This window comes from Duganella sp. Dugasp78 (assembly GCF_059491455.1).
Genome location: NZ_CP168506.1, coordinates 2271408 through 2329078, shown reverse-complemented (window position 1 = coordinate 2329078; position 57671 = coordinate 2271408). Strand labels below are relative to the sequence as shown.

Below are 57671 nucleotides of genomic sequence, written 5' to 3'. Positions count from 1 at the left end.
TTTCCTCGCCCGGCGTGCGGATGCCGCGGCTTTCCATGCACAGGTGGCGGCACTTGACGACCACACCGACCGCCTTCGGTTCCAGCACTTCCATCAGCGCGTTGGCGATCTGCATGGTCATGCGTTCCTGCACCTGCAGGCGCTTGGCGAAGCAGTCCACCAAGCGGGTCAGCTTGGACAGGCCGACGATCTTGCCGTTCGGGACGTAGCCGACCGTGGCCTTGCCGAAGAACGGCGCCAGGTGGTGCTCGCAGTGGCTGTAGACCGGGATGCCGCGCACCACGATCAGTTCGTTGTACTGCTCGGCGCCGTCCTCAAACGCCTTGAGCAGCTCGACCGGGTCCTGGCCGTAGCCGGAGGTCCAGTGTTTCCATGCCTTGCTGACGCGCGCCGGCGTCTCCACCAGGCCCGGACGGTCGGGATCTTCACCGAAGCTGGCGAGCAGACGACGCCAGTCGCCTTCCGAGAATTCTTTTTGAGACATGATGCAACACCTTTTTTTTACGATTGCCGACAGTATATAGAAATCCGCGGCAACCCACCCGCTATGGCTTAGCCCGCGGCCGGTGGGCCTTCAGCAGCTCGGCGGCGATCGACACGGTGGCCGTCATGTCCGGCCACTCGCTGTCGTCCGGCCCGAACCAGCGGGCGTGGGCGATCTCGCTGGGGTCGACGCGGATTTCGCCGTCCAGGTACTCGGCCGTGTAGGCGATCATCAGCGAGTGCGGGAACGGCCACGACTGGCTGCCGAAGTATTGCAGCTTGTGCACCCGCAGCCCGACCTCCTCGTACACCTCGCGGTGCACCGCCTCCTCGACCGATTCGCCGGCCTCCAGGAAGCCGGCCAGCGCCGTGTAGCGCTTGTACGGCGCGTTGGCGTGCATGGCCAGCAGCACCTGTTCGCCCTTGCGCACCAACACCATCATGGCCGGCGAGATGCGCGGATAGGCGCTCATGCCGCAGGCCGGGCACTGGTAGCAGCGCTCGCCCTCCAGCTGCCGCATCGGCGTGGCGCAGGCGCCGCAGTAGCGATGGGTGCGCGCCCAGTCGGCCAGCTGGAAGGCGCGGCCGGCCAGCGCCACGAAGCCGTCGTCGACCAGGCCGAACAGCGAGCGCAAACCGTGATAGCCATATTCCGGCCCCGGTAGATCCGGCTGATCGACCCACGCCAGCTGATAGTAACGGCCCTCCCACTGGCCCAGCGCATGGAAGCGCTCCGGCGGCAGATCCAGCGCCGCCAGCGCCTGCCGGTCCGGCAACTCCATGATTTCGTTGCGCAAAAGCAACTCTCCACGGTGGAACACAAATGTGAGCGGATGGTCATGCGCGGCGGGACGTATCAGCGGCGTAAATGTGGCGGGCGTGAGCAACATGGCGGGGAGACTCGGCGTTCATGGCAAAACATGATCTTACAGTGTTTCCTAAATGATTATTTTTGACGGTGAGAATTGATGACAATTCAATGACGGCAAATGCGCTAAGTCATTGTTTCCAGACCAAGATTTAAACTACTTTTGGGTCTTTCCTCTCCGCATCACTTCGATTGGCGGTACTATATATTTCCGTAAGGAGATTACTTAACATGCCATCACTCGTACCTGGTTTAACGACCGACCAAATCGCCAGCCTTCGCACCGATCAGATCGCTACTCTGACGACCGCGGACGTTATTTTGCTCAGCACCTTGCAGATGACTGCATTGAGCACCGAGCAGCTCGGCGCCTTGGGGACCAGCCAGTTACGGGCCTTGTCCACGCAAAACCTGCAAACGCTGACCACGGCGCAGCTGGGTTACGGACTCACCACCAAACAGATCGCGGCGCTGACCACCGGCCAGTTCGTCAGCCTGAGCACCAACCAGCTGGTCAACGGCCTCACCACCGACCAGTTCGCCGCATTGGCGACCGCGCAGCTGGCCGCGCTGGGGACGCAGCAGCTGTCCATCGTCGGTACCGGCGACATCGCCGCGCTGCGCAGCGCGCAGCTGGTGGCGCTGAGCACGGCGCAGGTGCGCGCCTTGAACACCGACCAGATCGTCGCGCTGAGCAGCAGCCAGGCCGGCGCGCTGCAGACCCGCCAGATCGCCGCGCTGAGCAGCAACCAGCTGGCCAGCATCGATACCGACGACATCGCCGTGCTGGGCACGCAGCAATTGCTGGCGCTGGGCACCGGCCTGCTGGGCGCGCTGACCACGGCGCAGATGGCCGCGCTGCGCACCGCGCAAAGCAGCAGCCTGTCGACCCAGCAAATCAGCGCCCTGGGCAGCGACCAGCTGGCCGCGCTCGGCACCGGCGGCTTCGCCGCGCTGAAGACCGCGCAGATCGCCGCCCTGACCACCAAACAGTTCACCGCCCTCAGCACCGACCAGATCGTCGCATTGACCACCGCGCAGACCGCCGCGCTGACCACCTTGCAGCTGGGCCAGATGTCCAGCGCCCAGCTGGCCGCGATGGAAACCCAGGACTTCGCCGCGCTCAAGAGCCAGCAGCTGAACGCGCTGAGCACGGCCACCACCGCCGTCCTCAGCACCGACCAGATCGCCGCGTTGACCACGGCCCAGGTCGCGGCAATGCGCAGCGGCCAGCTGCGCGGCCTGTCCACCGACCAGATCGTCGCGCTGACCACGGCCCAGGTGGCCGCGCTGGGCACGGCGCAACTCATCGTATTGACTTCCGACCAGGTGGCCGCGCTTGAAACGCGCGACCTGGCCGCGCTGAAGACGGCCCAGGTGGCCGCCTTCACCACCGCCCAGATCAACGCGCTGGGCACGGCCCAGGTGGCCGGCCTGAGCACCGCGCAAGCGGCCGGCCTGGCCACGCAACAGCTGGCGGCGCTGGCCACCGCCCTGCTGGCCGCGATGGAGACGCAGGACCTGGCGGCGCTGCGCACCGTGCAGATCGCCGCCCTGTCGAGCAACGGCGTGGCCGCGCTCGGCACCGACCAGATCGCCGCCCTGGGCTCGCTGCAGGTCGGCGCGCTGAAAACCGCGCAACTGGCCGCGCTGGGCACCGACCAGATCGCCGTATTGAACACCGCCCAGGTCGCCGGCCTGAGCTCGCAGCAGGTGGCCGCGCTGTCGACCACGCAGCTGACCGCGCTGAGCACCGCCAACCTGGCCGCGCTGAAAACCCAGCAGCTGGCCGCCATGGGCACCAGCCTGATCGCCGCGCTCAGCACCGACCAGATCGTCGCGCTGAAGACCGCGCAGGCCAACGCCCTCAGTTCGCTGCAACTGTCGGCGCTGTCCAGCGACCAGTTGACCGCGATGAGCACGCAAGACCTGGCCGCGCTGCGCACCGCGCAGCTGGCCGGCCTGAGCACCGGCAACGTCCACAGCCTGACCACCGACCAGGTCGCCGCGCTGAGCACCGCGCAGGTGGCCGCGCTGAGCACGCAGCAACTGAACGCCCTCGACACCGACCAGATCGTCAGCCTGACCACGGCCCAGGCCACCTCGCTGACCACGCGCCAGCTTGCCGCGCTGGGCAGCACCCAGCTGGCCGCGCTGGAAACGCGCGACCTGGCCGCGCTGAGGACGGTGCAGCTGGCCGCGCTGGGCAGCGCCCAGTTCGGCGCGCTGACCACGGCCCAGATCGTCGGCCTGACGTCGCAGCAGGTGGCCTCGCTGGCCACCCAGCTGATCGCCGTGCTGAGCAGCGACCAGATCGCCGCGATGGAAACCCAGGACCTGGTGGCGCTGAAATCGCAGCAGGCCGCCGCGCTGAGCAGCAACGCCGTCGCCGCCCTGACCACCGCGCAGTTCGCCGCGCTGGCCAGCGTCCAGCTGAGCAACTTCACCACCGCCCAGGTCGCCGCGCTGACCACCGACCAGATCATCGCGCTGACCACCCAGCAGGCCGCCGCGCTGAGCACGCGTGAAATCGCCGCCCTGTCGACCGCGCAGCTGAACGCCATGGAAACGGCCGACTTCGCCGCGCTGAAGACCGCGCAGATCGTCGCCCTGACCTCGACCCAGGTGGCCGCGCTGAGCACCGACCTGATCGTCGCCCTCGGCACCGCGCAGGCGGGCGCGCTGACGCCGTCCCAGCTCAACGCGCTGAGCTCCGACCAGCTCAACGCGATGGAAACCCAGGACTTCGCCGCGCTGCAGACCAGCCAGCTGCTGGGTCTGGGCACCCAGGCGATCGCCGCGCTGACCCTCGGCCAGGTGGCCGCGCTGAAGACCACGCAGATCGTGCAGCTGACGTCCGACCAGATCCACGTGCTCAACTCCGCCCAGCTGGGCGCGCTGAACACCGCGCAGGTGAACGCCTTCACCACCGCCCAGATCGGCTACCTGCTGACCGCGCAGGTGGCGGCGCTGACCACCGCCGACTGGGCCTCGCTGAAATCGTCGCAGCTCAACGCGCTGAGCTCGAACCAGCTGGCCGCCGTCACCACCGACCAGATCGTCGCGCTGAGCACGCTGCAAGCGGGCGCGCTGGCGACCCAGCAGATCGCGCTGCTGTCGACCGACCAGATGGTCGCGCTGGAAACGGCCGACCTGGCCGCCCTGAAAACCCAGCAGATCGTGGCCCTGGTCACGTCCGACGTGGCCGCCATCACCACCGCCCAGCTGCAGGCGATGAAGACCCAGCAGCTGGCCGCGCTGACCAGCAGACAGCTGGCCGCGCTGAGCACCGACCAGATCGCCGCACTGAGCACCGCCCAGGCCAGCAATCTGGGCAGCCAACAGATCGCCACGCTGTCGAGCGACCAGTTGCTGGCCATCGTCACCGACGACCTGGCCGCGCTGAAGACCGCGCAGCTGGCGGCGCTGGGCACGGCCCAGGTCGACCTGCTGGGCACCGACCAGATCGTCGCGCTGACCACCGCGCAGTTCGCCAGCCTGAGCACGCGCCAGCTGCTGTCGCTGACCAGCACGCAGATGGTCGCGATCGAGACGCGCGACCTGGCCGCGCTGCGCACCGCGCAGATCGCCGGCCTGAGCAGCGACAACCTGAACGCGCTGACCGGCGCCCAGCTGCAGGCGCTGAGCACGGCCCAGCTGACCGCGCTGGGCAGCGGCCAGTTGCTGGCGCTCGCCACCGCGCAGATCGCCGGCCTGAGCACCGCGCAGGTGATCGGCCTGGCCACCGCCCAGGTCGGCCTGCTGAGCAGCGAGCAACTGGTGGCGCTGGGCACGCAGGCGCTGTCGCTGATGCGGACCGCGCAAATCGCCGCCCTCAAGACCGCGCAGATCGCCGCCCTCAACAGCGACCAGCTGGTCGCCCTGAGCACCGCCCAGGTCAGCAACCTGACCACGCAGCAAATCGCCGTCCTCGGCAGCGACCAGCTGAACGCGCTGGAAAGCCAGGACTTCGCCGCGCTCAGGACCGCGCAGTTCGCCGCCCTGAACACCGACGTCATCGCCAGCCTGAGCACCGCGCAGGCGGCCGCGCTGACCACCCTCCAGGTCGCCAGCCTGAGCACGCGCCAGCTGGCCGCGCTGGGCACGGCGCAGCTGCAGGTGTTCTCCACCGGCGACATCGTGGCGCTGCGCAGCGCGCAAATGCCGGGCCTGACCACCGACCAGCTCGACGCGCTGAGCAGCGACCAGTTCCGCGCGCTGAGCATCGCGCAGATGGCCGCCCTGAGCAGCGCCCAGTTCCAGTCGCTGAACACCGCGCAGATCGTCGCGCTGAGCACCCTGCAGGCCGCCAACCTCGGCACCGCCCAGGTGCGCGCGCTCAGCGCCAGCCAGCTGGCGGCGCTGGAAACGCAGGACCTGGCCGCCTTCAAGACCCAGCAGGTGGCGGCCTTGAGCACCGACCAGTTCGTCCTGCTCAGCAGCGACCAGATCGCCGGCCTGAGCGCCGCGCAAGTGGCCGGCCTGACCTCGCAGCAACTGATGGCGCTGACCACCGACCAGGTGGACGCGCTGGAAACCCAGGACCTGGCCGCGCTGCGCACCGCGCAGCTGCAATCGCTGAGCACCGACCAGCTCGACGCCCTCGGCACCGACCAGCTGCGGGCGCTCACGCCGGCCCAGCTGGCCTCGCTGAGCAGCGCCCAGTTCCAGGGCCTGCGCACCGCGCAGGTCGGCGCGCTGACCACCCTGCAGGTGGCGGCGCTGGCCACCGGCCAGGTCGCCAGCCTGACGGCCGGCCAGCTGGCCGCGCTCAACACCGACGAGATCGTCGCGCTCAAGACCGTGCAGATCGGCGCCCTGCGCACCGCCCAGGTCGCGCTGCTGAGCACCGACCAGATCATGGCGATGACCAGCAACCAGGTCGGCGCGATGTCGACCGCCCAGCTGTCCTCGCTGTCCTCGGACCAGGTGATGGCGCTCAGCACGGCCGACTTCGCCGCATTGAGCGCCGCCCAGCTGGGCGCGCTGGGCATGCTGAACAACCTGACCACCGACCAGATCCAGGCGCTCACCCCGGCCCAGATCGCCGGCCTGAGCACCGACCAGGTCGCGGCGCTGGGCACCAACCAGATCGTCGCCCTGACCACCCGCCAGATCGGCAGCCTGAGCACCGCCGGCGTCGGCGTGCTGAGCAGCGACCAGCTGCGCGCGCTGGAACTGGAAGACCTGGCCGCGATGAAGACGGCGCAGCTGGCGGCCCTCAACACCCTGCAGCTCAGCCAGCTGACCACCGACCAGGTGCAGGCGCTGACCACGGCGCAGGCGGCCAGCCTGTCCACCGCCCAGGTGGCGGCGCTGACCACCGGCCAGGTGGCCGCGCTGAGCACCGACGAGATCGTGGCGCTGAAGACCGCGCAGATCGCCGCCCTGGGCAGCGACCAGATCGCCGCCCTCGGTGTCGACCAGGTGCAAAGCCTGGGCGCCACCCAGCTCAACGCGCTGGGCAGCGCGCAGATCCAGTCGCTGGGCTCGGACCAGATCATCGAGCTGACCACGCAGCAATACCTGGCGCTGGGCACGGCGCAAGTGGCCGCGCTGTCCACCCAGCAGCTGAGCGTGATCGAGGTCGAGGACCTGGCCGCGCTGAAGACCGCGCAGATCGCCGTGCTGGGCACCAGCCAGATCCAGGCGCTGGCGGTCGACCGCATCGCCGCGCTGACCACCGCGCAGGCCCAGGCGCTGAGCAGCAACCAGCTGCTGGCGCTGACCTCGGCGCAGGTGCAGGCGCTGGGCAGCGACGACCTGAACGCGCTGAAGGCCGCGCAGATCGCCGCCCTCGGCAGCGACCAGCTCAACGTGCTGATCGCCGACCAGCTGCAAAACCTGGCCTCGGCGCAGCTGAACGCGCTGACCACGGCGCAGTTCCGCGCGCTCGGCAGCGACCAGATCATCACGCTGAGCACGCAGCAATACACGCAGCTGGGCACCGCGCAGCTGGCCGCGCTCGGCTCCGACCAGCTGGTCGCGATTGAACTGGAAGACCTGTCCGCCCTGCTGAGCAACCAGATCCTGGCGCTGGGCACGCTGCAGATCGCGCAGCTGGACCTGGCCCATGTCGGCGTGCTGACCACCGTCCAGGCCGCCGCGCTGAGCAGCAACCAGCTGCTGGCGCTGTCGACCGACCAGTTGCAGGCGCTCGGCACCGACGAGCTGCAGGCGCTCCGGACCGCGCAGGTGCAGGCGCTGAGCACCAACCAGCTGATCTCGCTGACGATGGACCAGCTGCAAAACCTGACCACGGCGCAGATGGACGCGCTCACCTCGGCCCAGGCCGCCGCGCTGACCACCGACCAGATCGCCGCGCTGACCACGCTGCAGGTGGACAACCTGGCGACCCGCCAGTTGAACGCGCTGAGCAGCAACCAGATCGCCGCCATCAGCACCGACAACTTCGCCACGCTGTCGAGCACGCAGATCGGCGCGCTCAACGCCGCCCAGTTCGGCGCCATCACGACCGACCAGATGGCCGGCCTGAGCAGCATGCAGGTGGCCGCGCTGACCACCGCCCAGGTGGCCGCCCTCAGCAGCGACCAGCTGGACGCGCTGGAAACGGCCGACTTCGTCGCGCTCAAATCCGCGCAGATCGCCGCCATCGGCAGCGCCAACATCGGCGCGCTGACCACCGACCTGGTCAGCGTGATGGGCACGGCCCAGATCGCCGGCCTGGGCAGCGACCAGATCGCCGCCCTGGGCACCGACCACATCACCGTGCTGGGCACCGCCCAGGTCGCCACGCTGAGCACGCTGCAGGTCAGCGCGCTCGGCACCGCCCAGATCGCCGCGCTCAGCACCCTGGACTTCGTGGCGCTGCGCAGCAACCAGCTGGCCGCCTTCAGCCCGGCGCAGTTCGCCGCGCTCACCAGCGACCAGCTCAACGCGCTGTCGACCAGCGCCTTCCTCGGCCTGACCACGCAGGAGCTCAGCGCGCTGACGGCGGCGCAGTTCGGCCAGCTGAGCACGGCGCAGGTCGCCGCGCTGACCTCGGTGCAGGCGCCGGCGCTGAGCACCGACCAGCTGGTCGCGCTCGACACCGACCAGTTCGCCGCGCTGGGCACCAGCGCCCTCAGCCACCTGCTGGCCGCCCAGTTCGGCGCGCTGACGACCGACCAGATCGTCGCGCTGCGCACCGCGCAAGTGCGCGCGCTGGGCAGCGTGCAGCTGACCGCGCTCACCAGCGACCAGGTCGCCGCGCTGGAAACGGCCGACCTGGCCGCCCTGAGCACCGCCCAGGTGGGCACGCTGGGCAGCGACCAGCTGCAGGCGCTGCTGACCGACCAGTTCGCCACCTTGAGCACCGCGCAGGTGGCGGCGCTCACCACCGACCAGGTCGCCAGCGGCCTGAGCACCGGCCAGATCGCCGCCCTGAGCACCGCGCAGGCCACCTCGCTGGCCACGCGCCAGGTGGCCGCGCTCACCACCGACCAGATCGTCGCGCTGGAAACGGCCGACCTGTCGTCGTTCACCACGCGCCAGATGGTGGCGCTGGGCAGCGACCAGATCGCCGCGCTGGGCAGCGACCAGCTCAACGCGCTGACCACGGCCGAGCTGACCGCGCTCACCACCAGCCAGATCAACCACGGCCTGGGCACCGCCCAGCTGGCCGCGCTCGACAGCGCCCACATCACGGCGCTGGGCACGGCGCAGCTGGCGTACGGCCTGGCCAGCGACAGCATCGCCGCCCTGACCACCGACCAGATCGTCGCGCTGCGCACCGCGCAGACCGTCGCGCTCGGCACCGGCCAGGTGCAGGCGCTGACCACCGACCAGATCGTCGCGCTGAGCACCGCGCAGACGTCCACCCTGAGCACGCAGCAGGTGGCGGCGCTCACCACCGACCAGATCGTCGCGCTGGAGACGGCCGACCTGTCGTCGTTCGCCACGCGCCAGCTGGTGGCGCTGGGCAGCGACCAGATCGCCGCGCTGGGCAGCGACCAGCTCAACGCGCTGACCACCGCCGGGCTGACGGCGCTGACCACCAGCCAGATCAGCCACGGCCTGGGCACCGCCCAGCTGGTCGCGCTGGACAGCGCCCACATCGCGGCGCTGGGCACGGCGCAGCTGGCCTACGGCCTGGCCAGCGACAGCATCGCCGCCCTCGGCACCGACCAGATCGTCGCGCTGCGCACCGCGCAGACGGTCGCCCTCGGCACCGGCCAGGTGCAGGCGCTGACCACCGACCAGATCGTCGCGCTGAGCACCGCGCAGGCGTCCACCCTGAGCACGCAGCAGGTGGCGTCGCTCACCACCGACCAGATTGTCGCGCTGGAAACGGCCGACCTGGCCGCGCTGGCCACGCGCCAGATCGCCGCGCTCAACTCGGACCAGATCGGCCAGCTGGGCTCGGCCCAGCTCAACGCGCTGACCTTGCCGCAACTGGCCGCCTTCGGCACCAGCCAGCTGGCCAACGGCCTGCAGAGCAGCCAGGTGGCGGTGCTGGACACCGACCACATCGCCGCGCTGAGCACCGCGCAGGTCGCCTACGGCCTGACCATCAACAACCTGCTGGCCCTGACCAGCGACCAGGTGCGCGCGCTCAAGACCGCGCAGATCGCCGCGCTGACCACGGCCCAGGCCAGCAGCCTCTCCACCGACCAGATCGTCGCGCTGGCGACGGCGCAAATCACCGGCTTCTCGGTGGCGCAGATGCCGACGCTGAGCGCCGACCAGCTGGCCGCGCTGAGCACCGGCCAGGTGGCCGCGCTCGACACCCAGGACCTGGCCGCGCTGAGCGCCAGCCAGTTCAGCGGCCTGTCCACCGACCAGACCGTCGCGCTGACCACGGCGCAGGTGCGCGGCTTGAAAACCGCGCAGATCGCCGCCATCGACGTGCCGCAGATTAACGTCCTCGACACCGCCCAGATCGCCGCGCTGAGCAGCGCGCAGGCGGCCGCGCTGAGCCTCAACGCCATCGTCGCGCTGTCGACCGACCAGATCGGCGCCTTGCAGACGGCCGACGTGGCCGCGCTGAGCACCTTGCAGATCACCAGCCTGGACGTCAGCCAGCTGCCCGGCCTGAACACCGCGCAGATCCAAGCGCTGACCAGCCTGCAGCTGGGCGCGATGACGGCCGACCAGATGTTCGCGCTGAGCACCAGCCAGATCGCCGCGCTGCGCACCGCGCAGATCGGCTACCTGAGCGCCACCGAGCTGGCCGCGCTGGCGGACACGCAGATCCAGGCGCTGACCACGGCGCAAATCGCCAGCATCAAGCTGAGCCAGATCACCGCGCTGACGGTGGACCAGATGGCCGCGTTCGGCACCGACCAGCTGCAGGCGGTGACCACCTCGCAGATCCAGACGCTGACCACGACCCAGCTCAACGCGCTGACCGGTCCGCAAGCCGCCGCGCTGGCCACCGTCCAGATGGCGGCGCTGAAGAACGCCCAGATCGCCGCGCTGACGGTGGACCAGCTCAACGCCTTCACCACCACCCAGCTGGACGCCTGGAGCACCAGCCAGCTCGGTTCGCTGACGGCGACGCAGATCGGCTACCTGTCGACCGCGCAGATCGCCGGCCTGACCACGACGCAGGTGGCCGGCCTGAAAACCAGCCAGCTGATCGTCTTCACCACCGACCAGATCGCCGCTCTCACCGCGGTCCAGGTGCCGGCGCTGACCACGGCCGGGCTGGCCGCGCTGAGCGTGACCCAGGCCAACGCCTTCACCATCGGCCAGACCGGCGCCATGTCGGTCACCCAGACCATGGCGCTGAACGCCGGCTCGAGCAACTACGCCACGCCGCTGGTGCTGGACCTGGACGGCAACGGCGTGAGCACGCTGTCGGCCACGGCCGGTGTCCGCTTCGACATCCGCGCCGAGGGCAAGGCGGTGCGCACCGGCTGGGTCGACGCCCACGACGGCCTGCTGGCCCTGGACCGCAACGGCGACGGCGTCATCAACGACGGCGGCGAGCTGTTCGGCAGCGCCACCAGGCTGGCAGACGGCAGCAAGGCGGCCGACGGCTACGCCGCGCTGAAGTCGCTCGACAGCAACGGCGACGGCCAGATCACCAGCGCCGACAGCGCGTTCGGCGCGCTGCGGGTGTGGGTGGACGGCAACTCCGACGGCGTCAGCCAGGCGGACGAGCTGAAGACCCTGGAGCAGCTGCACATCGCCGCCATCGACACCGGCGCCAGCCACGCGCTGACGCTGCAGAACGGCAACATGGTCGGCCTGACATCGCGCTACACCGGCACCGATGGCAGCAGCCACGCCAGCGCCGACGTCTGGTTCCTGGCGCAGAAGAGCGCGACCACGGATGCGGCAACGCTGCAACAGCAGGTAAGCGGCCTGAGCAACGCAATCGCCGCCTACGCCAGCGACGCTCCGGCGGCGCCGGCGCAGCCGGCGGCGTTGTGCAAGTCCGACACGGCCACCGTCGATAGCAACGCGCAAGCGATGGCCGACGCCCTGCAGCACTACCGCAGCCGCCAGGCCTTGCAAGGCGCGGCCGCCGCGCTGAGCAAGCCCGACGACCAGCAGCACAACAGCGGCAACTGGTTCAGCGTCCCCAACCGCTAACCCAAAACCCGTCGTTCCCGCGCAGGCGGGAACCCATGCTGAGCTGGCCGGGTGGCTCAGCATGGATTCCCGCTTCCGCGGGAATGACGGGGGCGGCGCCCATCTGTTGAGCAGGCGGCGTTTTACAGTCTTGCTCCCGAGCCAAAAGTTGCCCCTCATCCAGCGACAAAAAGGTATGATAGTGCGTACCTTTTATGGCTCATCCCATCCTACGCCGCTATGACCGCACAAGTACCTGCCGCATCCGTTCCCACCGATACTAGCCCGCTGGGCACCGTCATGGCCCTGGCCGTCAAGGGTGCGCTGTCCATCGGCGACCTGTTCGGCGCCGCCGCCGTGTTGCAGGAAAGCGGGCAGCTGCCCGCCGCCATCGCGCTGTACCGCGCCTGGATCGACCACACGGCGTCGCCGCTGATCTACGCCGCCTGCTTCAACCTGGCCGTGGTGCTGTCCAACGCCGGCGACGACAGCGGCGCGGAACAGGTGCTGCGCCGGGCCATCGCCGAGCACCCCGGCTTCGTCGAGGCGCGCCTGAACCTGGGCACGCTGCTGGAACGCACCGGCCGTCCCGACGACGCGCTGGCGATGTGGAAAACCATCCTCAGCGACGAGGTGCAGCCGGACATCAAGACCAATCCGACGCTGTACGTGCAGACCCTCAACAACCTCGGCCGCCTGCTGGAAATCCGCAAGCGCTATCCCGAGGCCGAGGCCATGCTGGCGCTGAGCCTGCGGGTTGATCCGCAGCAGGCCAACGTCATGACCCACTGGGTCCACCTGCGCCAGAAGCAGTGCGAATGGCCGGTCTACAGCGGCCTCGAACACATCTCGGTGGCCACCATGATGGACGGCACCTCGGCGCTGGCCATGCTCAGCGCCTCGGCCGATCCGGCCCAGCAGCTGGCCGCCGCGCGCCGCTTCGTCAACGAGAAGGTCAACGCCGCCGTGGCGCCGCTGACCGGCCAGCACGGCTACGGCCACAGCCGCCTGCGCATCGGCTACCTGTCGTCGGACTTCTGCTCGCACGCGGTGTCCATCCTCACCGCCGAGCTGTACGAGCTGCACGACCGCAGCAAGTTCGAGGTCTACGCCTTCAGCTGGAGCCGCGAGGACGGCTCGCCGATCCGCGCCCGCGTGGTCAAGGCCATGGACCAATACATCCGCATCGACCAGCTGAGCGACGAGCAGGCCGCGCGCACCATCCGCGCCCACGAGATCGACATCCTGGTCGACCTGCACGGCCTGACGCTGGGCGCGCGTCCGAACATCCTGGCGTTCCGCCCGGCGCCGGTGCAGCTGACCTACCTGGGCTTCCCCGGCAGCACCGGCCTGCCCGGCGTCGACTACGTGATCGCCGACGAATTCCTGATCACGCCGGACATGACCAAGGACTTCAGCGAGAAGCCGCTGTACCTGCCGGACACCTTCCAGATCAACGACCGCCAGCGCCTGATCGCGGCCAAGCCGACCCGCGCCAGCGTCAACCTGCCGGACGACGCCTTCGTCTTCGTCTCGTTCAACAACAACTTCAAGTTCACGCCCGAGCTGTTCGCGGTGTGGATGAACATCCTGCGCCGCGTGCCCGGCAGCGTGCTGTGGCTGGTGGCCGACTATCCGGAGGTGCGCGAGAACCTGTACCGCTACGCCGAGCAGGCCGGCATCGACCGCGAGCGCCTGATCTTCAACAGCCGCGCGGTGCCGGCCGAATACCTGGCGCGCTACCAGCTGGCCGACCTGTTCCTCGACACCTTCCCGTTCAACGCCGGCACCACCGCCAGCGACGCGCTGTGGGCCGGCCTGCCGCTGCTGACCTGCGCCGGCCGGACCTTCTCGTCGCGCATGGCCGGCAGCCTGCTGCGCGCGGTCGACCTGCCGCAGCTGATCACCTACAACTTCGCCGACTACGAGGAAAAGGCGGTGGCGCTGGCCAACGACCCGGCCGCCATCGCCGCCATGAAGCGCCAGCTGGTGACCAACCGCATGAGCTGCGCGCTGTTCGACAGCCCGCGCTTCGTGCGCAACCTGGAAACTGCGCTGATCAGCGTGGCCAAGCCGGCCGCGCCGCGGCTTGCCGCGCCGGCCCACGTGGTGCATCCGCAGGCGGCCGCGCAGGCAGCCGAACCGGTGCGCATCGACCAGATTCCCATCATCACCGTCTCCTACAATTCGCCGGACCTGATCGAGTCGCTGCTGCGCACGCTGCGCCAGTTCTACACCAACCGGGTCTACGTCATCGACGGCTCGAATCCCGACGTGGCGGAAAAAATCCGCGCCATCACCGAGGGCTACGACAATGTCGAATTCATCCCGTTCGGCTACAACATCCACCACGGCCCCGGCATGGCCTGGGCCATCCGTCATCTCGGCCTGTCGGGCGAGGTGCTGTTCCTCGACTCCGACGTCGAGGTGATCCAGGGCGGCTTCCTTGAATCGCTGCACAGCCATCTGCGTCCCGGCATGTACGGCGTCGGCGCCCTGCACCAGGTCAACGAGCTCGGTTACGACCGCGACGACGGCGCGGTCCGCTATCTGCATCCAGCCTGCATGCTGACCAATATCGAGGTGGTGCGCCAGTGGCCGATGCCGATCAAGCACGGCGCGCCGTGCATCGCCACCATGCTGGCGATCCACAACGCCGGCGCGCACGAGCTGATCGCCGGCATCGACTGGGTGCAGCAGGATTTCGCGCCGCGGCCGACGCAGCGCCACTACTTCAAGCACGACTGGCAGGGCACGGTCATCCGCACCGGCGGCTATCACTACGACATGCCCAGCGCGAGCAACGCGGTCAACACCTATATGCTGCAGTTCGTGCCGCTGGAATCGCGCAAGATCGTCGAGCTGCATTGCCGCGACGGCGCCTTTGCCAAGGCCTACAAGGCCCGCAACGCCGTGGTCGACTACACCGGCATCGAACTCGAGCCGGCGTTCGCGCAGGCGGCCCGCCCCCATTGCGACTTCGTGTTCAACCTCGACATCGAGCACGCCGGCTCCGAGCTGTGGGACCACGTGCGCGGCGCCGACATCTGGGTGCTCGACGAGGCGCTGGAAATGCTGGACGATCCGTGGGGCGTGCTGCAGAAAATCCGCGCCAGCATCGCGCCGGGCGGCAAGGTGGTGGCCACCATCCGCAACTTCCAGCACTGGAGCGTCCAGGCGCGCCTGAACGCCGGCGACCTGCGCTACGGCACCGCCGGGCTGGACAAATCGAGCAAGCGCATCTTCACCCGTGGCGCCATGCTGGAACTGTTCCAGCAGGCGGGCTTCCGGATCAGCGGCGGCGGCGCCCGCATCCTCGACGAGCCGGCCCGTGAAAAATACCTGCCGGCGATCCGCGCCATGGCCGGCGCCAGCGGCATCGATCCGGTGGTCGCCGTGGAGGACGCGCTGGCGACGCAGTACATCCTCGTGGCCGTCGCGCCCTGACCCGCCATGGTTCGCCACTCCAGCCAGCCCAAGACCATGAATGCCATTCACGTTGACAGTATCCCGATCATTTCCGTCTCCTACAATTCAGCGGAACTGATCGAGGAGCTGTTGAGTTCGCTGCGCGCGCATTACCCCAACCCGGTCACCATCATCGACGGCTCCGGCGCCGAGCATTACCGCGCCATCGAAGCCGTGTGCGCCCGGTACGCGGACGTCCGCTTCATCCACTTCGACTACAACATCCATCACGGCCCCGGCATGGCCTGGGCGTTCCAGCACCTCGACCTGCAGGGACCGGTGCTGGTGCTGGACTCGGACGTGGTCGTGCTCAACCGCGGATTCGTCGAATCGATGCTGGAGCAGCTGCGGCCGGACATGTACGGCGTGGGCTACACCAACCACGTGAACGAAGGCGGATTCGACGTCGACTACGAGGCCGGCGCGATCCGCTACCTGCACCCGGCCTGCATGCTGATCAATATCGAGGTGGTGCGGCAGTGGCCCATGCCCACCCGCCACGGCGCGCCGATGACGGCGCCGATGCTGGCACTGCATCGCGCCGGCCAGGACCATCTGATCGCCGGCATCGACTGGCTCAAGGAAGACTTCAAGGTCGACGGCGTCAACCACTACCTGCGCCACGACTGGCAGGGCACGGTCAAGCGGGTCGGCAGCTATCACCTGGACGCCTGGGAACAGGCGGCGCGCGAAGCGGCCACCATGCGGCTGCACATCCAGACCCTGCTGCCGGCGCGGCTGGCCAGGGTGGTGGAAATCGGCGCCAGCGATGGCGCGCTGGCGCGCGCCGTCAAGGAAGGCCATCCGCAGTGCGACTACACGGCGGTCGGCATCGATCCGGCCCACAAGAACCTGCGCAAGGGCGCTTGCGACCACGTGCTCAACGAGGATGTCGACGCGCTGGGCGACGACTTTTTCCGCGACTATGCCGGGGTCGACTGCTGGGTACTGGACCAGGCGCTCGAGCGCATCCGCCACCCGGAACTGCTGTTGAAGCGCATCCGCAAGGTGATCGCGCCGGGCAGCTGCATCGTCGCCGTGGTGCCGAACGCGCAGCACTGGAGCCTGCTGACCCGCCTGTGCGGCGGCGATCTGCGCTATGCCGAAACGGGCCTCCTGGCCGAAGGCCAGCGCCGCCTGTTCAGCCGCACCACGCTGTTCGAACTATTCCAGCAAGCCGGATTCGCGGTGACGCAGGGGCTGCAGATCCTCGATACCCCGCTGCAGAGTCCGGCCATCCAGGCCGCCCTGCAGCAACTGGCGGCCAGCGCCGGCGCCAATCCGGACCTCGCCGTCACGGACGCTCAGGCCACCGCATACATCATTCATGCCATACCCAATTAACACGCCCCCATCCTCAGCGGACAACCCTGCCATGACAACATTACCTTTTTTTTCCGTGATTGTGCCCACCCACAAGCGCGCGGTGTTGCTGCGACGCGCCCTGGAGTCGATCAAGTCGCAAGTCTGTCCCGTGGAGTGCGAGGTCATCGTCATCTCCGACGCCGCCGATAGCGCCACCGATGCCGTGTGCGCCGAGTTGCTCGCCAAAACCGATATGTATATCCGCCGCAACGGCGACGCCGGCCCTTCGGCAAGCCGGAATCTGGGCCTGTCGCTGGTGAAGGGCCGCTACGTCATGTTCCTCGACGATGACGACGCGTGGCATCCCGGTTGCCTGGCGCAGCTGCACGCCCAGCCGCATGTCCAGCTGAGCATGCCGGTGTATTTCAACTGCTCGGTCGCCAACGAGCGCCGCCTGCCGCAGGGGCCGGAGCTGTTGTCCGAGGTGGAACTGAACTTGCAGCACAGCCTGACGCCTGAGGTCTATATCAAGAACCAGGTCCACATGTCCTGCTTTGCTTTCCCGCGGCAGTTATTGCAGGGTCTGGAGTTCGATCCGTTCATGCGCGCCTACGAGGACTGGGACTATCTGCTGTCGGTGTTTGACCGCGCGATGCCGGCCCATGTGCCGTTTCTCGGGTCGCGCGTCTTCGAGGTGGCGGACGCCACAACGGATCGCCGCGGCAGCAGCGAGCAGGCCAACGATTTCAACGCCGTGCTCGACTACCTGTATGTCTACCGGCGCCACCCCGCCCCCAGCGCCGAACTGAAGCAAAAGCGCGCCGACCTGCTGAAGATGACAGGGCTGCCGATAGACCAGGGCTTGCTGTGAGCGCAATCCGGCGCGGCCGCAACGGCTAGCGAGAGCGACCATTGACAGTAGCCCTGAAACTGCGGTGTACTGTCAAAACCAGCCCGAAAGAACAGGCCGGTGTTTATGCCTAAATTCGCGGCATGGCGAGGGACCGGAATGAATTATCGTGTGCATGGAAGCGCAGGGGAATTTCAGCGCCGCGGAAAACAACAATCAAGTGATATTCAATGACGGGACGTGCAATATGAAAGCAGTGATTTTCGCCGGTGGATTTGGAACCAGGTTAAGCGAAGAGACGAATTTAATCCCCAAGCCCATGGTGCGCATCGGCGGCCTGCCTATCCTGTGGCACATCATGAAGATCTATTCCGCCCACGGGATCAATGATTTCGTGATCTGCTGCGGCTACAAGGCTTACGTCATCAAGGAATACTTTTCGAATTATTTTTTGCATACCTCGGACGTTACCTTCGACATGCAGAAAAACGCCATGGAGGTGCATTCGCGCTACTCCGAGCCATGGAAGGTAACCTTAATCGATACCGGCGAGAACACCATGACCGGCGGCCGCCTGAAACGCGTCGCGCCCTATCTCGAAAACGAGGAAGCGTTTTGCCTGACCTACGGCGACGGTGTGAGCGACGTGGATATCTCGGCGCTGGTCAAGTTCCACAAGGAGCACGGCAAACTTGCAAGCTTGACGGCGGTGCAGCCGCCGGGGCGATTCGGCGTCCTGGAAATCGACGGGACCCAGGTCAACAGCTTCCAGGAGAAGCCCCCCGGTGAAGGTGGCTGGATCAACGGCGGCTTCTTTGTCTTGTCGCCCAAGGTCATCGATCTGATCGAAGACGACACCACCATTTGGGAACGCGATCCGCTGCAGACCCTGGCCAGGGACAGCCAGTTGCATGCTTATTTCCACGGCAATTTCTGGCAGCCTATGGATACCCAGCGCGACCAGACCTATCTGGAAGGCCTGTGGCAATCCGGCCAGGCGCCCTGGAAGGTCTGGAAATGAATCCGGGATTTTGGCGGGGCAAGCGCGTCTTCCTGACCGGCCATACCGGCTTCAAGGGCAGCTGGCTGTCGCTCTGGTTGCAAGAGCTGGGCGCCGAGGTGACCGGCTACGCCTTGCAGCCGCCAACGCAACCCAGCCTGTTCGAGATCGCCCATGTTGCGCAGGGCATGACATCCGTGATCGGCGATATCCGGGACCTGTCTGCTTTGCAAGCCGCCTTGTCCGCCAGCCGGGCCGAGATCGTTCTGCACCTCGCGGCTCAGCCCTTGGTGCGCTATTCCTATGAGCATCCGATCGAGACGTATTCGACCAACGTCATGGGCACCGTGCATCTGCTCGAAGCCGTGCGGCAGACCGGCGGCGTCAAGGCGGTGCTCAACGTCACCACGGATAAGTGCTACGAAAACAGGGAGTGGGACTGGGGTTATCGCGAAGACGAACCCATGGGCGGCTACGATCCCTACAGCAGCAGCAAGGGCTGCTCGGAGCTGGTGACCGCCTCGTACCGCTCTTCCTTTTTCCATCCCGACGACCATGCCAGGCATGGCGTCGCGATCGCCACTGCGCGCGCCGGCAACGTCATCGGCGGCGGCGATTGGGCCGTCAACCGATTGTTGCCGGATATCGTGTCCGCCTTTAGCCGCTCGGTGCCGGTGCGGATCCAGAATACCGCCTCGATACGGCCGTGGCAGCACGTCATGGAGCCGCTGCGCGCTTACCTGATGCTGGCCGAACGGCTGCATGAGGCCGGGCCGCGCTTTGCCCAGGCCTGGAATATTGGTCCGGAGGATATCGACTGCAAACCAGTCGGCTGGATCGCGGAAAAAATGACGCAACTATGGGGCGCAGGCGCCACCTGGAGCGAAATCCGGGGCGACTATCCGCATGAAGCAAATTATTTAAAGCTCGACATTTCCAAAGCGCGCAATAAACTGGGCTGGCAGCCGCACCTGAATCTGGAGGATGCCCTCCGCCTGACCACGGAATGGGCCAAGGAACATCTTGCCGGCGCCGACATGAGAGCAGTAACGCAGCAACAAATCCGCCACTACCAGAACAAATCAGCATACTGAAAGCGAACCAACCATGAGTACTCCGACCATTACCCGGATTGACCAGTGCCGCGCCTGTGGATGCACTCATTTGCAGCAGTTCCTGAACTTTCCCGCCATGCCCTTTACCGACGACTTCATCGCGCCGGACAACAAGGGACAGGAATTTTGCGCCGACATTCCGGTGTATATCTGTCGTGACTGCATGGTCGCCCAGACCCAGCACAACGTCGATGTCGGCGATTATTACGAGGATTATCAATATTCGGTCGGCGCCTCGGGCAAGGCCAGCGTCTTCATGCGCCTGCTGGCGGAGAACCTGAAGTCCAAATATTACCCGGCCAAGTCCGGCGCCAAAGTGCTGGAAATCGGCTCGGGCGACGGCGAGCAGCTGCTGGCATTCCAAAAGACCGGTTGCAGCGTGCTGGGCTATGAGCCCTCCTCCTATCTTTGCAAGGTCGCCGCGGAGAAAGGCATCGCCAGCATTCAGGGATTGTTCGATGAGAATTCCATCAGCGCCCTGCCGGCCGATTTTAAAAATATCGATGTGATCATGCTGTCCTATACCTTTGATCACCTGCCCAAGCCCAAGCCTTTCCTGGAAACCTGTTTGCGCTTGCTGGACCCCAAGGACGGCCTGCTGGTGATCGAGATTCATGACCTGGAAAAAATTATCGAGCGCCAGGAATACTGCCTGTTCGAACATGAACATTCGATCTATCTGACGGAGCAGACCGCGCAGACGCTGTTCGAGCGCGAGGGCTATGCCATCATCGATTTCGACCTGGTGCCGGATGAAGACCGGCGCGCCAATTCGCTGATCATCGTCGCCACGCCCAAGTCGTCGGAGCGGGCCAGGTTCGCCGTGCAACCGCGCACGCCGCAAAAATTCAAGGACATGGGGTTTTATGCCGGGGTCGCCCAAGAGATCGCCACCGGCATCGCCCATCTGGAAGCGTTTATCGCAAAGTCCACCGGCCATGGCAAAAAGCTGGCCGGCTACGGCGCCGGCGGTCGTGGCGTCATGACGCTGGCCGCCGTCAAGAATGCCGGCAAACTGGAGTTCCTGATCGATCGCAAGCCCAAGAAGCCTGGCCTGCTGGTGCCCAAATCGCAGATCCCCCTGGTCGATATCGCCTACTTCAAGGATCACCCGGTGGACGCCATCCTGGTGTTCAGCTACGGCTACATGGCCGAGATTCAAAAGGAATTGATTCCTCTGGGCTACGCACCGAGCCAGTTTTATTCGCTGCTCGACGTCCTGTCCGGGAGCCAGTGAAGTATGTCGCGCCATGTTGTCATCACCGGCGGAACGGGATTCATAGGCGCCGCGATCGTCAGGGAAATGCTGGCGTCCGGCGCCAGCGTCACGGTCCTGATACGCAAGGGATCGGATCTCAGCCGCCTGGCTGAATTTTCCGGCCTCCAGTTCGTGAGTTATTCCTCGCTGCATTCAGCGGACACCATCGCCGCCCTGGGCGCATCAAAACCCGACGCTTTTATTCATTGCGCATGGCAGGGTGTCAGCGGCAAGGATAGAAACGAAGCTTTCCAGATCAAGGACAATCTCATCCTGACTCTCGAGGCGGTCGATCTGGCTGCGGCGATCGGCTGCAAGCAGTGGGTGGGGCTTGGTTCCCAGGCCGAATACGGCAACCAGAATCGTCGCCTGAGCGAAGCGGGAGCCCTGCTGCCGACTACGCTGTACGGCAAAGCCAAACTGGCGGCGGGCATTTCCGCGCTGGCGCTGTGCGAGGCGCGCGGCATGCAGGGTTCATGGCTGAGGGTGTTCTCCACCTACGGGCCGGGCGACGCGCCAGGCTGGTTCATTCCTTTCGTGATCCAGGAATTCCTCGCCGGCCGCCGGCCGACCCTGACCCGGTGCGAGCAGCAATGGGACTACCTGTATGTCGCCGATGCGGCGCGCGCGGTGAACGCGGTCATCGCAAGCGGCGCGCAGGGCGTGTTCAATCTTGGCTCCGGCTCGGCGCGCCCGCTGCTCGACTATGTGGAGGCGATACGCCAGCACCTGGAGCAGGACCTGGTGCCGGAATATGGCGCCGTTCCCTATCGCCCCGATCAGGTTATGCACCTTGAGGCCGATACCAGCAAATTAAGCACACTCACCGGCTGGCAACCGCAGGTCGGGCTGGACGCGGGCATTGCCGCCACGGTGGAATTCGAACGCAATAGAAACCGCGCCCGCGCTGCGGCTTCCGTGACTTCAAGCAAACTATGAATACTATAAATTTTGCCAGGCAAATCAGGACCACCGCGCTGCAGATGGTGAGCCAGGCCAAGGCTTCCCACATCGGCGGCGCCCTTTCCATCGCCGACATTCTGGCCGTTCTGTATGGGGAAGTACTTCATGTGAATCCCGACGATACCGCCATGGCCACGCGGGACCGATTTATCCTGAGCAAGGGACATTGCTGCGTCAGTGTGTATGCCGCCCTGGCCTTGCGTAAATTTATTCCGATGGCGGAATTGCAGACCTATGCGCAAAATGGCTCCCGGCTGATGTCGCACATCAGCCATAAAGTGCCCGGCGTCGAGTTTTCCACCGGCTCCCTGGGACATGGGCTGCCCTTCGGGGTCGGCAAGGCGCTGGCGGCCAAACGGCGCGCGGCGGCGTGGCGGACCGTCGTACTGTTGAGCGACGGCGAACTGGACGAAGGCAGTAATTGGGAAGCGATCATGTTCGCCGCGCATCACGGCCTGGACAAGCTGGTCGGCATTATCGATTACAACAAGCTGCAAAGCCTGGGCACCAATGAAAGCACCTTGCGTCTCGAACCGCTGGCGGAAAAATTTTCCGCCTTCGGCTGGGCCGTGCGGGAAATCGACGGCCATGATCACGCCGCATTGAAGGACGCGTTGACAACGCTGCCTTGGGAGCCCGGCAAGCCCAGCATGCTGATTGCCCACACCACCAAGGGCAAAGGCGTGAGCTTCATGGAAAACAAGGTCGAATGGCACTACCGGAGTCCGAACGCAACCCAGTTGGAACAGGCAATCAAAGAGATCGGATCCGTCGCATGAGAAATGCATTTATTGAAGAACTGGTGGCGCTGGCGGCCACCCATGACCATATCGCGCTGATCGTTGGCGACCTGGGCTACTCCGTGATCGAGCCCTTTGCCGACCGCTTTCCGGATCGCTTCGTCAATGCCGGGGTGGCCGAACAAAATATGACCGGGCTGGCAGCCGGCATGGCGTCCGAGGGGTATCACGTCTTTACGTATTCGATCGCGAACTTCCCGACCTTCCGCTGCGCCGAGCAAATCCGCAATGACATCGATTACCACCAGTTGCCGGTGACGGTGGTCGCGGTCGGCGGCGGGCTGGCCTATGGCGCGCTCGGTTATTCCCATCACGCGGTGCAGGACTACGCGCTGCTGCGATCGATGCCGAATATGCTGATCGCGGCGCCCGGTGATCCGATGGAGGTGCGTGCCTGCATGCGCTACCTGGTGGACCATCCGCAGCCGTCCTACCTGCGCCTGGGCAAGGCCGGCGAACCCTGTTTTCACAGCGGGGTGCCGGAGGTTGAGCCCGGCAAGTGGCTGAAAACGTCGCGCACCGGCGCCGGGGGGGCGACCCTGCTGACCACCGGCGCGACGCTGGAGCTGGGCATGCAGCTGGCCGCGCAGGAAGCGTTTGCCGATTGCTCCGTGCATTCCTTGCCGCTGTGGGGACGGCGCAGCAAACCCATGCAGGTCGAGTCCTGCGCGAAGTTCAATGAAATCATCACCCTTGAGGACCATCTGGTCGACGGCGGGTTCGGTTCATGGATGATGGAGGCCCTGTCGCCGGCCGGACGCGCCGGCATCGTTTTGCAAAGCGGCCTGTCAGCGGATGTCTGCGCCATGGTTGGCACACAAGCTTCACTGAACGCCGCGGGCAATCTGGGGCAAGTGGTGCGGCGGCCCAAGGCGGGGTGAGTGCTCCGCCGTGCGGCCCGGATAACAGTCAATTTTAAGATAGGTGATTTTCAATGAATTCCTCAGGTATTTTTCTATCAATCTGCATACCTACTTACAATCGCGACAGCTTCTTAAGGAAGACACTGGAGAGCATTACCTGCCAGGATGCCTTCATCAATACAGCAGAAATCGAAGTCATCATTTCGGATAATGTCTCGACCGACGACACCCAGAGCGTGGGCCAGGAATTTGAAAAAAAATTCCCCGGAAAAGTGAAGTACTTCAAGAACGAAACGAATGTCGGCACGGAAATCAATCTGGAGCGGGTCTTGTCCAGGGGCGCCGGCACCTGCCTGAAACTTCACAACGACAACCTGATCGTCCGGGACGGCAGCCTGGCCGAAATTATTAAAGTGGTCAAGGCCACCGAGGCTGAAAAGCCGGTCCTCTTTTTCACGAACGGCAACAACAATGTCAACGGCGTTCAATTAACCGTTTGCAATAACCTCAATGAATTCGTCAAGGCCGCGTCTTATATCACGACCTGGATGGGTGGATTCTGCATCTGGCGCGACGATTTCCTGGCGATTCCCGACTTTACCGTCAATGCCAAGACCCAGCTGATCCAGACCGATATCCTGTTCCGGTTGATGGAGAAGGGCAAGCGCGCGATCGTTTTCTATGACGCCTACTTCGCCAGCCTGACCATCGAAAAAAGAGGCGGCTACAATATCGCTGAAGTCTTCGGCAAGAACTACCTGGCCTATCTGAAGAAATATCTGGCGATGGGCTTATTGCAGGAAGACACCTACCAGCTGGAAAAAAAGATAATATTGATCAAACATATTATCCCTTATTATTTCGACAAAACAAACGGCTTTCACAAGAATGGTTTCTTCGTGCATATGCAGGACTACCTGCACGACGACTATTTTTACCAGGCGATTGAAGGCCTGATTTTCGCCGACGAGAGCGCCGCGGCCGCGCCAGCCGCGCCCCCCGCCCCCGGTCCTGAACAGCTGCGAAAGATGGAGGTTGCCGATCAATGGCGGCGTCTCAACGCGCACAACGAGATCAGCATCAGCCACTGGCACGGTTTTATCAACTTCAACAAGGTGACGGCGGGCCGGCGCTCCTACGGTGGCTTGAATTTGTGGGCGTTTGGCGCGGAACCCGAGCGCCTGACGATCGGCAATTTTGTGTCGATTGCCGACGACGTGAAATTCCTGCTGGGCGGCAACCACCCGTATCAGGGCATATCGACCTTCCCGTTCTTGACCAAGTACTTTGCGACCCTGGAGTCTGAATCCAAGGGCCCGATCGTGGTCAAGGACGACGTCTGGATCGGCTACAACTCGACGATCTTGTCGGGCGTGACCATCGGCCAGGGCGCGATTGTCGCGGCCGGCAGCCTGGTCACCAGGGACGTGGCGCCCTACAGCATAGTCGGCGGGCATCCGGCAAAACTGATCAAACATCGATTCGACCAGGAAGTGATCGACAAGCTGCTCAATTTTAATTTTGCCGACCTGAGCGATGAAATCATCCTGAAAAACAGGGAGACGTTGTATCAAGAACTGACGCCTGAAAACGTCGATGCTGTTCTGGAAAAGCTGAAGCTGGCGTAAAGATTTTCATCGCAAACCTTTGAATTGCCTTAACAAATACAGGGAAAATTATGCTGTTATCCATAGAAAACGGTTTCGCAGACCGCAAGATGGAAGTCGATAATAAAATTATCCGACGCATCATCAAAGCCTACAATCTATCGAAGGCTGCGCAAAAGAACGTGGGCGAGGAATACCAGGTTGGCTATATGTGGCTGCCGATCTACGAAGGCTTCATGAAAGAGATCATGGCTGCCTTGTCCAGCGAGAATGAAGCCGCGGTGGCCAAAATTTACAGCAATTTTTTCCGCGAACACTGCAGCATCGGCCTGCACGGCATGCCGTGCGACATGTTTACGGACTATTTTTCCGGCACTATTACCGAGGAGGCCAAGGGCAGGTATATGGCCGACTTAATGCATCGCTTCAACATCTGGATCACGTCGATAGGCAAGACCATGCCGATTACCGCCCTCAATGCGCCGGACGTGGGGAATCCCTATGGCTGCTTTATTGATGGTAATTTCTATCGTGCAGGCTGCGATTATCAGCACTACTACGCGACCATGATCAGCCGCCTGGTGCAGAGCCCGAAACATAAGTTCGTCCTTGAAATCGGCGGCGGCTTTGGCGGCCTGGCCTACTTCATGGTGCGCGACAATCCCGGCCTCACTTACATCGACGTGGACCTGCCTGAGAATATGGCCCTGGCCGCGTTTTTCCTGTTGAGCGGATCGCCGGACAAGAAAATCGGGCTGTATGGCGAAGTCGACCTGGCAAAGGATGATCTGAGCAAATACGATGCGCTGATGTTGCCGAATTTTGCGATTCAGGAAATCAAAGACAACGCGATAGACCTGTGTTTTAACTCCTACAGCCTGTCGGAAATGCCCATGACCACCGTGGCGAATTACATGGGGCATTTCAATCGTATTTCCTCGAAATTCATTTATCACATCAACCACACCAGCGTGGGCGGCATCCGGGCCGACGACTTCGCGGTGGATTATGAAAAATTCGAGCTGATCTCGCGCGCGCCGGCCATGTGGGGCCAAGCCTGCAATCCGAAGATGGACGAGTATGAATTCCTGTACAAGGTCAAGCACCTGTCGTTCAGCTAAACCGCCGCGCAGCAGCGGCGGCCTGGCTGGCCGCCGCTGACCATCAGGGTTCGCGTATCGATTCGTCCAGCGCCCGCGTCAGCGGGTACAGCAGGTAGGACATCACGGTGCGGTGGCCCACCACCACCTCGGCCGACACCGTCATCCCCGGCAGCAGCCGGGCGCCGTCGGTCATCTTCCTCAGTTTGCCGGTGTAGGCAATGCGGCTCAGGTAGTAGGCGTCCAGGCCGCCGCCGTTCTTGTCGGCCGCCTCGCGCTTGAAGGAATCCTGGCTGATGGTGCGCACTTTACCCTCCAGCATGCCGTGCTGCTGGAACGAGAAGGCGTCGACCTTGATGTGGGCCAGCGCGCCCGGCTTGATGTAGCCGATGTCGAGCGAATCGATCTGCACTTCGGCCTCCAGCTGCGCGCCCAGCGGCACCAGCGTAAACAGCGGCTCGGCCTCGCGCACGATGGAGCCCACCGACAGCTTGCCGATCTCCAGCACCACGCCGTCGGCCGGCGCCAGCATGTGGATGGCCTTGGCGCGCTTGTCGGCCTTGGACAGCTGCTCGGCGACGCCGTCGCGGTCGCGCGTGGCGCTCAGCAGATCTTCCATGGCCTTCTGGCGCCAGCTCTTGTCGAACGCGGCCCGTTCGGACTGGGCCGAGGCCAGCTCGCTGGCCATCTCGACCGCCTTGTTGCGTTGCAGGTCCATGTCGCGCTCGACTTCGAGGCGGCGGTCGCGCGCCTCCAGCAGGTGCATCTTGGCGCCGAACTGCTCGGCCATCAGCTGCTCCTGCATGGCTTCCACCTCGCGCAGCGACTTGACGCGCTGGGCCAGGATCAGCTGGTCGTGCCTGTTGGTTTCCAGGCCGGCCTTGAGGCGCGCGATGTTCTGGTCCATCTTGTTCTTCTGCGCCTCGAAGTTGGCCTTGCGCTCGCTCGACAGCTGGGCCTGCAACTGGGCGTCCGGCGTCGAGGCGCTGCCGGCGACGGCGCCCGGCTGGCCCGCCAGCTCGGCGCGCAGGCCGGCGGCCTGGGTGTTGAGGCTGTCGAGCCGCACGCGCAGCTGCTGCTCGTCGGCGGCGGTGAAGGTCGGGTCCAGCGTGGCCAGCACCTGGCCTTTTTTCACCACCTGGCCGACCCGCACGTCGATGCTCTGGATGATGGAGGTGTCGAGCGGCTGCACCACGATATTGGGCAGCGGATTGACCAGGCGGCCGTGGGCCACCACGATCTTCTCCACCGGCGACACGCTGGCCCAGACGATGAAGAACACGAAGGCGGCCAGCATCACGTGCAGCGTGAGGCGCACGAAGCGGGGCAGCGGGCCGCGCTCGATGGCGTCCGCGTCCGGCAGGAACGCGATCTCGGTTTCGTCCTTGCGGCGGCGCTTGAAGCTTAGAGGTGACTTGTTTGCTGGTTCCATAAGTGCTGGTAAGTGTCGCTACGGGTGAGCAGTTCTTCGTGGCGGCCGGCGTCCATCAGCCGGCCCTGTTGCATGACCATGATCTTGTCGGCGTTGACCAGGGTCGACAGGCGGTGCGAGATCATCACCACCGTGCGGCCCACCGCGATGCGCGACAGGTTGCTGATGAAGATGGCTTCCGACTCCGGGTCCAGCGCCGAGGCCGCTTCATCGAGGATCAGGATGCGCGGCTTGGCCACCAGCGTGCGGGCGATCGACAGCCGCTGCTTCTGGCCGCCCGACAGGTTGGAGGCGTTCTCTTCGAGCACGGTGTCGTAGCCCATCGGCAGGCGTTCGATGAACTCGTCGGCGCCGGCCGCGGCCGCCGCCTCGACCAGCTCCTCGAAGGTGGCGTCGGGCTTGGTGACGGACAGGTTCTCGCGCACCGTGCCGCGGAACAGGAAGTTCTCCTGCAGCACCACGCCGATCTGGCGCCGCAGGTGCGACAGCTCGATCTCGCGGGCGTCGACGCCGTCGAAGCGGACGATGCCCTCCTGCACCGGATAGAGGCCCTGGATCAGCTTGGTCAGGGTGGTCTTGCCGGAGCCGGAGCGGCCGACGATGCCCACCACCGTGCCCGGCTCGATGGTGAAGCGGGCCTTGTCCAGCGCCATCGCCTGCGCGCCCGGATAGCGGAAGGTGACGTCGTCGAAGCGGATCTCGCCCTGCAGCACGGGCCGCAGGCCGTTGGCGCCGGCGCGGCCCTCGGGCGCGCGGTTCATCACCTCGCCCAGCATGCGCACCGACAGCGCGGTCTCCTGGTATTCGTTGACCAGGCCGACAATCGAAATGAGCGGTTGCGTGACGCGGCCCGACAACATCTGGAAGGCGATCAGCGCGCCCACCGACAGCGTGCTGTCGAACACGTCGGCGGCGCCCACCACGATCAGCATGACCGGCAGCAGCTTGCCGAGGAAATCGGTGACGGCGTTGCCGGCGATCGAGATCTGGCCGACCCGGAAGTGCATGGTGATGGCCTCGGCCGAGCGCTGGTCCCAGATGCGGCGCTGCGACGGCTCGATCGCCAGCGCCTTGACGGTGCGCATGCCGTGGATGGTTTCCACCAGCATGCCCTGGCGCTGGCCCTCGGCCGCGTACAACGCGTTGAGGCGGCGCTGGAAGGTCGGCACCATGGCCACGACCACGCCGGCGATCAGGCCGGCAAACAGCAGCACGATCATCGCCAGCTTGAACGAGTAGCTAAACAGGATGGGCACGAACACCAGCAGCGCGATCAGGTCGAGCGCGGTGAAGAACAGGCGGCCGGTGAGGAAGCTGCGGATCTTTTCCAGCTGCTGCATGTGGCGCGTGACCACGCCGGCGCTGGTGGTCTCGAAGAAGTCGATCGGCAGCGACAGCAGGTGGCTGAACACGCGCCGCGTCAGGCGCATGTCGATCTTGTTGGAGGCGGCCAGGGTCAGCGTCTGGCGCAGGAAGCCGAAGGTGGCGTCGAACAGCAGCGCGGCGATGATGCCCACCGCCAGCACCTGCAGCGTGGTCACGCTCTGGTGCGTGAGCACCTTGTCGATCACCAGCTGGAAGAAGATCGGCGAGGCCAGCGCCAGCAGCTGCATGGCGATGGCGGCGATGAAGATGTCGCGGAAGGCCGACTTCTGCTTGAGGATTTCGGGGATGAACCAGCGCAGGCCGAACGGCTGGTTGGGATCGGAGAGCTTGTGCTGGCGTTTGATGAACAGCACGTCGCCGCTCCAGCGCTGCTCGAAGTCTGCGCGCGCCACCATCACCACGGCGGCGTTGGCGTTGGCCGGATTGAGCACGGCCACCTGGTCCGGGCCGCCGTTTTCTCCGGGCTTGACGCCGACCGCGATCACCATATTGCCGTCGTTCAGGCGCGCCATCAGCGGGAACACGCCGCCCTGCGCCATCAGGCGCGACCAGGTCAGCTGGTCGGCCTTGGCCTTGAGGCCGATGTCCGAGGCGATCCGCAACAGCGCGCCGGTGCCGGGCTCTTCGGCGCGCAGCGCGTAGTCATCGATCAGGCGTTCCGGATTGATTTGCAGACCATGATGCTGCGCGATGGCCGTCAGACACTGGATCGCGGTATGGGGGAATTTATCGTGCATAAGCCTGATCAATGGGAAAGAGCCGGGAAAAGCTTGCAGTAGCGCACTATCGTGCCAGCCTTCGGATTCTAACCCAGTGCAGTGTTTCCGGGAGGTTTTTGTGTAGCGCAAACACAGCACTGTTTACCTTGTTGTTCAGCGCTTAAGCCCGCGCGCTTTCAACGCCACGCAAGCGCCGCCACGCCTGGCCGTGCGGGGTAAAAAAAAACGGCAAGGCCCGCAGGCCTTGCCGTTCTTGCTTACGCTATGAAAGCGGCTTACTTGGCAGCCAGGAAGCCCTGGTGGTTGCCGCCTTGCAGTGCTTTCAGTCGCAGCGTTTCCTCGCTTGCAGCCGAGTTGGTCGTCGCGGTCAGCTTGTTGTCGTAATTGCTGATCGCATCGGCCATCGCCGCCACCGCCGTGTTGACGCTGTTCGGCACTTCCAGCTTGGCCGTGGTGGCGGTCGCTGCCGCCGCCGCGTCAAAGCTGGACATCGCCGACGCCAGGCCGCTCACCGAAGTGGTCAGGCTGGTGGTCGCGGCCCCGGTCTGGAACCAGACGTCCGCCGCCGCGTGGCTGGCGCCGTCGGCCGTCTCGTAGGTCGAGGTGATACCGACGATGTTGCCGTTGTTGAGCGAGGCGTTCTCCTTGGCATCCAGGTTCAGCTTGGTGATGCCCAGCGACTGCAGCGATTTCAGCTCGTCGGCCTGGCTGACGCCGTCCGCGTTGCCGTCCACCCAGACACGCAGGTCGCCAAACGCGCTGTCCTTGGCATCGATGACGCCGTCGCCGTTGGTGTCGAGCTCGTTCAGGGCCGCGTAGCCGTTGGTGGCTTTCTGACCGTTGGCCAGCGTCGTGCCCGAACCGAACAGCTCGCCGCCGTCGTTGATGGCGCCGTCATGGTTGCGGTCCAGTGCCAGCAGACCGTCGCCACCGCCGACCCAGCCAGTGTTGACCTTGGTGCCGGTGGCGTTCAGATCGAAGTTCACGCCGGCGGCCAGGTTCAGGGTGCTGATGCCGTTGTTGTTCAGGTCCAGCACGATCGGCGTACCCAGCGGCGAAGGCAGCGCGCTGATCTGGTCGGTCGACAGGCCCGGTACCTGGGCACTGGTGATCGCGCAGACCTGGTTGCTGGTCAAGGCGTGGATCTGGTCGGTCGTCATGGCGCGGATCTGAGCGGTGCTCAGGGCCACGATGGTGGCGGTTTTCAGGCCCACGATGTCGGCGGTCTCGATGGCCACGATCTGATCCGTGGACAGCGCCTTGATCTGGTTGGAGCTCAGCACACCAACCTGCTGGCTCGACAGCGCGACGATCTGGTCGGTCGTCAACGCGGCGATCTGGGCCGTTTGCAGCGTGGAGAACACCGCGGTGCGCAGCACGGTGATGTCTTCCGTGCCCAGCGCGGCGATCGAGTTCGTGCTCAGCGAGTACAGTTGAGCCGAGCTCAGCACCGCGACCTGGGTGGTGGTCAGCGCCACGGTCTGGTCGGTGCTCAGCGCAGCCGCCAGATTGGCGGTGCTCAGGGCGGCGACCTGGCCGGTGCTCAGCACCGAGATCTGGTCGGTCGTCAGCGCGGCGACCTGGGCCGAACGCAGCGTCGAGATGATCGCCGTTTTCAGCGCGCCGATGTCGGCCGTTTCGATCGCGGCGATGGCGCTGGTGGTCAGCGCGTTGACCTGCGCCGTGTTCAGTGCCGCCAGCTGGCCGGACGACAGGGCCACCACTTGATCGGTGGTCAGGCCGGACGCCAGGTTGGCGGTGGTCAGCGCGCCGATCTGGGCGGTGTTCAGGGCGCCGATCTGGTCGGTCGTCAGCGCGTTGACCTGGTTGGTGGTCAGCGCGGCGACGGCGGCGGTTTTCAGCGCGCCGAGGTCGGCGGTCTCGATGGCGGCGATCTGGCTGCTGCTCATGCCGGTGATCTGGGCGCTGGTCAGCGCGCCGATCTGCGCCGTGCCCAGGGCCACCATCTGGTCGGTGGTCAGGGCCTTGGCCTGGTTGGTCGACAGCGCGGCGATCGACGCCGACTTCAGCGCGCCGATGTCGGCCGTCTCGATGGTGGCGATGTCCAGCGTGCTCAGCGCGGCGACCTGGGCGGTGCTCAGGGTGCCGATCTGCAGCGAGCTCAGGGCGACGATCTGGTCGGTGGTCAGCGCCTGCATGTTGGCGGTGGTGACGGACGCGATCTGTGCCGTGGTCAGGTTGGACAGCTGGTCGGTGGTCAGCGCCGCCAGTTGCGCGGTCTTCAGCGCGCCGATGATCGCGGTTTTCAGGCCGACGATGTCGGCGGTCTCGATGGCCGCGATGTCGGCGGTCGACAGCGCGCCGAACTGGGCGGTGCTGAGCGCGCCGAACTGGGCCGAGGTCATCGCAACGATCTGGTCGGTGGTCAGGCCGGACGCCAGGTTGGCGGTGGTCATCGCGCCGATCTGGGCGGTGGTCAGGGCGCCGATCTGGTCGGTGGTCAGGACGTTGACCTGGCTGGTGGTCAGGGCGGCGATGGCGGCGGTTTTCAGCGCGCCGATGTCGGCCGTTTCAATCGCACCGATCTGGCCGCTGCTCATCGCGGCAACCTGGACGCTGGTCAGCGCGCCGATCTGCGCCGTGCCCAGGGCCACCATCTGGTCGGTGGTCAGGGCCTTGGCCTGGCTGGTCGACAGCGCGGCGATCGACGCGGACTTCAGCGCGCCGATGTCGGCCGTCTCGATGGTGGCGATGTCCAGCGTGCTCAGCGCGGCGACCTGGGCGGTGCTCAGGGTGCCGATCTGCAGCGAGCTCAGGGCGACGATCTGGTCGGTAGTCAGCGCCTGGATGTTGGCGGTGGTGACGGACGCGATCTGGGCCGTGGTCAGGTTGGACAGCTGGTCGGTGGTCAGCGCCGCCAGTTGCGCGGTCTTCAGCGCGCCGATGATCGCGGTCTTCAGGCCAACGATGTCGGCGGTCTCGATGGCCGCGATGTCGGCGGTCGACAGCGCGCCGAACTGGGCGGTGCTGAGCGCGCCGAACTGGGTCGAGCTCATCGCAACGATCTGGTCGGTGGTCAGGCCGGACGCCAGGTTGGCGGTGGTCATCGCGCCGATCTGCGCGGTGGTCAGGGCGCCGATCTGGTCGGTGGTCAGGACGTTGACCTGGCTGGTGGTCAGGGCGGCGATGGCGGCGGTTTTCAGCGCGCCGATGTCGGCCGTTTCAATCGCGCCGATCTGGCCGCTGCTCATGCCGGCGACCTGGGCGCTGGTCAGTCCACCGATCTGGGCCGAACCCATGGCCACCATCTGGTCGGTGGTCAGGGCCTTGGCCTGGTTGGTCGACAGCGCGGCGATGGACGCGGATTTCAGCGCGCCGATGTCGGCCGTCTCGATGGTGGCGATGTCCAGCGTGCTCAGCGCGGCGACCTGGGCGGTGCTCAGGGTGCCGATCTGCAGCGAGCTCAGCGCAACGATCTGGTCGGTGGTCAACGCCTGCATGTTGGCGGTGGTGATGGACGCGATCTGTGCCGTGGTCAGGTTGGACAGCTGGTCGGTGGTCAGCGCCGCCAGTTGCGCGGTCTTCAGCGCGGCAATGATCGCGGTCTTCAGGCCGACAATGTCGGCGGTCTCGATGGCCGCGATGTCGGCGGTCGACAAGGCACCGAACTGGTTCGAGCTGAGCGCGCCGAACTGGGCCGAGCTCATCGCGACGATCTGGTCGGTGGTCAGGCCGGACGCCAGGTTGGCGGTGGTCATCGCGCCGATCTGCGCGGTGCTCAGGGCGCTGATCTGGTCGGTGCTCAGGACGTTGACCTGGCTGGTGGTCAGCGCGGCGATGGCGGCGGTTTTCAGCGCGCCGATGTCGGCCGTTTCAATCGCGCCAATCTGGCCGCTGCTCATGCCGGCGACCTGGGCGCTGGTCAGCGCGCCGATCTGGGCCGAACCCATGGCCACCATCTGGTCGGTGGTCAGGGCCTTGGCCTGGTTGGTCGACAGCGCGGCGATCGACGCGGATTTCAGCGCGCCGATGTCGGCCGTCTCGATGGTGGCGATGTCCAGCGTGCTCAGCGCGGCGACCTGGGCGGTGCTCAGGGTACCGATCTGCAGCGAGCTCAGGGCGACGATCTGGTCGGTGGTCAGCGCCTGCATGTTGGCGGTGGTGACAGACGCGATCTGGGCCGTGGTCAGGTTGGACAGCTGGTCGGTGGTCAGCGCCGCCAGTTGCGCGGTCTTCAGCGAGGCGATGATCGCGGTCTTCAGGCCGACGATGTCGGCGGTCTCGATGGCCGCGATGTCGTCGGTCGACAAGGCACCGAACTGGTTCGAGCTGAGCGCGCCGAACTGGGCCGAGCTCATCGCAACGATCTGGTCGGTGGTCAGGCCGGACGCCAGGTTGGCGGTGGTCATCGCGCCGATCTGGGCGGTGGTCAGCTGCTGGAACTGGTCGGTGCTCAGGACATTGACCTGGCTGGTGGTCAGGGCGGCGATGGCGGCGGTTTTCAGCGCGCCGATGTCGGCCGTTTCAATCGCGCCGATCTGGCCGCTGCTCATCGCGGCGACCTGGACGCTGGTCAGCGCGCCGATCTGCGCCGTGCCCAGGGCCACCATCTGGTCGGTGGTCAGGGCGCGGGCCTGGCTGGTCGACAGCGCGGCGATCGACGCGGATTTCAGCGCGCCGATGTCGGCCGTCTCGATGGTGGCGATGTCCAGCGTGCTCAGCGCGGCGACCTGGGCGGTGCTCAGGGTGCCGATCTGCAGCGAGCTCAGCGCGACGATCTGGTCGGTGGTCAGCGCCTGCATGTTGGCGGTGGTGATGGCCGCGATCTGTGCCGTGGTCAGGTTGGACAGCTGGTCGGTGGTCAGCGCCGCCAGTTGCGCGGTCTTCAGCGCGCCGATGATCGCGGTTTTCAGGCCAACGATGTCGGCGGTCTCGATGGCCGCGATATCGGCGGTCGACAAGGCGCTGAACTGGGCGGTGCTGAGCGCGCCGAACTGGGCCGAGGTCATCGCAACGACCTGGTCGGTGGTCAGGCCGGACGCCAGGTTGGCGGTGGTCATCGCGCCGATCTGCGCGGTGGTCAGGGCGCCGATCTGGTCGGTGGTCAGGACGTTGACCTGGCTGGTGGTCAGGGCGGCGATGGCGGCGGTTTTCAGCGCGCCGATGTCGGCCGTTTCAATCGCGCCGATCTGGCCGCTGCTCATGCCTGCGACCTGGGCGCTGGTCAGCGCGCCGATCTGGGCCGTGCCCAGGGCCACCATCTGGTCGGTGGTCAGGGCGCGGGCCTGGCTGGTCGACAGCGCGGCGATCGACGCGGATTTCAGCGCGCCGATGTCGGCCGTCTCGATGGTGGCGATGTCCAGCGTGCTCAGCGCGGCGACCTGGGCGGTGCTCAGGGTGCCGATCTGCAGCGAGCTCAGCGCGACGATCTGATCGGTGGTCAGCGCCTGCATGTTGGCGGTGGTGATGGCCAGGATCTGCGCCGTGGTCAGGTTGGACAGCTGGTCGGTGGTCAGCGCCGCCAGTTGCGCGGTCTTCAGCGCGCCGATGATCGCGGTTTTCAGGCCGACGATGTCGGCGGTCTCGATGGCCGCGATGTCGGCGGTCGACAGCGCGCCGAACTGGGCGGTGCTGAGCGCGCCGAACTGGGCCGAGGTCATCGCAACGATCTGGTCGGTGGTCAGGCCGGACGCCAGGTTGGCGGTGGTCATCGCGCCGATCTGGGCGGTGGTCAGGGCGCCGATCTGGTCGGTGGTCAGGACGTTGACCTGGCTGGTGGTCAGCGCGGCGATGGCGGCGGTCTTCAGCGCGCCGATGTCGGCCGTTTCGATGGCGCCGATCTGGCCGCTGCTCATGCCGGCGACCTGGGCGCTGGTCAGCGCGCCGATCTGGGCCGAACCCATGGCCACCATCTGGTCGGTGGTCAGGGCCTTGGCCTGGTTGACGCTCAGGGCGGCGATGGACGCGGACTTCAGCGCGCCGATGTCGGCCGTCTCGATGGTGGCAACGTCCAGCGTGCTCAGCGCGGCGACCTGGGCGGTGCTCAGGGTGCCGATCTGCAGCGAGCTCAGGGCGACGATCTGGTCGGTGGTCAGGGCCTGGATGTTGGCGGTGGTGATGGCCAGGATCTGCGCCGTGGTCAGGTTGGACAGCTGGTCGGTGGTCAGCGCCGCCAGTTGCGCGGTCTTCAGCGCACCGATGATCGCGGTTTTCAGGCCAACGATGTCGGCGGTCTCGATGGCGGCGATGTCGGCGGTCGACAAGGCGCTGAACTGGGCGGTGCTGAGCGCGCCGAACTGGGCCGAGGTCATCGCAACGACCTGGTCGGTGGTCAAGCCGGACGCCAGGTTGGCGGTGGTCATCGCGCCGATCTGGGCGGTGGTCAGGGCGCCGATCTGGTCGGTGCTCAGGACGTTGACCTGGCTGGTGGTCAGCGCGGCGATGGCGGCGGTTTTCAGCGCGCCGATGTCGGCCGTTTCAATCGCGCCGATCTGGCCGCTGCTCATCGCGGCGACCTGGACGCTGGTCAGCGCGCCGATCTGCGCCGTGCCCAGGGCCACCATCTGGTCGGTGGTCAGGGCGCGGGCCTGGCTGGTCGACAGCGCGGCGATCGACGCGGATTTCAGCGCGCCGATGTCGGCCGTCTCGATGGTGGCGATGTCCAGCGTGCTCAGCGCGGCGACCTGGGCGGTGCTCAGGGTGCCGATCTGCAGCGAGCTCAGGGCGACGATCTGGTCGGTGGTCAGCGCCTGGATGTTGGCGGTGGTGATGGCCAGGATCTGCGCCGTGGTCAGGTTGGACAGCTGGTCGGTGGTCAGCGCCGCCAGTTGCGCGGTCTTCAGCGCGCCGATGATCGCGGTTTTCAGGCCAACGATGTCGGCGGTCTCGATGGCCGCGATGTCGGCGGTCGACAGCGCGCCGAACTGGGCGGTGCTGAGCGCACCGAACTGGGCCGAGCTCATCGCGACGATCTGGTCGGTGGTCAGGCCGGATGCCAGGTTGGCGGTGGTCATCGCGCCGATCTGGGCGGTGGTCAGCTGCTGGAACTGGTCGGTGCTCAGGACATTGACCTGGCTGGTGGTCAGGGCGGCGATGGCGGCGGTTTTCAGCGCGCCGATGTCGGCCGTTTCAATCGCGCCGATCTGGCCGCTGCTCATCGCGGCGACCTGGGCGCTGGTCAGCGCGCCGATCTGGGCCGAACCCATGGCGACGATCTGGTCGGTGGTCAGGGCCTTGGCCTGGCTGGTCGACAGCGCGGCGATGGAGGCGGACTTCAGCGCGCCGATGTCGGCCGTTTCAATGGTGGCGATGTCGAGCGTGCTCAGCGCGGCGACCTGGGCGGTGCTCAGGGTGCCGATCTGCAGCGAGCTCAGCGCGACGATCTGGTCGGTGGTCAGCGCCTGCATGTTGGCGGTGGTGATGGACGCGATCTGTGCCGTGGTCAGGTTGGACAGCTGGTCGGTGGTCAGCGCCGCCAGTTGCGCGGTCTTCAGCGAGGCGATGATCGAGGTCTTCAGGCCGACGAGGTCGGCGGTCTCGATGGCGGCGATGTCGGCGGTCGACAGCGCGCCGAACTGGTTCGAGCTGAGTGCGCCGAACTGGGTCGAGGTCATCGCGACGATCTGGTCGGTGGTCAGGCCGGACGCCAGGTTGGCGGTGGTCATCGCGCCGATCTGGGCGGTGGTCAGCTGCTGGAACTGGTCGGTGCTCAGGACGTTGACCTGGCTGGTGGTCAGGGCGGCGATGGCGGCGGTCTTCAGCGCGCCGATGTCGGCCGTTTCAATCGCGCCGATCTGGCCGCTGCTCATGCCGGCGATCTGGGCGCTGGTCAGCGCGCCGATCTGGGCCGAACCCATGGCCACCATCTGGTCGGTGGTCAGGGCCTTGGCCTGGTTGACGCTCAGGGCGGCGATGGCGGCGGATTTCAGCGCGCCGATGTCGGCCGTCTCGATGGTGGCGATGTCCAGCGTGCTCAGCGCGGCGACCTGGGCCGTGCTCAGGGTGCCGACCTGCAGCGACGACAGGGCGACGATCTGGTCGGTGGTCAACGCCTGGATGTTGGCGGTGGTGATGGCCAGGATCTGCGCCGTGGTCAGGTTGGACAGCTGGTCGGTGGTCAGCGCCGCCAGTTGCGCGGTCTTCAGCGCGCCGATGATGGCGGTCTTCAGGGTGACGATGTCGGCGGTTTCGATGGCCGCGATGTCGGCGGTCGACAGTGCGCCGAACTGAGCGGTGCTAAGCGCGCCGAACTGGGTTGAGGTCATAGCGACGATCTGGTCGGTGGTCAAGCCGGAAGTCAGGTTGGCGACGGTCATCGCGGCCATCTGGGCGGTGGTCAGTTGCTGGATCTGGTCGGTGCTCAGGACATTGACCTGGCTGGTGGTCAGCGCGGCGATGGCGGCGGTTTTCAGCGCGCCGATGTCGGCCGTTTCGATGGCGCCGATCTGGCCGCTGCTCATGCCGGCGATCTGGGCGCTGGTCAGCGCGCCGATCTGGGCCGAACCCATGGCGACGACCTGGTCGGTGGTCAGGGCCTTGGCCTGGCTGGTCGACAGCGCGGCGATGGCCGCGGTTTTCAGCGCGCCGATGTCGGCCGTTTCAATGGTGGCGATGTCCAGCGTGCTCAGCGCGGCGACCTGGGCCGTGCTCAGGGTGGCGACCTGCAGCGACGACAGGGCGACGATCTGGTCGGTGGTCAGCGCCTGCATGTTGGCGGTGCTGATGGCCGCGATCTGGGCGGTGGTCAGGTTGGACAGCTGGTCGGTGGTCAGCGCCGCCAGTTGCGCGGTCTTCAGCGAGGCGATGATGCCGGTCTTGAGCGCGACCAGGTCGGCCGTTTCGATCGCGGCCACGGCGCTGGTGCCGAGGGCGTTGAACTGGTTGCTGCTCAACAGCGACAGCTGGGTCGAGCTCATGGCGACGACCTGGTCGGTCGTCAAGCCGCTCGCCAGGTCGGTGGTGCTCAGCGCGGACACTTGCGCGGTGGTCAGGCTGGTGATCTGGTCGGTCGTCAACGAGGTGAACTGGGCGGTGCTCAGGGCGGCGATGGTGGCTGTTTTCAGGGCCACCAGGTCGGCCGATACCAGCGCGACGATGGCGCCGGTGCTCAGGCTGGACACCTGGCCGCTGGTCAGCGCGCCGGCCTGGGCGGTGGTCAGCGCGACGATCTGGTCGGTCGTCACGACCGCCAGCTGGCTGGTGCTGAGGCCGGCGATCGTGGCGGTGCGCAGGGCGGCGAAGTCGCCGGTTTCCAGCGCCACGATGGATTCGGTCGCCAGCGCGTTGACCTGAGCCGAGTTCAGCACACCCACCTGGGTCGAGCTCAGCGCGACGATCTGGTCGGTCGTCAAGCCCACCGTCAATTGCTTGGTGGTCAGGGCGACGATCTGCGTGGTCGTCAGCGCCGCGGTCTGGTCCGTGGTCAGGGCCCGGGTTTGAGCCGAATTGAGCGCAACAATATCAGCAGTCGCGATAGCAGCAATTGATTGGGTCGACAGAGCGGCAATCTGGTCGGTACTCATGCTTGTTACGAGGCTCATTTCCATTCTCCTTGGGGCACTGCACAGTTCTATACAGACGGATATCGGAGCCAACAGGGATTTTCCCCCCAGGCTCCAATGTTAAATTGGGTAATTCTTACTATGGTATTTCCGAATTGCTTGGACTAAACGCGAGAAAAGCGCCGGACTTTAGTTCTTAACGTCAATATCCAGACCAACTTTAGGATACCAGCCCTGGGAATTTTCCTAGCGTTAACATTTTTATGGCAACAGAACGGCACATAGCTTCAATTAATCACACTGAAAAACCCGGTGCCGGCAACCGTCCTGACCGTACAAAGCGACAAATTTACTGACTGCATTAAGCTTTTTTGTTTTCCACACGCAACAAAAAAAATCCCGCCAACGCTTGCATCGTGCTATGAAACCTGCCCCGGAGGGCAAAACGGCAGGGCCTGAGCCCTGCCGTTCATCCCTGCCGCGCCTTACTTGGCCGGCGAGGCCAGGAAGCCGTGGCCGCCTTGCGATTGCAGCGCTTTGAGGCGCAGCTCGCAGTCGGTGGCCGCCTGGTCCGGCGCGCCCAGCGGTTTCTCGCTGAACTGGCGGATGGCGCCGGCCAGTTGCGCCACATTGCTGTCGACGCCGCCAGGCACTTCCAGTTTGGCCGCCGCCGGCGCCGCCGCCGCGCTGCCGGCAAAGCTGGACAAGGCCTGCGCCATGCCGCTGACATTACCGTTCAGGTTGCCGGTTGGGGTGGTGGCGAACCACACGTCGGCCGCCGCGTGGCTGGCGCCGTCGGCCGTCTCGAAGGTCGAGCTCAGGCCCAGGATGTTGCCGTTGTTGACGGCGCCGTCCTGCTTGACGTCCAGGTTGAGCTTGGTGATGCCCAGCGCCTGCAGCGATTTGAGCTCGTCGGCCTGGCTGATGCCGTCCGCGTTGCCGTCGACCCAGACGCGCAGGTCACCGAAGGCCGCGTCCTTGGCGTCGACCACGCCGTCGCCGTTGCTGTCCAGTTCAGCCAGTGCCTGGTAGCCGGTGGCGGCTTTGCGGCCGTCGGCCAGGGTGGTGCCGGAACCGAACAACTCGCCGCCGTCGTTGATGACGCCGTCGTGGTTGCGGTCCAGGGCCAGCAAGCCGTCGCCACCGCCGACCCAGCCGGTGTTGACTTGATTGCCGTTGGCCAGCAGGTCGAAGCGCACGCCGGCCGACTGGTCCAGCGTGGTGACGCCGTCGCCGTTCAGGTCCAGCGCCAGCGGGGTGATGTAGGACAGCGCGGCGGTCTGGGCGGCGGTCAGCGACTGGATCAGCTGCGGCTGGCCGATCCAGGCATGCAGCTGGGCCGAACTCAGCGCATGGATCTGCTGCGTGGTCATGCTGCTGACCTGGGCAGTGCTCATGCTGACCATCTGGCGTGTGCTCAGGCCGGCCAGCGTGGTCACTTGCATGGCCACCAGGTCGGCTGTCTCCAGCGCGCCGAAGGCGGCGGTGCTCAGGCCGGCCACCTGGGTGCTGGTCAGCAAGGCGACCTGGCTCGAGCTCAGGGCCACGCCCTGGGCGCTGCTCAAGGCGCCCAGCTGGCTGGCGGTCAGCGCAACCACGTCCTGCGTGCTCAGCACGGACACGCTGGAGGTCGACAGCGCGGCCACATTCCTGGTCGACAACGCCGTGACCTGGGTCACGCTCAGCGAAGCGGCCTGGGCCGTCGTCAGCGCGCCGATCTGGCCGGTGGTCAGGCCGACCGCGAAGGCGGCGGTGCCCAGCACGGCGACCTGGGCCACCGACAGGGCGGCGACCTGGCCGGTGCTCAGCGAAGCGAGTTGGGCGGTACGCAGGCCGGCAACGTCGGCGCTGCTCAGGGCCGCCAGGTCGGCCGTTTCGATGCCGCTGACGCTGGTCAGCGCAACCACCTGGGCAACCGTCAAGGTGCCGATCTGGGCCGAGCTCAGCGCGGCCACCTGGCTGGTGGTCAGCACGCCCATGGTGCCGGTGCTGAGAGCGGCCAGCGCGGCCGTGCCCAGCGAGGCGACTTGCGCGGTGGTCAGCGCGGCGGCCTGGGCGGTGCTCAGCAGCCCGATGGCGGCGGTCTTCAGCAGCCCCAGGTCTTCGGTCGACAGCGCAGCAAGCGCGGCCGTCGTCAGCGCCGCCACCTGCGTCGTGCTCAACACGGCGGCATCGTTGCTGCTCAGGGCTGCCACCTGGGTAGCGCTCAGCGTCTTGACCTGGGCCGCGGTCAGGCCGCCGATGGCGGCGGTCGACAGCGCGGCGAAGTCGGCCGTCTCCAGCGCCACCAGGGCGTTGCTCGACAGCGCGCCCACCTGGGCACTGGTCAGCACGCCGGCCTGGGCCGCCGTCAGCGCGACGATCTGGCCGGTGGTCAGCGCGGCCACGCCGGCCGTGCTCAGCGCCATGACCTGGGTGCTGGTCAGGCTGCTCACCTGGCCGGTGGTCAGGTTGGCCACCTGGACGGTGCGCAGGGCGCCGATGTCGCCGGCGCTCAGGTTGCCCAGGTTGGCGGTGGTGATCAGGCTCAGGTTGGCCGTGGTCAGCGCGGCCACCTGCGCCGTGGTCAGGCCGGCGATCTGGTTCGACGCCAGCACGCTGACCTGGCTGGTGCTCAGCGAGGCGATGCCGGCCGTGCTCAGCGCGGCCAGCGCGGCGGTCGCCATCGAGGCGATCTGGGTGGTGCTCAGGGCGGCGATCTGGCCCGTGCTCAGCACGGCCAGCGCGGCCGCCTGCAGCGCCGACAGGTCGGCCGTCTCCAGCGCGCCGATGGCGTTGGTCGACAGCGCGGCCACTTGCGCGGTGGTCAGCGCGGCCGCCTCGGCGGTGGTCAGCGCCACCACCTGGGCGGTGCCCAGGGCCTTGAACTGCGCCACGCTCAGCGCGGCGATGGCGGCGGTCGACAGTGCGGCGAAGTCGGCCGTCTCCAGCGCGGCCACCGCGTTGGTCGACAGCGCGGCCACCTGCGCCGTGCTCAGCACGGACGCCTCGGCGGTGCTCAGGGCAACGATCTGGCTGGTGCTCAGCGCGCCCACGTTGGCCGCGCTCAGCTGCGTCATCTGGGTGGTCGACAGCGCGGCCACCTGGGCCGCGGTCAGGCCCGCCACCTGGGCGCTGCGCAGCGCGACGATGTCGGCGCTGCCCAGGGCCACCAGGTCGGCCGTTTCAATGCCGCTGATGCCGGCCGCCGACAGGGCGGCGATCTGGGTCGCGCTCAGCTGGGCGATCTGCGCCGAGCTCAGTGCGACAACCTGGTTGCTGCTCAGGGCCGCCATCGAGGTGCTGCTCAATACGGCCAGCATCGCGGTCGACAGCGAGGTGACCTGGGCGGTGGTCAATGCGGCGGCCTGGGCACTGCCCAGCGCGCCGATCGCGCTCAGCTTGACCAGCGCCATATCTTCGGTCGACAGCGCGGCGATGCCGGCCGTGCTCAGCGCCAGCACTTGCGTGCTGCTCAGGGCCACGGCGTCGCTGGTGCTCAGCGCGGCCACCTGGCCGGCGGTCAGCACCTTCATCTGGGCCGCGGTCAGGCCGCCGACAGCGGCGGTCGACAGCGCGGCAAAGTCGGCCGTCTCCAGCGCCACCAGGGCGTTGCTCGACAGCGCGCCCACCTGGGCACTGGTCAGCACGCCGGCCTGGGCCGCCGTCAGCGCGACGATCTGGCCGGTGGTCAGCGCGGCCACGCCGGCCGTGCTCAGCGCCATGACCTGGGTGCTGGTCAGGCTGCTCACCTGGCCAGTGGTCAGGTTGGCCACCTGGACGGTGCGCAGGGCGCCGATGTCGCCGGCGCTCAGGTTGCCCAGGTTGGCGGTGGTGATCAGGCTCAGGTTGGCCGTGGTCAGCGCGGCCACCTGCGCCGTGGTCAGGCCGGCGATCTGGTTCGACGCCAGCACGCTGACCTGGCTGGTGCTCAGCGAGGCGATGCCGGCCGTGCTCAGCGCGGCCAGCGCGGCGGTCGCCATCGAGGCGATCTGGGTGGTGCTCAGGGCGGCGATCTGGCCCGTGCTCAGCACGGCCAGCGCGGCCGCCTGCAGCGCCGACAGGTCGGCCGTCTCCAGCGCGCCAATGGCGTTGGTCGACAGCGCGGCCACTTGCGCGGTGGTCAGCGCGGCCGCCTCGGCGGTGGTCAGCGCCACCACCTGGGCGCTGCCCAGGGCCTTGAACTGCGCCACGCTCAGCGCGGCGATGGCGGCGGTCGACAGTGCGGCGAAGTCGGCCGTCTCCAGCGCGGCCACCGCGTTGGTCGACAGCGCGGCCACCTGCGCCGTGCTCAGCACGGACGCCTCGGCGGTGCTCAGGGCAACGATCTGGCTGGTGCTCAGCGCGCCCACGTTGGCCGCGCTCAGCTGCGTCATCTGGGTGGTCGACAGCGCGGCCACCTGGGCCGCGGTCAGGCCCGCCACCTGGGCGCTGCGCAGCGCGACCATGTCGGCGCTGCCCAGCGCCACCAGGTCGGCCGTTTCAATGCCGCTGATGCCGGCCGCCGACAGGGCGGCGATCTGGGTCGCGCTCAGCTGGGCGATCTGCGCCGAGCTCAGTGCGACAACCTGGTTGCTGCTCAGGGCCGCCATCGAGGTGCTGCTCAATACGGCCAGCATCGCGGTCGACAGCGAGGTGACCTGGGCGGTGGTCAATGCGGCGGCCTGGGCGCTGCCCAGCGCGCCGATCGCGCTCAGCTTGACCAGCGCCATATCTTCGGTCGACAGCGCGGCGATGCCGGCCGTGCTCAGCGCCAGCACTTGCGTGCTGCTCAGGGCCACGGCGTCGCTGGTGCTCAGCGCGGCCACCTGGCCGGCGGTCAGCACCTTCATCTGGGCCGCGGTCAGGCCGCCGACAGCGGCGGTCGACAGCGCGGCAAAGTCGGCCGTCTCCAGCGCCACCAGGGCGTTGCTCGACAGCGCGCCCACCTGGGCACTGGTCAGCACGCCAGCCTGGGCCGCCGTCAGCGCGACGATCTGGCCGGTGGTCAGCGCGGCCACGCCGGCCGTGCTCAGCGCCATGACCTGGGTGCTGGTCAGGCTGCTCACCTGGCCGGTGGTCAGGTTGGCCACCTGGACGGTGCGCAGGGCGCCGATGTCGCCGGCGCTCAGGTTGCCCAGGTTGGCGGTGGTGATCAGGCTCAGGTTGGCCGTGGTCAGCGCGGCCACCTGCGCCGTGGTCAGGCCGGCGATCTGGTTCGACGCCAGCACGCTGACCTGGCTGGTGCTCAGCGAGGCGATGCCGGCCGTGCTCAGCGCGGCCAGCGCGGCGGTCGCCATCGAGGCGATCTGGGTGGTGCTCAGGGCGGCGATCTGGCCCGTGCTCAGCACGGCCAGCGCGGCCGCCTGCAGCGCCGACAGGTCGGCCGTCTCCAGCGCGCCGATGGCGTTGGTCGACAGCGCGGCCACTTGCGCGGTGGTCAGCGCGGCCGCCTCAGCGGTGGTCAGCGCCACCACCTGGGCGGTGCCCAGGGCCTTGAACTGCGCCACGCTCAGCGTGGCGATGGCGGCGGTCGACAGTGCGGCGAAGTCGGCCGTCTCCAGCGCGGCCACCGCGTTGGTCGACAGCGCGGCCACCTGCGCCGTGCTCAGCACGGACGCCTCGGCGGTGCTCAGGGCAACGATCTGGCTGGTGCTCAGCGCGCCCACGTTGGCCGCGCTCAGCTGCGTCATCTGGGCGGTCGACAGCGCGGCCACCTGGGCCGCGGTCAGGCCCGCCACCTGGGCGCTGCGCAGCGCGACGATGTCGGCGCTGCCCAGCGCCACCAGGTCGGCCGTTTCAATGCCGCTGATGCCGGCCGCCGACAGGGCGGCGATCTGGGTCGCGCTCAGCTGGGCGATCTGCGCCGAGCTCAGTGCGACGACCTGGTTGCTGCTCAGGGCCGCCATCGAGGTGCTGCTCAATACGGCCAGCATCGCGGTCGACAGCGAGGTGACCTGGGCGGTGGTCAATGCGGCGGCCTGGGCGCTGCCCAGCGCGCCGATCGCGCTCAGCTTGACCAGCGCCATATCTTCGGTCGACAGCGCGGCGATGCCGGCCGTGCTCAGCGCCAGCACTTGCGTGCTGCTCAGGGCCACGGCGTCGCTGGTGCTCAGCGCGGCCACCTGGCCGGCGGTCAGCACCTTCATCTGGGCCGCGGTCAGGCCGCCGACAGCGGCGGTCGACAGCGCGGCAAAGTCGGCCGTCTCCAGCGCCACCAGGGCGTTGCTCGACAGCGCGCCCACCTGGGCACTGGTCAGCACGCCGGCCTGGGCCGCCGTCAGCGCGACGATCTGGCCGGTGGTCAGCGCGGCCACGCCGGCCGTGCTCAGCGCCATGACCTGGGTGCTGGTCAGGCTGCTCACCTGGCCGGTGGTCAGGTTGGCCACCTGGACGGTGCGCAGGGCGCCGATGTCGCCGGCGCTCAGGTTGCCCAGGTTGGCGGTGGTGATCAGGCTCAGGTTGGCCGTGGTCAGCGCGGCCACCTGCGCCGTGGTCAGGCCGGCGATCTGGTTCGACGCCAGCACGCTGACCTGGCTGGTGCTCAGCGAGGCGATGCCGGCCGTGCTCAGCGCGGCCAGCGCGGCGGTCGCCATCGAGGCGATCTGGGTGGTGCTCAGGGCGGCGATCTGGCCCGTGCTCAGCACGGCCAGCGCGGCCGCCTGCAGCGCCGACAGGTCGGCCGTCTCCAGCGCGCCGATGGCGTTGGTCGACAGCGCGGCCACCTGCGCGGTGGTCAGCGCGGCCGCCTCGGCGGTGGTCAGCGCCACCACCTGGGCGGTGCCCAGGGCCTTGAACTGCGCCACGCTCAGCGCGGCGATGGCGGCGGTCGACAGTGCGGCGAAGTCGGCCGTCTCCAGCGCGGCCACCGCGTTGGTCGACAGCGCGGCCACCTGCGCCGTGCTCAGCACGGATGCCTCGGCGGTGCTCAGGGCAACGATCTGGCTGGTGCTCAGCGCGCCCACGTTGGCCGCGCTCAGCTGCGTCATCTGGGCGGTCGACAGCGCGGCCACCTGGGCCGCGGTCAGGCCCGCCACCTGGGCGCTGCGCAGCGCGACGATGTCGGCGCTGCCCAGGGCCACCAGGTCGGCCGTTTCAATGCCGCTGATGCCGGCCGCCGACAGGGCGGCGATCTGGGTCGCGCTCAGCTGGGCGATCTGCGCCGAGCTCAGTGCGACAACCTGGTTGCTGCTCAGGGCCGCCATCGAGGTGCTGCTCAATACGGCCAGCATCGCGGTCGACAGCGAGGTGACCTGGGCGGTGGTCAATGCGGCGGCCTGGGCGCTGCCCAGCGCGCCGATCGCGCTCAGCTTGACCAGCGCCATATCTTCGGTCGACAGCGCGGCGATGCCGGCCGTGCTCAGCGCCAGCACTTGCGTGCTGCTCAGGGCCACGGCGTCGCTGGTGCTCAGCGCGGCCACCTGGCCGGCGGTCAGCACCTTCATCTGGGCCGCGGTCAGGCCGCCGACAGCGGCGGTCGACAGCGCGGCAAAGTCGGCCGTCTCCAGCGCCACCAGGGCGTTGCTCGACAGCGCGCCCACCTGGGCACTGGTCAGCACGCCGGCCTGGGCCGCCGTCAGCGCGACGATCTGGCCGGTGGTCAGCGCGGCCACGCCGGCCGTGCTCAGCGCCATGACCTGGGTGCTGGTCAGGCTGCTCACCTGGCCGGTGGTCAGGTTGGCCACCTGGACGGTGCGCAGGGCGCCGATGTCGCCGGCGCTCAGGTTGCCCAGGTTGGCGGTGGTGATCAGGCTCAGGTTGGCCGTGGTCAGCGCGGCCACCTGCGCCGTGGTCAGGCCGGCGATCTGGTTCGACGCCAGCACGCTGACCTGGCTGGTGCTCAGCGAGGCGATGCCGGCCGTGCTCAGCGCGGCCAGCGCGGCGGTCGCCATCGAGGCGATCTGGGTGGTGCTCAGGGCGGCGATCTGGCCCGTGCTCAGCACGGCCAGCGCGGCCGCCTGCAGCGCCGACAGGTCGGCCGTCTCCAGCGCGCCGATGGCGTTGGTCGACAGCGCGGCCACCTGCGCGGTGGTCAGCGCGGCCGCCTCGGCGGTGGTCAGCGCCACCACCTGGGCGGTGCCCAGGGCCTTGAACTGCGCCACGCTCAGCGCGGCGATGGCGGCGGTCGACAGTGCGGCGAAGTCGGCCGTCTCCAGCGCGGCCACCGCGTTGGTCGACAGCGCGGCCACCTGCGCCGTGCTCAGCACGGACGCCTCGGCGGTGCTCAGGGCAACGATCTGGCTGGTGCTCAGCGCGCCCACGTTGGCCGCGCTCAGCTGCGTCATCTGGGTGGTCGACAGCGCGGCCACCTGGGCCGCGGTCAGGCCCGCCACCTGGGCGCTGCGCAGCGCGACGATGTCGGCGCTGCCCAGGGCCACCAGGTCGGCCGTTTCAATGCCGCTGATGCCGGCCGCCGACAAGGCGGCGATCTGGGTCGCGCTCAGCTGGGCGATCTGCGCCGAGCTCAGTGCGACAACCTGGTTGCTGCTCAGGGCCGCCATCGAGGTGCTGCTCAATACGGCCAGCATCGCGGTCGACAGCGAGGTGACCTGGGCGGTGGTCAATGCGGCGGCCTGGGCGCTGCCCAGCGCGCCGATCGCGCTCAGCTTGACCAGCGCCATATCTTCGGTCGACAGCGCGGCGATGCCGGCCGTGCTCAGCGCCAGCACTTGCGTGCTGCTCAGGGCCACGGCGTCGCTGGTGCTCAGCGCGGCCACCTGGCCGGCGGTCAGCACCTTCATCTGGGCCGAGGTCAGGCCGCCGACAGCGGCGGTCGACAGCGCGGCAAAGTCGGCCGTCTCCAGCGCCACCAGGGCGTTGCTCGACAGCGCGCCCACCTGGGCACTGGTCAGCACGCCGGCCTGGGCCGCCGTCAGCGCGACGATCTGGTTGGTGGTCAGCGCGGCCACGGCAGCGGTGCCCAGTGCCATGACCTGGGTGCTGGTCAGGCCGCTCACCTGGCCGGTGGTCAGGTTGGCCACCTGGACGGTGCGCAGGGCGCCGATGTCGCCGGCGCTCAGGTTGCCCAGGTTGGCGGTGGTGATCAGGCTCAGGTTGGCCGTGGTCAGCGCGGCCACCTGCGCCGTGGTCAGGCCGGCGATCTGGTTCGACTCCAGCACGCTGACCTGGCTGGTGCCCAGCGCGGCGATGCCGGCCGTGCTCAGCGCGGCCAGCGACGCGGTCGCCAGCGAGGCGATCTGAGTGGTGCTCAGCGTGGCGATCTGGGCCGTGCTCAGCGCGGCGATCGAGGCCACCTTGATCTGGGCCAGGTCGGCCGTTTCCAGCGCGGTGATGACGCCGGTGCTCAGCGCGGCGACCTGGCTCGAGGTCAGCTGCGCGGCCTGGTCGGTGGTCAGCGCCACCAGCTGCGCGGTCTTGAGCGCCTTGATCTGGCCAGTGCTGATGCCGCCGATGGCGGCGGTGGCCAGCGCGGCGATGTCGCCGGCGCTCAGCACGTTGAAGCTGGCGGTGCTCAGCGCGCCGATCTGGGCCGAGGTCAGCACGCTCATCTGCAGCGTGCTCAGGACGCCGGCCTGGGTGGTGGTGATGCCGCCGGCCAGCTGCGCCGTCGTCAGGGAGGGAATCTGAGCCGTCGTGAACGCACCTAACTGATCGGAACTAAACGCAGCAATATCAGCCGAGGTCAGTTGCAGCATCTGTGCAGTGGTCAGGCTGGCGATTTGTGCCGTCGTGAAGGTGGTTGCGAAACTCATGTAATTCTCCTGGAGGTACGACTTTATATTTGCTCAGAAAGCAACTCGGCCATCGGCTCATGCCCGACGTCCGAGTCCCTGTATTGGTAATAAAACTTGTGTAAAAGCTATTTTTTTATAACGCAGCTGGGAATTCCTGTCGGAGAAAAACTCATCCGTTCTGTATATAACGACTGAAATTGGACTTTCATTAAGTAAACTTTTTCTCGACAGAAAATTTCCTGCGAAGCCACCGTATAAGCCGCCTGACAACTACCATTTCAGGTTTTCCGACATTGGATTATAGCCTAGCTAATTTCCCAAAAGAATTTTTTTACCCCCTGTCGCAGCTCCGCAACCTGATCTTTTGGCATGTTTAATCAATAAATTAGTTGCCCGAATAAAAAATCCAGCCATAAAAGAAATATATCCGTGCGGATATCCTGACCGGCAAGTGTGACCGCCGGATGACGCGCCGCGGACACCGGGCACGACGCGCGACATCGGTGCATAATCGGCAACGCGCATCCGCGCCGCCCCCATTAGGAGAGTTTTGATATGAAACGTGGAATCCTCACCCTCGGCCTGTTTTGCCTGAGCAACACCTTGTGGCTGGCTGGCCACGCCGCCGCCGCCGGCCAGGCGCCGCTGGCCGCCGCCGCCGTGGCCGACGCCACCCGCCCGGACGCCGACAAGGCGCGCGACGCCGACCGCAAGCCGGCCGAGATGCTGGCCTTCGCCAAGGTCCAGCCGGGCCAGGTGGTGGTGGACTACTTCCCCGGCCGCGGCTACTTCACCCGCCTGTTCAGCGCGGCGGTCGGGCCGCAGGGCGCGGTGTACGCGGCGGTGCCGCAGGTGTGGATCGACCGCGCCAAGGGCAAGCCGCTGCCGCCGCCGGTGTCGGCCGAGCCGGGCCGCGCCAACGTGCATGAGACCGTCGCCGCGGCCTCGCTCAACGTGCCGGTCAAGGCCGACCTGGTGTGGACCTCGCAGAATTACCACGACATCCACATCTGGGGCGGCGCCGCCGGCACGGCCGAGTTGAACAAGGCGGCCTTCGACGCGCTCAAGCCGGGCGGCTACTATATCGTGCTGGACCACGCGGCCCAGCCGGGGCTGGACGACGCCGGCATGACCAGGCTGCACCGCGTCGACGAGGCCCTGGTCAAGAAGGAAGTGCTGGCGGCCGGCTTCGTGCTCGACGCCGAATCGCAGGCGCTGCGCAATCCCAAGGACGACCGCGGCGCCCAGGTGTTCGAGACCGGCATCCGCGCCCACACCGACCAGTTCATCCTGCGTTTCCGCAAGCCGTAAAAATGACGGCCACGAAAGCTGATTGAAATGCTAACATCGGGCATCGCCTGATCCGGGCCTCTCGATCGCTTTCGTGCCATGACCCACCCTACCCTGCAACGACTGCTGGGCACCGGCCTGCTGCTGGCGGCCAGCGCCTCCGCCCACGCCTGCCGCTACACCGAGCTGGCCGCGCTCGAGCTCAACCTCCAGGCCTCGACCGGCATCCCCTACATCGAAGGCCAGGTCAACGGCAAGCCGGTGCGCATGCTGATCGACACCGGCGCGCCGCGCACCGTGCTCACGCGCGCCGAGGCCGACCGCCAGCAGCTGCCGCTCACGCGCACCCTGAACCGCGTGCGCGGCGCCGACAGCGACAACGCCAGCTTCGCGGCCCAGCCGGAGGAGGTGGTGATCGGACCGTCGCGCGTGGCCCGGGCCTGGTTCCCGGTGGTCGAGCGCGCGGACGATCCCGGCTACGGCGGCAAGGTCGGCGCCGACTACCTGCTGCAATCGGACCTGGAGATCGCGCTGGCCGAGCGCAAGCTGAAATTCTTCCGCGACGAAGGCTGCGGCGCCAAGTCGCTGGCCTATTGGGACACCCACGCGCTGGACGTGCCGCTCGAACTCAGCGACAGGCACAGCGCCGCCTACGTGCAGGCGCAGCTCAACGGCCGCGGCGTGCGCGCGCTGATCGACAGCAGCGCCGAACAGTCGGTGGTCGACCGCGACACGGCGGCCGCGCTGGGCGTGGCTGCCACGGCGGACGGCGCCGTCTTCGACAGCTTCACACTCGGCGAGGAAACCATCGGCCACCCGCGCCTCGCGCTGGCCGCGGTGCCCAACACCCAGCAGTTCGGCATCAAGCACGTCGACATGATCCTGGGCCGCGACTTCCTGCGCGCCCACCGGGTGCTGCTGGCCACCAGCCAGCAGCGCTTCTACTACTCCTACCTGGGCGGTCAGGTGTTCGGCGCGCGGTAGCGCCAGGCCAGCACGGCGGCGGTGGCCGCCAGCAGCGCCAGCGCCACCATATTGAGCACCACCACGCCGCTGGCGAAGCGCATCACCAGGCCGACGCTGACGCCGGCCTTGACGGCGAACTGCCAGCCGCCGGCAAACGGATAGACGCTGACCAGCTGCAGCGCGTAGTACAGCGCGCCGCCCCACAGGCCGGCCTTCCAGCGCTTGAGCGACAGCACGGCCGACAGGAAGCCCAGCATGGCGGCGCCGTACAGCAGCGGCAGCGCGTCGGCCGATTGCGGCTCGCCCAGCAGCCCCAGGCTCACGCCCAGCGCCAGCGCGCTGTTGAGCAGCAGCACGCGCGCCACCCACTTCTCGAATTCCTGCATCATCTGTCGTATGTCCGCTTATCCGGTTCAGCCAAAGCGCGCCTGGTAGTCGCTGGGCACCACGCCCAGCTGGGCCGCAAACGCGCGCCGCAGATTGTACTCGCTGCCAAAGCCGCTCTGGCTGGCGGCGCGCTTGACGCTCATGCCGGGCCGCTCCAGCAGGCCGCAGGCCGCCTCCATGCGCAGCCGCAGCAGCAGCTGGGCCGGCGAGATGCCGGCCTCCTGCCGCAGCCGGCGGTGCAGGGTGCGCACCGACAGCGCGAACGCCGCCGCCATCTGCTCGACATCGATCTGCCGCTTCAGGCGCGGCCGCAGCCAGCCGGTCAGCTGGCCGTGCAAGCCCTGCGGGTCGGCCTGCGCCAGCAGCTCGGAGCTGAACTGGCGCTGGCCGCCGGGCCGCTTGAAGAACACCACCAGCCGCTTGGCCGTGTCCAGCGCGGCGCCGCGGCCGCTGTCCTCCTCGACCAGGCTCAGGGCCAGGTCCATGCCGGCGGCGATGCCGGCCGACGTGTAGTAGGGACCGTCCTTGACGTAGATCGCGTCGTCCAGCACCTGCAGGTCCGGGTACTGCGCCCGCAGCTGCGCGACGTCCATCCAGTGCGTGACGGCGCTGCGGCCCGCCAGCAGGCCGGCCCGCGCCAGCACGAAGGCGCCGGTGCAGACCGCGCAGCAGCGCCGCACACTTCCGGCGGCGCGCTGGACCCAGCGCACAGTGGCCGGGGCCAGCGCCGGACTGTCGCCCAGTTCGAGGCCACGGCCGCCGGCCACGATCAGGGTCGATCCGGCCAGGCCGCGTCCCGTCCGGGGCAGCGGCTCCGTCATCACGCTGACGCCGGCGGTGGACGCCACCAGCCCGCCGCCGGGCGCGATCATGCGGATGCGGTAGGGTTCGGGCCGACCGGCCTCGCGCGCCTCGTCGTTCGCGGTGGAGAACACTTGCGCCGAGCCCGTGGCGTCGAGCAGCACGAAGCCGGGATAAACGAGCAGCCAGATGTCGATGGGTTTCATGTGGCAGATATTCAACCATGAATGTCATTTGTGTCAACCGCCACGCAGGCATGATGGAGCCATCTACTCAAGGGAGCCACCATGACACGCACCATCGGCATCTATGTATTCGACGACGTTGAGGTACTCGACTTCGCCGGGCCGTACGAAGTATTCACCTGCGCCACGCGCATGGCCGCCAGGCTGGCGCCGGGGACGGAAGCGCCATTCCGCGTGCGCACCATCGGCCAGCGCAGCGCCATGCTGCGGGCACGCGCGGGGCTGAGCGTGTTTCCCGAGGCGGACTTCGGCAACGCCGGCCAGATCGACGTGCTGATCGTGCCGGGCGGCGTGGTCGACGCCGAGCGGGACAAGCAGGAAGTGATACGCTGGATCGCCGCCACCGCGCCGGCCTGCGAGCTGGTAGCGTCGGTGTGCACCGGCGCCTTCCTGCTGGCGCAGGCCGGGCTGCTGGACGGCCAGCAAGTGACCACGCACTGGGAAGACATCACCGACCTGCGCGCCGCCTTCCCGAGCCTGGAGGTGACGGGCGAGCGGCGCTGGATCGACAACGGCCGCACCGTCACCAGCGGCGGCATCTCGGCCGGCATGGACATGTCGCTGCACCTGGTGGCGCGGCTGGCCGGCCACGAGCTGGCCGCGCGCACCGCGCTGCAGATGGAATACGACTGGAACGAGGCATGAGGGTCGTGCGCAGCAGGGACTACCGCGCCGGGCAAGCGTGGGGCGCCGACCTGATCGCCGCCATGCGGGACGCCACCGTGCGCCTGCACTGGACCGACCAGCCCTACGGCTGGCACGTCAACGACGGCCAGGAAGTGTTCGCCGTGATGGACGGCGAGGTGGACATGCACTACCGCGGCGACGGCGCCGAACAGACGGTGACGCTGCAGGCGGGCGACATCTTCTTCGTCGACGAAGGCGAGGCCCACTCCGCCCGTCCGCGCGGCCAGGCCCGCATCCTGGTCATCGAGCGGGCCGGCAGCGTTTGAACAAAGCGCGGCGGGATTTTGCAGCGGGACTTTTTTATAGCTTTTTGAGCTGCTCTTTCGCGTAAGCGGCGCTGGCGTGGTTGGGCACCAGTTCCAGGAAACTGGTGTAGGCCTTTTTGGCCTTCTCGTTGTCGCCCAGGTGCATGCGGGCGTCGCCCAGGTTCAGGTAGGCGATGGCGCGCGAGGTGTCGATCTGCAGCGTGTTCTCGAACCAGCGCGCCGCCTCCGCGTACTTCTCCTGCTTGTAGTAGACGAAGCCCAGGTTGTTGGCGGCCAGCCCGAAGTCGGGCCTGTACTTCAAGGCCTCGGTGAACGCCGCCTCCGCCTGCGCGTACTGCTTCTCCTTGTACAGCTGCAGGCCCTTGTCGTTGGCGCGCTGCGCCAGCTGGCGGCTGGACGCATCCACCGGCTTGGGCGCGGCGATCTTCTGCTCCTCGCCCTGCAGGTTCCTGACCACCACCGTGTTGCCGTCGGCCTTCTGGTCGCGGCCCTTATCGAGCTTGCTGTTCAGGGCGATCGCGTCCGGCGACAGCTGCGCCGACTGCGCGCTGAGGAACTCCGCCTCGGCCGGCAGCTGGAACACGAACTCGCCGCCCTCCGATCCGGGCAGGCTGCCGAAGGCCGGCGTCTGCTGCGACACGCTGGCCACGGCCGGCGCCACGTAGGCCGCCAGCTCGGTGGCGGTGATCAGGCCGTCGCCGTTCAGGTCGGCCTTGCCGTTCAGGGCCTGCAGCAGGGTCCAGGTGAACACCGAGTGGCCGTTCGGGCCGCCGTCGGCCACCATCTGGTCGGCGCCGCCGGCGGTCAGCATCTGCCGGCCCATGCGGCGCGCGTTATCGCGCAGGAAGGCGCTGCTGCCGCCGCCGCGCGTCAGACCCAGGCCGCTGTAGCAGGCGTCCATCACGAACAGCACGTGCTTGGCGTTGAGGCTCTCGGCGATGTTCTGCAGGTCCGTCATCGGGATGGCGTCGAAGCTGACCTGCTGCGGGTCCGAGTCGACCGGGATGATGTAGCCCAGGTTGCGGCCGGAGCTGAGCTGGCGCGTGGCGCCGTGGCCGGCGAAGAACACGAAGATGCGGTCGTCCTTCTTCAGCTGGGCGTCGGCCAGCTTGTCGTGGAACAGCGCCAGGATGTTGTTGCGCGTGGCCTCGCCGTTCGACAGCGTAAACACCCGCTCGCCGGCGAAGCCGAAGCGGTTGACCAGCGTGTCGCGGATCGCCCTGGCGTCCTGCACCGCGTACTGCAGCTTGGGCCACTTCTGATAGTCGTTGATGCCGATGACCACCGCGTAGCTGTTGGCGTAGCCGGTGCTGACGGCGATCTTCTCCGGCTCCGGCTTGCCGCCCTTGGCCACCTTGAACTCCTGGCCGTCCCAGGCGGCGAAGCTGTAGCCGTCGGCGATCAGCTTGTCGAGCACCAGCGGCAGCGCCTTGACGCTGCGCTCGTGGATGTCGTGGAACAGGATGATGCCGCGCTGCTCCTTGTTCAGGGTGGTCAGCACGCGGTTGGCGATGGAGCTCGGCACCGGATCGGCCCAGTCCAGCGAATCGATATTCCACATCACCGAGCGCAGGCCCAGTTTGGACAGGATGGCCAGGCCCTCGGCGTTGTGGGCGCCGTACGGGAAGCGGAACAGGTCGGAGCGGCGCGCGTCGCTGGCTTTCAACAGCAGGTCGGCGTTGGCGATCTCGCCGTACAGCTGCTCGCCCTTTTCCTTGGACAGCAGCGCGTGGCTGAAGCTGTGGTTGCCCACGGTGTGGCCGGCGTCGATCAGGCGCCGGCTCTCGGCGGCGTTGGCGCTCAGGGTCTGCTTGCCCTGCGCATCGAGCTTGCCGAGGTTCTGGCCGACCTGGAAGAACACGCCCGGCACGTTGTACTGCTTGAGGATGGCCGCCACCTCCTCGGTGTAGCTCTTGTGCGGGCCGTCGTCGAAGGTCAGCACCACGGTCTTGGGCGGCAGCGCGTTGCCGAAGATCTCCTTGGCCTGCACTTCCTGCTCCGCCGTCTTGGGCGGCTCCGGATACGGCACGATGACGCCGTAGTCCTTCATGATCTGATCGCGCGCGTACAGCTTGCGCAGGTGGGCCACGTAGTCGTCCCAGCGTTCGCGCTTGGGCGTGATGGCGCGCGTGTCGAAGCGCGAGAAGATGTCGTTGATCTCCTTGTCGTACTGCTTCTCGATGTCCTCCAGCGCGGCCAGGTCCTCGCTGACGCGCTTGTGCAGCTTGATCGCTGGCAGGGTCTGGTCGGCGGCCGCCAGCTTTTGCAGCGACAGCAGCACTTCGCGGAAGGCCAGGCGGTCGGCGTCGAACAGGTCGCTGGCCGATTCGATATACGACAGCAGCGCATCGTCGGCGGCGTCGCGCTGCGACGGCGGCAGCGCCTGGGCTTGGGCCAGCATGGCCTGCACCTTGGCCAGCCGCTCCAGGTTCTCGTGGAACAGCGACTGGCCGACCTGGCCGGCGGCCTTGCGGTCGGACTCGGACAAGGACTTCTCGTCGGCCAGCAGCACGATGATCTTGCGGTAGGCCGCCAGCATATTGCGCAGTTCCGGCATGATCTCCGGCGTGGCGCCCGCGGCCGCCGTCGGGGCGGCGGCGGGCGCGCTGGCCGGCTGCTTGCCGCGCAGCGCCACGAAGGCGCCCGCGCCGGCGACGGCCACCACCACGGCCGCGATGCTCAACTGCTTGATGTATTTCATGGGCGATGTCTATAAAAAAACGAATCCCGCATTCTATGACATATTTGCTAATGATCCACTTTCCGGCGGGGGTCAAGTCTGACATTCGGACACGACCTCCGCCGTAGACGCGACTACTGCACAGCTCGTGTCCAAATGTCAGACTTGACCCCGGGGTAGCCGTCCGTCAGCGTGTGCAGGAAGGCCACCACGTCGGCGATTTCCCTGTCGTTCAGCGCGGGCCGGCCGCCGGGCCGGCCGCCGAACGGCGCTTCCATATTGACGTTGGCGTCCATGCCGGCCGGCTGGTCGTCGAACTTGTGGACGCTGCCGTCGGCCTGGCGCGGATACCATTTCTGCGGCGCCGTGTCGCGCTGCGCGTAGAAGCGCACCACCTGCTCCAGGCTGTCGAAGCTGCCGTTGTGGAAGTAGACCTTGCGCAGCGCGACGTTGCGCAGCGACGGCGTGCGGAAGCGGCCGCAGTATTCGCGGTGCGCGCGCAGGTCGGTGCGGTCCGGGCCGCACAGGCCGAGGTCGAAATACGCCGGGTCGGCGTTGACCGCCAGCTTGCCGTTGCGCGGCACGCCCAGGTTGATCAGGCCGTAGTCGGTGAACTGCGGGAAGGCCCCGCCCTGCGCGATCCTGCTGATGTGGCAGGACGCGCAGTTGCCCTTGTGCTCGTCGTTGAACAGGGCCAGGCCGCGCGCCTCCTGCGGCGTCAGCGCGGCCTGCTTGCGCAGGTAGGCGTCGTACTTGCTGGTGTAGGGGTAGAAGTCGGCCGGGCTTTGCTGGAACACCTCCAGCGCCATCAGCGCGGCGCGCATGGCGGCGTCGGGATGGTCGAAGATGTCGTCGCCGAAGGCTTGCCGGAACTGCGGCGCCAGCGGGCCGGCGCGCAGCCTGGCCACCACCGCCGCGTCATCCTTGTTGCCCATCTCGCGCGGCGACAGCAGCGGTCCGCGCGCCTGCTCGTGCGCCGAGCGCGCGCGGCCGTCCCAGTCGTAGCCGCCGGTCGGGCCGGCGTCGACGCTGTCGTCGCCGTCGTCGTCGTGATAGTGCTCGCTGAACGGCGGCACCGTCTGCAGATACTTCAGCGACGGCGCGGCGCGCGTGCCTTGCGTGGCGCCGTCAATGCCGCTCAGCTGCGCCGCCAGCCGGTTGGGCGGGGCGTAGGCGTGGTCGGGATGGTGGCAACTGGCGCAGCTGTCGCGGCCGGACGCCGACAAGCTGGTCTCGCTGAACATGGCGCGCCCCAGCGCCGTCAGCACCGGCACAGTGGGCTGATGCTGCATCGGCGCGTAGGCGGCGGGCGCGGACGCGGCGGACAGCGCGGCAGGCGGTTTCTGGCAGGCCGCCAGTAGCGCGGCAGAGGCGGCGGCGAGGACAACGACAATCTTTTTCATGCGGCAAGCCTAGCAGCGTGAAATGACCGCCCCATGACAGATAGGAAAGAATACAAAACAAAACATGAAATTTCATCACCCTGAAATATTTCAA

General features: G+C 67.0%; 26 protein-coding genes (1 of these 26 only partly in view). 16 read left to right on the top strand and 10 right to left on the bottom strand.

Going from position 1 to position 57671, the window contains the following annotated elements:
• Both folE and nudC read right to left on the bottom strand, forming a co-directional pair.
• Positions 1-484 carry the 5' portion of a GTP cyclohydrolase I FolE gene (folE, locus tag ACEN9O_RS10250; protein ID WP_495617450.1) on the bottom strand. The gene continues 83 nt to the left of window position 1, outside the view, so only the first 484 of its 567 coding nucleotides appear in the window; its start codon is at positions 482-484; its stop codon lies beyond the left edge, outside the window.
• A 61-nt stretch (positions 485-545) separates the two neighbouring features.
• Complete coding sequence (gene nudC / locus ACEN9O_RS10245) at positions 546-1373, bottom strand: NAD(+) diphosphatase (RefSeq protein ID WP_495617449.1); 828 nt, start codon at positions 1371-1373, stop codon at positions 546-548.
• Positions 1374-1690: 317 nt separating this feature from the next.
• On the opposite strand from nudC, the gene ACEN9O_RS10240 reads away from it, so the two are divergent.
• The 12 genes from ACEN9O_RS10240 to ACEN9O_RS10185 all read left to right on the top strand — a co-directional run bounded on the left by ACEN9O_RS10240 (position 1691) and on the right by ACEN9O_RS10185 (position 26222).
• Entirely contained in the window at positions 1691-11893 is a 10203-nt protein-coding gene (locus ACEN9O_RS10240) for a beta strand repeat-containing protein (RefSeq protein WP_495617448.1), read from the top strand.
• 219 nt (positions 11894-12112) lie between these two features.
• Positions 12113-15319, top strand: coding sequence for an O-linked N-acetylglucosamine transferase family protein (locus ACEN9O_RS10235; protein ID WP_495617447.1), 3207 nt, complete (start codon positions 12113-12115; stop codon positions 15317-15319).
• Positions 15320-15355: 36 nt separating this feature from the next.
• On the top strand, positions 15356-16684 hold the full coding sequence (locus ACEN9O_RS10230) for a methyltransferase domain-containing protein (protein ID WP_495617446.1): 1329 nt from the start codon (positions 15356-15358) through the stop codon (positions 16682-16684).
• A 31-nt stretch (positions 16685-16715) separates the two neighbouring features.
• Positions 16716-17516, top strand: a complete 801-nt coding sequence (locus tag ACEN9O_RS10225) for a glycosyltransferase family 2 protein (RefSeq protein WP_495617445.1) — start codon at positions 16716-16718, stop codon at positions 17514-17516.
• A gap of 226 nt (positions 17517-17742) precedes the next feature.
• The gene (gene rfbF / locus ACEN9O_RS10220) at positions 17743-18516 is read left to right on the top strand and encodes a glucose-1-phosphate cytidylyltransferase (protein WP_495618454.1); all 774 of its coding nucleotides are present in this window, start codon (positions 17743-17745) and stop codon (positions 18514-18516) included.
• A complete protein-coding gene (gene rfbG, locus ACEN9O_RS10215; protein ID WP_495617444.1) occupies positions 18513-19589 on the top strand; it encodes a CDP-glucose 4,6-dehydratase in 1077 nt (358 codons plus the stop codon). The genes rfbF and rfbG overlap by 4 nt, the downstream gene beginning before the upstream one ends.
• Before the next feature lie 13 nt (positions 19590-19602).
• Positions 19603-20847, top strand: a complete 1245-nt coding sequence (locus tag ACEN9O_RS10210) for a methyltransferase domain-containing protein (RefSeq protein WP_495617443.1) — start codon at positions 19603-19605, stop codon at positions 20845-20847.
• 3 nt (positions 20848-20850) lie between these two features.
• Positions 20851-21807, top strand: coding sequence for an NAD-dependent epimerase/dehydratase family protein (locus ACEN9O_RS10205; protein ID WP_495617442.1), 957 nt, complete (start codon positions 20851-20853; stop codon positions 21805-21807).
• Complete coding sequence (locus tag ACEN9O_RS10200) at positions 21804-22610, top strand: transketolase (protein ID WP_495617441.1); 807 nt, start codon at positions 21804-21806, stop codon at positions 22608-22610. The genes ACEN9O_RS10205 and ACEN9O_RS10200 overlap by 4 nt, the downstream gene beginning before the upstream one ends.
• Positions 22607-23512 (top strand): transketolase family protein, encoded by a 906-nt coding sequence (locus ACEN9O_RS10195; protein ID WP_495617440.1) that lies wholly within the window; start codon positions 22607-22609, stop codon positions 23510-23512. Before ACEN9O_RS10200 ends, ACEN9O_RS10195 begins: the two co-directional genes overlap by 4 nt.
• Positions 23513-23565: 53 nt before the next feature.
• Positions 23566-25122 (top strand): glycosyltransferase, encoded by a 1557-nt coding sequence (locus tag ACEN9O_RS10190; RefSeq protein WP_495617439.1) that lies wholly within the window; start codon positions 23566-23568, stop codon positions 25120-25122.
• A gap of 50 nt (positions 25123-25172) precedes the next feature.
• On the top strand, positions 25173-26222 hold the full coding sequence (locus ACEN9O_RS10185; RefSeq protein ID WP_495617438.1) for a putative sugar O-methyltransferase: 1050 nt from the start codon (positions 25173-25175) through the stop codon (positions 26220-26222).
• 43 nt (positions 26223-26265) lie between these two features.
• On the opposite strand, the gene ACEN9O_RS10180 is transcribed toward ACEN9O_RS10185, so the two are convergent.
• The 4 genes from ACEN9O_RS10180 to ACEN9O_RS10165 all read right to left on the bottom strand — a co-directional run bounded on the left by ACEN9O_RS10180 (position 26266) and on the right by ACEN9O_RS10165 (position 48870).
• Positions 26266-27633 carry an HlyD family type I secretion periplasmic adaptor subunit gene (locus tag ACEN9O_RS10180; RefSeq protein WP_495617437.1) on the bottom strand — a complete coding sequence of 456 codons (1368 nt, stop codon included), beginning with the start codon at positions 27631-27633 and terminating at the stop codon, positions 26266-26268.
• Positions 27606-29756 (bottom strand): peptidase domain-containing ABC transporter, encoded by a 2151-nt coding sequence (locus tag ACEN9O_RS10175; protein WP_495617436.1) that lies wholly within the window; start codon positions 29754-29756, stop codon positions 27606-27608. Before ACEN9O_RS10175 ends, ACEN9O_RS10180 begins: the two co-directional genes overlap by 28 nt.
• Positions 29757-30013: 257 nt before the next feature.
• The gene (locus ACEN9O_RS10170; RefSeq protein WP_495617435.1) at positions 30014-39238 is read right to left on the bottom strand and encodes an SPM autocatalytic domain-containing protein; all 9225 of its coding nucleotides are present in this window, start codon (positions 39236-39238) and stop codon (positions 30014-30016) included.
• Positions 39239-39684: 446 nt separating this feature from the next.
• The gene (locus tag ACEN9O_RS10165) at positions 39685-48870 is read right to left on the bottom strand and encodes a beta strand repeat-containing protein (protein WP_495617434.1); all 9186 of its coding nucleotides are present in this window, start codon (positions 48868-48870) and stop codon (positions 39685-39687) included.
• 537 nt (positions 48871-49407) lie between these two features.
• On the opposite strand from ACEN9O_RS10165, the gene ACEN9O_RS10160 reads away from it, so the two are divergent.
• Entirely contained in the window at positions 49408-50163 is a 756-nt protein-coding gene (locus ACEN9O_RS10160; RefSeq protein WP_495617433.1) for a class I SAM-dependent methyltransferase, read from the top strand.
• A gap of 78 nt (positions 50164-50241) precedes the next feature.
• Complete coding sequence (locus ACEN9O_RS10155) at positions 50242-51126, top strand: retropepsin-like aspartic protease (protein WP_495617432.1); 885 nt, start codon at positions 50242-50244, stop codon at positions 51124-51126.
• Here the strand turns inward: ACEN9O_RS10155 and ACEN9O_RS10150 are convergent.
• Together ACEN9O_RS10150 and ACEN9O_RS10145 are read right to left on the bottom strand one after the other, a co-directional pair.
• Positions 51105-51497, bottom strand: a complete 393-nt coding sequence (locus tag ACEN9O_RS10150; RefSeq protein ID WP_495617431.1) for a hypothetical protein — start codon at positions 51495-51497, stop codon at positions 51105-51107. The two genes, ACEN9O_RS10155 and ACEN9O_RS10150, sit on opposite strands and share 22 nt — an antisense overlap.
• A 24-nt stretch (positions 51498-51521) precedes the next feature.
• Complete coding sequence (locus ACEN9O_RS10145; protein ID WP_495617430.1) at positions 51522-52502, bottom strand: GlxA family transcriptional regulator; 981 nt, start codon at positions 52500-52502, stop codon at positions 51522-51524.
• An 81-nt stretch (positions 52503-52583) separates the two neighbouring features.
• On the opposite strand from ACEN9O_RS10145, the gene ACEN9O_RS10140 reads away from it, so the two are divergent.
• Positions 52584-53186: a DJ-1/PfpI family protein gene (locus tag ACEN9O_RS10140; RefSeq protein ID WP_495617429.1), complete on the top strand. Its 603-nt coding sequence runs from the start codon at positions 52584-52586 to the stop codon at positions 53184-53186.
• Positions 53183-53494 carry a cupin domain-containing protein gene (locus ACEN9O_RS10135; RefSeq protein WP_495617428.1) on the top strand — a complete coding sequence of 104 codons (312 nt, stop codon included), beginning with the start codon at positions 53183-53185 and terminating at the stop codon, positions 53492-53494. The genes ACEN9O_RS10140 and ACEN9O_RS10135 overlap by 4 nt, the downstream gene beginning before the upstream one ends.
• A 34-nt stretch (positions 53495-53528) precedes the next feature.
• On the opposite strand, the gene ACEN9O_RS10130 is transcribed toward ACEN9O_RS10135, so the two are convergent.
• Both ACEN9O_RS10130 and ACEN9O_RS10125 read right to left on the bottom strand, forming a co-directional pair.
• Positions 53529-56195, bottom strand: coding sequence for a polysaccharide deacetylase family protein (locus tag ACEN9O_RS10130; protein ID WP_495617427.1), 2667 nt, complete (start codon positions 56193-56195; stop codon positions 53529-53531).
• A 113-nt stretch (positions 56196-56308) separates the two neighbouring features.
• Positions 56309-57577 (bottom strand): cytochrome-c peroxidase, encoded by a 1269-nt coding sequence (locus ACEN9O_RS10125; protein WP_495617426.1) that lies wholly within the window; start codon positions 57575-57577, stop codon positions 56309-56311.
• Positions 57578-57671: the final 94 nt, after the last annotated feature.

Coding starts and splice junctions, on each gene's coding strand:
- nudC (WP_495617449.1), bottom strand. CDS start 1,373: ATGTTGCTCACGCCCGCCACATTTACGCCGCTGATACGTCCCGCCGCG.
- ACEN9O_RS10240 (WP_495617448.1), top strand. CDS start 1,691: ATGACTGCATTGAGCACCGAGCAGCTCGGCGCCTTGGGGACCAGCCAG.
- ACEN9O_RS10235 (WP_495617447.1), top strand. CDS start 12,113: ATGACCGCACAAGTACCTGCCGCATCCGTTCCCACCGATACTAGCCCG.
- ACEN9O_RS10230 (WP_495617446.1), top strand. CDS start 15,356: ATGAATGCCATTCACGTTGACAGTATCCCGATCATTTCCGTCTCCTAC.
- ACEN9O_RS10225 (WP_495617445.1), top strand. CDS start 16,716: ATGACAACATTACCTTTTTTTTCCGTGATTGTGCCCACCCACAAGCGC.
- rfbF (WP_495618454.1), top strand. CDS start 17,743: ATGAAAGCAGTGATTTTCGCCGGTGGATTTGGAACCAGGTTAAGCGAA.
- rfbG (WP_495617444.1), top strand. CDS start 18,513: ATGAATCCGGGATTTTGGCGGGGCAAGCGCGTCTTCCTGACCGGCCAT.
- ACEN9O_RS10210 (WP_495617443.1), top strand. CDS start 19,603: ATGAGTACTCCGACCATTACCCGGATTGACCAGTGCCGCGCCTGTGGA.
- ACEN9O_RS10205 (WP_495617442.1), top strand. CDS start 20,851: ATGTCGCGCCATGTTGTCATCACCGGCGGAACGGGATTCATAGGCGCC.
- ACEN9O_RS10200 (WP_495617441.1), top strand. CDS start 21,804: ATGAATACTATAAATTTTGCCAGGCAAATCAGGACCACCGCGCTGCAG.
- ACEN9O_RS10195 (WP_495617440.1), top strand. CDS start 22,607: ATGAGAAATGCATTTATTGAAGAACTGGTGGCGCTGGCGGCCACCCAT.
- ACEN9O_RS10190 (WP_495617439.1), top strand. CDS start 23,566: ATGAATTCCTCAGGTATTTTTCTATCAATCTGCATACCTACTTACAAT.
- ACEN9O_RS10185 (WP_495617438.1), top strand. CDS start 25,173: ATGCTGTTATCCATAGAAAACGGTTTCGCAGACCGCAAGATGGAAGTC.
- ACEN9O_RS10180 (WP_495617437.1), bottom strand. CDS start 27,633: ATGGAACCAGCAAACAAGTCACCTCTAAGCTTCAAGCGCCGCCGCAAG.
- ACEN9O_RS10175 (WP_495617436.1), bottom strand. CDS start 29,756: ATGCACGATAAATTCCCCCATACCGCGATCCAGTGTCTGACGGCCATC.
- ACEN9O_RS10170 (WP_495617435.1), bottom strand. CDS start 39,238: ATGAGCCTCGTAACAAGCATGAGTACCGACCAGATTGCCGCTCTGTCG.
- ACEN9O_RS10165 (WP_495617434.1), bottom strand. CDS start 48,870: ATGAGTTTCGCAACCACCTTCACGACGGCACAAATCGCCAGCCTGACC.
- ACEN9O_RS10160 (WP_495617433.1), top strand. CDS start 49,408: ATGAAACGTGGAATCCTCACCCTCGGCCTGTTTTGCCTGAGCAACACC.
- ACEN9O_RS10155 (WP_495617432.1), top strand. CDS start 50,242: ATGACCCACCCTACCCTGCAACGACTGCTGGGCACCGGCCTGCTGCTG.
- ACEN9O_RS10150 (WP_495617431.1), bottom strand. CDS start 51,497: ATGATGCAGGAATTCGAGAAGTGGGTGGCGCGCGTGCTGCTGCTCAAC.
- ACEN9O_RS10145 (WP_495617430.1), bottom strand. CDS start 52,502: ATGAAACCCATCGACATCTGGCTGCTCGTTTATCCCGGCTTCGTGCTG.
- ACEN9O_RS10140 (WP_495617429.1), top strand. CDS start 52,584: ATGACACGCACCATCGGCATCTATGTATTCGACGACGTTGAGGTACTC.
- ACEN9O_RS10135 (WP_495617428.1), top strand. CDS start 53,183: ATGAGGGTCGTGCGCAGCAGGGACTACCGCGCCGGGCAAGCGTGGGGC.
- ACEN9O_RS10130 (WP_495617427.1), bottom strand. CDS start 56,195: ATGAAATACATCAAGCAGTTGAGCATCGCGGCCGTGGTGGTGGCCGTC.
- ACEN9O_RS10125 (WP_495617426.1), bottom strand. CDS start 57,577: ATGAAAAAGATTGTCGTTGTCCTCGCCGCCGCCTCTGCCGCGCTACTG.